General features: G+C 69.5%; 31 protein-coding genes, 1 pseudogene and 1 riboswitch (1 of these 33 cut by a window edge). Of the genes and pseudogenes, 7 read left to right on the forward strand and 25 right to left on the reverse strand.

The features are described from left to right. Positions 1–395: 395 nt before the first annotated feature. Positions 396–3,482: a BTAD domain-containing putative transcriptional regulator gene (locus tag ACFXJL_RS32185; RefSeq protein ID WP_384698414.1), complete on the reverse strand. Its 3,087-nt coding sequence runs from the start codon at positions 3,480–3,482 to the stop codon at positions 396–398. 260 nt (positions 3,483–3,742) lie between these two features. On the opposite strand from ACFXJL_RS32185, the gene ACFXJL_RS32190 reads away from it, so the two are divergent. Further along, a complete protein-coding gene (locus tag ACFXJL_RS32190) occupies positions 3,743–4,069 on the forward strand; it encodes a nuclear transport factor 2 family protein (RefSeq protein WP_358881831.1) in 327 nt (108 codons plus the stop codon). A gap of 32 nt (positions 4,070–4,101) precedes the next feature. On the opposite strand, the pseudogene ACFXJL_RS32195 reads toward ACFXJL_RS32190, so the two are convergent. Together ACFXJL_RS32195 and ACFXJL_RS32200 are read right to left on the reverse strand one after the other, a co-directional pair. After that, a pseudogene (locus ACFXJL_RS32195) lies at positions 4,102–4,309 on the reverse strand (ABC transporter permease); the annotation flags it as partial. Between the two features lie 80 nt (positions 4,310–4,389). Continuing rightward, positions 4,390–6,009: a hypothetical protein gene (locus tag ACFXJL_RS32200; RefSeq protein ID WP_384698417.1), complete on the reverse strand. Its 1,620-nt coding sequence runs from the start codon at positions 6,007–6,009 to the stop codon at positions 4,390–4,392. 698 nt (positions 6,010–6,707) lie between these two features. Between ACFXJL_RS32200 and ACFXJL_RS32205 the strand changes: the two genes are divergently transcribed. Beyond that, the gene (locus ACFXJL_RS32205) at positions 6,708–7,232 is read left to right on the forward strand and encodes a cupin domain-containing protein (protein WP_384698420.1); all 525 of its coding nucleotides are present in this window, start codon (positions 6,708–6,710) and stop codon (positions 7,230–7,232) included. Between the two features lie 114 nt (positions 7,233–7,346). On the opposite strand, the gene ACFXJL_RS32210 is transcribed toward ACFXJL_RS32205, so the two are convergent. Both ACFXJL_RS32210 and ACFXJL_RS32215 read right to left on the reverse strand, forming a co-directional pair. Then, on the reverse strand, positions 7,347–8,465 hold the full coding sequence (locus tag ACFXJL_RS32210) for a fatty acid desaturase family protein (protein WP_384633774.1): 1,119 nt from the start codon (positions 8,463–8,465) through the stop codon (positions 7,347–7,349). Between the two features lie 7 nt (positions 8,466–8,472). Then, a complete protein-coding gene (locus ACFXJL_RS32215; protein ID WP_358881835.1) occupies positions 8,473–9,528 on the reverse strand; it encodes a ferredoxin reductase in 1,056 nt (351 codons plus the stop codon). A gap of 86 nt (positions 9,529–9,614) precedes the next feature. On the opposite strand from ACFXJL_RS32215, the gene ACFXJL_RS32220 reads away from it, so the two are divergent. Further along, a complete protein-coding gene (locus tag ACFXJL_RS32220; protein WP_358881836.1) occupies positions 9,615–10,754 on the forward strand; it encodes a helix-turn-helix domain-containing protein in 1,140 nt (379 codons plus the stop codon). Positions 10,755–10,988: 234 nt separating this feature from the next. Here the strand turns inward: ACFXJL_RS32220 and ACFXJL_RS32225 are convergent, their stop codons facing one another. Next, positions 10,989–12,392 (reverse strand): hypothetical protein, encoded by a 1,404-nt coding sequence (locus tag ACFXJL_RS32225; protein WP_384698424.1) that lies wholly within the window; start codon positions 12,390–12,392, stop codon positions 10,989–10,991. Between the two features lie 510 nt (positions 12,393–12,902). On the opposite strand from ACFXJL_RS32225, the gene ACFXJL_RS32230 reads away from it, so the two are divergent. Continuing rightward, positions 12,903–13,313, forward strand: a complete 411-nt coding sequence (locus tag ACFXJL_RS32230; RefSeq protein WP_384698427.1) for a heme-binding protein — start codon at positions 12,903–12,905, stop codon at positions 13,311–13,313. 103 nt (positions 13,314–13,416) lie between these two features. Here ACFXJL_RS32230 and ACFXJL_RS32235 read toward each other — a convergent pair whose 3' ends face one another. The 6 genes from ACFXJL_RS32235 to ACFXJL_RS32260 all read right to left on the reverse strand — a co-directional run bounded on the left by ACFXJL_RS32235 (position 13,417) and on the right by ACFXJL_RS32260 (position 19,947). Further along, positions 13,417–14,169 (reverse strand): (2Fe-2S)-binding protein, encoded by a 753-nt coding sequence (locus ACFXJL_RS32235; protein ID WP_384698429.1) that lies wholly within the window; start codon positions 14,167–14,169, stop codon positions 13,417–13,419. Then, the gene (locus ACFXJL_RS32240) at positions 14,166–14,993 is read right to left on the reverse strand and encodes an ABC transporter ATP-binding protein (protein WP_384698432.1); all 828 of its coding nucleotides are present in this window, start codon (positions 14,991–14,993) and stop codon (positions 14,166–14,168) included. The genes ACFXJL_RS32235 and ACFXJL_RS32240 overlap by 4 nt, the downstream gene beginning before the upstream one ends. After that, a complete protein-coding gene (locus ACFXJL_RS32245) occupies positions 14,990–16,099 on the reverse strand; it encodes a FecCD family ABC transporter permease (protein WP_384633789.1) in 1,110 nt (369 codons plus the stop codon). The genes ACFXJL_RS32240 and ACFXJL_RS32245 overlap by 4 nt, the downstream gene beginning before the upstream one ends. Then, positions 16,096–17,082: an ABC transporter substrate-binding protein gene (locus ACFXJL_RS32250; protein WP_358881841.1), complete on the reverse strand. Its 987-nt coding sequence runs from the start codon at positions 17,080–17,082 to the stop codon at positions 16,096–16,098. The genes ACFXJL_RS32245 and ACFXJL_RS32250 overlap by 4 nt, the downstream gene beginning before the upstream one ends. A 56-nt stretch (positions 17,083–17,138) precedes the next feature. Continuing rightward, on the reverse strand, positions 17,139–17,528 hold the full coding sequence (locus ACFXJL_RS32255) for a hypothetical protein (protein ID WP_358881842.1): 390 nt from the start codon (positions 17,526–17,528) through the stop codon (positions 17,139–17,141). A 38-nt stretch (positions 17,529–17,566) separates the two neighbouring features. Further along, a riboswitch (cobalamin riboswitch) is annotated at positions 17,567–17,770 on the reverse strand. 257 nt (positions 17,771–18,027) lie between these two features. Next, positions 18,028–19,947: a hypothetical protein gene (locus tag ACFXJL_RS32260; protein ID WP_384698437.1), complete on the reverse strand. Its 1,920-nt coding sequence runs from the start codon at positions 19,945–19,947 to the stop codon at positions 18,028–18,030. 487 nt (positions 19,948–20,434) lie between these two features. Between ACFXJL_RS32260 and ACFXJL_RS32265 the strand changes: the two genes are divergently transcribed. Beyond that, complete coding sequence (locus ACFXJL_RS32265; protein WP_358881844.1) at positions 20,435–21,652, forward strand: hypothetical protein; 1,218 nt, start codon at positions 20,435–20,437, stop codon at positions 21,650–21,652. Between the two features lie 305 nt (positions 21,653–21,957). Here the strand turns inward: ACFXJL_RS32265 and ACFXJL_RS32270 are convergent, their stop codons facing one another. From ACFXJL_RS32270 to ACFXJL_RS32310, 9 genes are all read right to left on the reverse strand, one after another. Continuing rightward, complete coding sequence (locus ACFXJL_RS32270) at positions 21,958–22,434, reverse strand: ATP-binding protein (RefSeq protein WP_384633799.1); 477 nt, start codon at positions 22,432–22,434, stop codon at positions 21,958–21,960. A gap of 405 nt (positions 22,435–22,839) precedes the next feature. Continuing rightward, complete coding sequence (locus ACFXJL_RS32275) at positions 22,840–23,826, reverse strand: LacI family DNA-binding transcriptional regulator (protein WP_384633802.1); 987 nt, start codon at positions 23,824–23,826, stop codon at positions 22,840–22,842. A gap of 25 nt (positions 23,827–23,851) precedes the next feature. Beyond that, positions 23,852–25,204, reverse strand: coding sequence for an amidohydrolase family protein (locus ACFXJL_RS32280; protein WP_384698442.1), 1,353 nt, complete (start codon positions 25,202–25,204; stop codon positions 23,852–23,854). Between the two features lie 9 nt (positions 25,205–25,213). Then, on the reverse strand, positions 25,214–26,314 hold the full coding sequence (locus tag ACFXJL_RS32285) for an NAD(P)/FAD-dependent oxidoreductase (protein WP_384698445.1): 1,101 nt from the start codon (positions 26,312–26,314) through the stop codon (positions 25,214–25,216). 47 nt (positions 26,315–26,361) lie between these two features. Next, on the reverse strand, positions 26,362–27,489 hold the full coding sequence (locus tag ACFXJL_RS32290; RefSeq protein WP_358881849.1) for an ABC transporter ATP-binding protein: 1,128 nt from the start codon (positions 27,487–27,489) through the stop codon (positions 26,362–26,364). After that, on the reverse strand, positions 27,486–28,292 hold the full coding sequence (locus ACFXJL_RS32295; protein WP_358881850.1) for an ABC transporter permease: 807 nt from the start codon (positions 28,290–28,292) through the stop codon (positions 27,486–27,488). Before ACFXJL_RS32295 ends, ACFXJL_RS32290 begins: the two co-directional genes overlap by 4 nt. Positions 28,293–28,294: 2 nt before the next feature. Beyond that, a complete protein-coding gene (locus ACFXJL_RS32300) occupies positions 28,295–29,179 on the reverse strand; it encodes an ABC transporter permease (protein WP_384698449.1) in 885 nt (294 codons plus the stop codon). Continuing rightward, entirely contained in the window at positions 29,176–30,222 is a 1,047-nt protein-coding gene (locus ACFXJL_RS32305; protein WP_384633818.1) for an extracellular solute-binding protein, read from the reverse strand. The genes ACFXJL_RS32300 and ACFXJL_RS32305 overlap by 4 nt, the downstream gene beginning before the upstream one ends. Before the next feature lie 185 nt (positions 30,223–30,407). Next, on the reverse strand, positions 30,408–31,202 hold the full coding sequence (locus ACFXJL_RS32310) for a TetR/AcrR family transcriptional regulator (protein WP_384633821.1): 795 nt from the start codon (positions 31,200–31,202) through the stop codon (positions 30,408–30,410). Between the two features lie 249 nt (positions 31,203–31,451). On the opposite strand from ACFXJL_RS32310, the gene ACFXJL_RS32315 reads away from it, so the two are divergent. Then, a complete protein-coding gene (locus ACFXJL_RS32315) occupies positions 31,452–33,695 on the forward strand; it encodes an MMPL family transporter (RefSeq protein ID WP_384698453.1) in 2,244 nt (747 codons plus the stop codon). Between the two features lie 302 nt (positions 33,696–33,997). Beyond that, positions 33,998–34,516, forward strand: coding sequence for a hypothetical protein (locus ACFXJL_RS32320; RefSeq protein ID WP_384698456.1), 519 nt, complete (start codon positions 33,998–34,000; stop codon positions 34,514–34,516). 216 nt (positions 34,517–34,732) lie between these two features. Here the strand turns inward: ACFXJL_RS32320 and ACFXJL_RS32325 are convergent, their stop codons facing one another. The 4 genes in view from ACFXJL_RS32325 to ACFXJL_RS32340 are tightly spaced (at most 11 nt apart) and all read right to left on the reverse strand, a layout consistent with a single transcriptional unit that may run on beyond the window. Continuing rightward, positions 34,733–34,948, reverse strand: coding sequence for an MbtH family protein (locus ACFXJL_RS32325; protein ID WP_384698459.1), 216 nt, complete (start codon positions 34,946–34,948; stop codon positions 34,733–34,735). Then, positions 34,945–36,282 carry a lysine N(6)-hydroxylase/L-ornithine N(5)-oxygenase family protein gene (locus tag ACFXJL_RS32330; RefSeq protein WP_384698462.1) on the reverse strand — a complete coding sequence of 446 codons (1,338 nt, stop codon included), beginning with the start codon at positions 36,280–36,282 and terminating at the stop codon, positions 34,945–34,947. The genes ACFXJL_RS32325 and ACFXJL_RS32330 overlap by 4 nt, the downstream gene beginning before the upstream one ends. Next, positions 36,269–52,321, reverse strand: a complete 16,053-nt coding sequence (locus ACFXJL_RS32335) for an amino acid adenylation domain-containing protein (protein ID WP_384698465.1) — start codon at positions 52,319–52,321, stop codon at positions 36,269–36,271. Before ACFXJL_RS32335 ends, ACFXJL_RS32330 begins: the two co-directional genes overlap by 14 nt. 11 nt (positions 52,322–52,332) lie before the next feature. Next, positions 52,333–57,671 carry the 3' portion of an amino acid adenylation domain-containing protein gene (locus tag ACFXJL_RS32340; RefSeq protein ID WP_384698468.1) on the reverse strand. Its footprint extends 1,258 nt past the window's final position, so 5,339 of the gene's 6,597 nt are visible here — the last part of the coding sequence; its start codon lies off the right edge, out of view — the gene reads right to left on this strand; it ends in the stop codon at positions 52,333–52,335.

Below are 57,671 nucleotides of genomic sequence, written 5' to 3' on the forward strand. Positions count from 1 at the left end.
GGAACCGCCCGAGAACCTCCCCGCTTTCCTCCGATGCCGACGACTTCCGGGAGTGATCACCGTGAACGATCCCTGGGACTGACCCCGAAGCGGAACCGCCCGAGAACCTCCCCGCTTTCCTCCGATGCCGACGACTTCCGGGAGTGATCACCGTGAACGATCCCTGGGACTGACCCCGAAGCGGAAACACCCGGAACACCCCGGCCCCCGAGGCCCCCGGACCATGACAGAACCGGTCCACTCGCTCCCCGAGCAGTGCATCCGGTGACCGTGACAGCGCCACCGGCCAAGCCCCCGAACCGCTCCCGCACCGGCCGGCCGACGGCCGGACAGCCCGGGCCCGTTCCCCGCCCGCTGGTCCCGCCCCGCCCGCAGGTCCCAGCCGCGGCTCCGCCTCAGCCGCCCGCCAGCAGCTGCTGCGCCTCCGCGAGTTCCGGATCCATCCGGCGGTCCCGGAATGCCTGTACGGCGCTCCGCAGCAACTCCCGCGAACGGTCCCGGTCACCCGGCCCGCCGTCCGACGCGAGCAGCTTCGCCAGGTCCAGCCGCACGAGCGCAGCCCCACCGTGGTCCATGATCCGCTCCCGGATGCCCAGCGCCAGGTCCAGGCAGTCCCGCGCCGCCGCGTCCTGACCCAACCTGGTGTGCGCCAGCCCCAGGTCCCGCAGCAGATGGCCCTCCCCGATCACGTCCCCGCTGTCCCGGCAGAGCTCAAGGACCTCGGTGAACGTCGCCACCGCACGGCCCAGTTCGCCCTGCTGCTGCTGGAGCTGACCGGCCCTGCGCAGGGCCCGCGCCTGGCCGCCCGTGTAGCCGACCAGCCGGTAGATGCCCAGCGCCTCGTCCAGCCTGCGCTGCGCGGCCGAGCTCTGCCCCCGCAGCATCCAGATCTGCGCGCTCTGGGTCAGCACGATGGCCCGGCCCACCACATCGCCCGACGCGTCGAAATCCCGCAGGGCCCGGTCGTACAGCTCCAGTGCCTCGTACTCATGACCAAGGAACCGTTCCAGCAGGGCCAGATCGCGATGGCAGAGACCGAGCCCCTGCCGGTCCTCGATCTCGGTGAACAGCCCCAGCGCCGTCGTCAACGCGGTCCGCGACTCGTCGTACTGGCTGCGGCTGAGATAGAGCGAACCGAGCGAGGCCAGTACGGCGGCGCTGCCCCGCTGATTGCCCGCCGCCCGCGCCGTCCGCAACGCCAGCCGGTGCGTACGCTCCCAGTGGTCCAGATAGCCGCGCATCTCGAAGAGCGTCACCAGCGTCGTCGTCAGATCCCAGCACACCTCGTCGAGCTGCTCGGCCGCCGCGTGCTCCACCGCCTGCACCAGATTGGCGTGCTCGCTGTCCAACCACTCCATGGGATCGGCGAGCAGCTCGTCGACATGCGCGGCGGGCGGCACCCAGCGCGGCGCCGATCCGTGCAGCACGGTGAAGTCCCCGCCGTAGACCCGGCGGTGGGCCTCCTCGGCCAGCGCCATCCAACAGCCCAGCATCCGGTTCAGCGCCGCCGACCGGGTCCCCGGATCGTCGTGCGCGGCCAGCTGCTCCCGGGCGAACACCCGGATGATCTCGTGGAAGCGGTAGCGGAAGCCGCCCGTGGACTCCATTCCGACCACATCCAGCATCTGCACGTCGACCAGCGGCTCCAGCAGATCCGAAGGGAACGGGCGGCGGTCGTCGAGCAGCGCCCCGGCGAGCCAGCCCGGCAGGCTGGGCCCCTGCGCCAGGCTCAGCAGCCGCAGCAGCTGCCGGTCCGCCGGCCCCAGCCCGTCGTGCGTCAGCGACAGGCTCGCCCGCATCGTCATCTCGCCGTGCGTGAGTTCGTCCAGCTTGTGCCGCTCGTTCGCCAGCCGGTGCACCATCGACGCCAACGTCCAGTGCGGCCGGGCCGCCAGCCGGGCGGCCACGATCCGCAGGGCCAGCGGCAGCCCGCCGACGGTCCGGACCAGCGCCTCCGCCGCGACCGCCTCGCCCGCCACCCGCTCCTCGCCGATCACCCGGACCAGCAGTTCCAGGGCCTCACCGGTCTCCAGCACATCCAACTCCACCCGGTGCGCGCCCGGCAGCCCCGTCATCCGCACCCGGCTGGTGACCAGCACCGCACAGCTCCCGGCCCCCGGCAGCAGCGCCCGGACCTGACTCTCGGACGCAGCGTCGTCCAGCACCACCAGCACCCGCCGGGACCCGAGCAGCGTCCGGTACATCTCGGCGCGCTCGTCGAGGGACTCGGGAATGACGGGCCCCGGGATGCCGAGGGCGCGCAGGAACCGGCCCAGTACCTCCCCCGCGGTCGCCGGGGCACCGCTGGTACCCCGCAGATCACAGTAGAGCTGCCCGTCCGGGAAGTGCGTCTCGCCCACCCCGTGCGCGATATGCGTGGCGAGCGTCGACTTTCCCGTCCCCGGTTTGCCGACGATCACGACGAGGCCCACAGCCCGCCGCTCGCCCGGTCCCAGCAGCGCCCCTTCGATCTCCGTGATCCGGGCGCCGTGACCGGTGAAGTCCGCGGTGTCGGACGGAAGCTGCCGCGGTACCTCGGCCACCGGCACCGGTCCCGCGGCGGGGTCAGCCCCGGCGGGCCGCGGCCCGGCTTCCACCGTCCGGGGACCGCCGTCCGGCTCCGACGGCTCCCGGACCGGACCGCCCGCCGCCGGCCGGGCCCGCGTCTCTGCTCCGCCGTTCCCGGTGCCGGTGGGCCCGGACCGCCGGCCCGGCGGCGGAGCGGCCAGACCCGGCGGCGGCACCTCCCCGGTGAGGATCGCCGAATTCAGGCCACGCAGCTCCCCGCCGGGCTCCAGACCCAGCTCCTCCACCAGCAGCTCCCTGCCGAGCCGGTAGACATCCAGGGCCTCCGCCTGCCGCCCCGAGCGGTACAGCGCCAGCATCAGCTTCCCGCGCAGCTGCTCCCGCAGCGGATGCTCATGCACCAGGAGCTGTATCTCGCCCACCAGCTGGTGGTGCCGGCCCAGTTCCAGCTCCAGGTCGATCCGGTGCTCGGCCGCCGTCAGCCGCTCCTCGTCCAGCTGCCGTGCCTTGCTGCGCAGCTTCTCGCTCGCGATGCCGCTCAGACAGCTCCCCTGCCACAGCCCGCCCGCCGACCGCAGCAGCTCCACCGCTTCGGCCGCGCCCTCGGCCCGCTTCCCGGTCAGCCGGGCATCGGCGATCCACCGGGCGAACAGTGCCGCGTCGACCGAACCGTCCTCCGTCGCGAGGACGTAGCCGGGCGGGCGAGTGGTGATGGCGGCGGCCACCGCCCGCCCGCCGAACAGCTTCCGTAGCCGGGACACACAGATCTGCACCTGGGTCCTGGCGGTGTCCGGGGGGTCGTCCTCCCAGATCAAATCCACCAGATAGTCGGTGCTGACGACGCGGTTCGCCTCCAGCAGCAGCGCGGCGAGGACCACCTCCTGGCGACCGGGCGGAATCCGTACCTGTCCGTCCGGGCCCTGCACATGGAGCGGCCCGAGAATACGGAAGACCACGGAGTCCGGGGTCCAGTGACCCTCACCGGGCGATAAGTCCACAGTCACTCCCAGCGAGGAACACGTCCGACCAACAGAGCCCGTGTCAAAAGCGACGTGCAGACACGTGTGCGGACAGTTTCCCGACCATCTGCACTGTTGTAAACGGTGTACAGATCCGGTGGTGGCGATAGTGCCGCGATAGGCGGGGGTTGCGGCGCCGGAGGACGGTGGTATCTGCAACCGCCCGTCCGCGGGGCGGTCGTACGAAGGGACGTGCCATGAACAGTCGCCACCCGAGGAAGCTGCTCCCCAGCAGTCTTGTCACCGACTCCGGGGTCGACCATGTGCGGCTGGCCTACCACTACCTCGACACCGGGGACGTCGACGGCTACCTCTCCCTGCTCGACGAGGACGCCCGGCCCGAGGCGGCGGCGCTGGGCTGTCGCCACAACATCGACCGCATCGTGGCCTCCGGCGACTGCGTGGTCGCGATCGGCCGGGTCAGTCCCCAGCAGGTCGACTTCGTCGATGTGTTCACCCTCTCCGACGAAGGCATGCTCCGCAGCCGCCGTCGGTACGCCGCCCTCCGGGCCGCCGCGCGCTGACACCCCGTCGCGGGCCCGCGGGCCGCCGCGCCTCAGCCGGTGTTCAGGGCGACCGTGGGGTGCCGCCTCGACGCCCGTACCGCCGGATAGAGACCCGCCATGACACCGATGAACAGCGTTGCCGCGAACCCGGCCGCCACGGACAGGCCGGCACCACGACGGTCCAGCCCTGCGCGAGGGTGCAACCGAAGGTCGCCGCCCGCCGAGGGCCGCGCCCGCGGCACCGCCGAGCGCCGACAGCTAGCTGGGACTCCGTCAAGGGCGGAGGTGAGGCCGGGAGGGCGGAAGGTGAGGTTGTCGCCCGGTCCGGGGCGACGAGGTCACCGGCGGCTCCCGCCTCCGGACGCGCCCCTCGCGGATGTGACGACGGCCGTCGGTGCGGCCTGGGGCCCGTAGCGCTCGTAGTAGTCCTGGAGCAGTCCCGATTCCTCCAGAACGGTATCCGCCCAGGCCGGATCCAGACCGGCCGGTGCGGGGTCGGTGGCGACAGCGCATGCGCCGGTGAGCATCCCGGCGTAGACGAGGTCGGAGTGGAGGTTGCTGATGCTGTCCGTCTCGTGGAAGTTGACGGGACGACCGTCGGCCACCACGGTGACGTCGATGCCTCCGGAGAGGGTGAGTGTGCGGGAGGAAGGGGTGGACATCGGGCGTGTGGCCGGGGCCTGGACGGCGAGCGCATCGAGGGCTGGAAGGTCGAACTCGATGTCCCGACTGCTGGCGCTCACGAGGTGGGCATGGCGTCTGAGCGCTGTGAACTCCGGCCTCGACATGCTGGTGCGGCCGGTGACGCCGAAGACGAGCAGCGGTTCATGCTCGCTCAGCAGGGTGCACAGGTCGCGTGCGGTGACGTAGCCGTTCTCATGGGCGTCGATGAGGCGCAGGATGTCGGAGTCGTGGACCGCCACCCGCATACGGCGCTGGGTCAGCAGGGCCGCGATCTGGGCTCCGACATTGCCGTAGCCGATCACCAGTGCGGGCTGACCCTCGATCTTCAGGGAGGGCAGTAGCTCCAGGGCCGTGGTCACCGCCTTCTCAGCGATCCAGTACGACTCGATGCGGCCCTTGAGTCGGGATTGGGCCACGGAGAAGACAGGGAAGGGAAGTTCCGCTTCCCTTCCTTGGAGTCTGTAGATCCCGGACATGGTCTGCTCTACGACGCCGGCCCAGTGGCCTGCCGCGGCCCGCTCGGGTGTCCGGGTGCGGGGTCCGTCCAGCAGCACCGGTGCGACATACCCGCCGTCGTCCAGGGCAAGACAGAGCAGGCCGGCGCGACGGGCGCGGGCCGTGTGCTCCGCGACCGCACCGGCGTCGTGGCATTCCGCGACGTGCACGCCCTGTTCCAGGAGGTGCCCGTGGACACGATGACGCCATCGGTAGGCGTAGTCCTTGCGCAGAACCGTCATCGAGTCCAGAGGAGCCCCCAACTCCGCCAGACATCCCACCAGGCCGACCAGGTCGCTGAGGAAATGACCGGTCACCAGCACCGCGAAGCCCGCCAGCGGCTTGCCGTGACGCAGCCGCTCGACGGTGGCGCTCAGCAACGGCAGTTCAGTCACCAACCGCTCCACCTCAACCGGGGAAAGGGCCTGTCGGTGCCAAATCTCCGCCCACTGCTCCAACGAGGCCGGGGACGACGGCTCGCCCTCCCCGGACAGCCGCAGGTGCAGACGCAGCAGGGACGTTTTGTCAGTGCCGCTGCGCATCTCGGTGGAGACGAACATTCCCGCGCGCAGACCCGCCCCGAGGTCGGCGGTGAGTTCACCCCCGGCGCCGCCCGGCACGGCGTCGGGGCCGGCGGCGTGGCACAGCCGCCGAGCCGCCTGACGCAGGAGGTCCGGTCCGTCCTCGGGCGCGGCGACCACGTCGACCGCCGTCGCCGCGAAGGTAACCAGGCCATCTGCGGGCCACGGAACAGGGTGGCCGGGAAGTCGGATGGTCACAGTGCTGAATTCTCGATCCGTTCGGCATTTGAATTGCTAACTCTTATACCTCCGATGGGGAATCGCGTCCAAATGGAATATGAGTACTATTACCTGAAGCTATGCCTGGTGTTTTTTGTGTTTCACCTCGGCCTTGGATGGGCCGACTGGCGCTCTCCGTGATTCCTATGGCGCCATGGGGGGTGTCTCCGCCGAAACCGTCCCGATCCAGGGGGTTGGAACGGAGATGATTCCCCGGGCCGGGGCCTCGGGGGGTGGTTTCGTTCCGCGCCTGGCGCGTGGTGGTGAATGGGAGGCGGCAAGAGTCCTCGCATCCCATCTGAACCACAAGTTCCCGAAGTTTTCCGCGCACTTCCGCTCCGTCGTCATCGAACGCCGCGGCTCGCTCCTCTTCGGGCGGAGTGGGACAGGACGGGCCGGGTGATCGGCCTCGGTCGGCCTCAGGTGGCTTCGTCGGCCTCGAAGACGGATTCGCGGAGGGTCCCGTAAGGTGCGCTCCGGATGCGGCGAACGCAACCGCCCCGGCGCTCAGGCCGAAACGGGATTCGAGCATCAGACGAGTATGTAGGAATCACTTTTTGATCGACAGTGTCCGGCGGCGATGATGCACTGTCCGATCGGATGCCGGCGAAATCGAATGCGGCCGGGATCGCATGTTCAGCCTTCGCTGATCAGTTTTATGACCATAGGAGGACATCGTGCTCACGGCACAGTACTGGATCGACACCCTCGCCCTGGATGCCCATGTGGAGGGCGGGTACTTCCGTCGGATCTTCCAGGCGGACCACCGCCCCCGTACCCGTACGCCCGATGGTGACCGCTACACCCTGACCTCCATCCACTACCTCCTCACCCACTGGTCACCGATCGGACACTGGCACCTGAACCGGTCCGACATCATCCACTTCCACCACCACGGCGAACCCGTCACGTACCACCTCCTCCACCCCGACGGCCGCCACAGCACCGCAGTCCTGGGCCAAGACCCCCGGCAGGGCCACACCCTGGCCCTCTCCGTGCCCGGAGGCGTCTGGAAGGCCGCCCACCTCACCACCGGAGACCACGCCCTCATCAGCGAAGCCGTCGCACCCGGATTCGACTACGCCGACTTGGCTCTCGGACAGAGCGAGGAACTCACGGCCCGCTTTCCCGACCACGTCGAACTCGTCCACCGCTACTGCCGTCGGACCTCACCAGGCCCGACCGGCCACTTCGCCACCTGATTCGCCGACGGCGCGCATCGGTTCCGGCAGTGTCCACGTCAGTGCCCATGCCCTCCGCCCAACCCGCGCGTCGGCAAACCGAGTGCGCGTACGCACCCGACAGCAGTACCGGGATCAGGCCGTAAGGAGCTCCTGCTCGCGGTCCGGCGTCTTGACCTTGGGCTTCTTGTTCGGCAGCGAGAGCCGGAAGACCTTGTGCCACGCGGAGAACACCTGCTTGGGCAGCGGCCCCGTGACGTACTCCAGCTCGTACTTTTCGAACAGCGCGCGCACCTTCACCGCGACCTCGGCGTACCGGTTGCTCGGCAGGTCCGGGAACAGGTGGTGCTCGATCTGGTGCGACAGGTTGCCGGTCATGAAGTGCATGGCCTTGCTGCCGCTGATGTTCGCTGAGCCCATCATTTGGCGCAGGTACCACTGGCCGCGGGTCTCGCCCTTGATCGACCGGCGCTCGAAGACCTGCACCCCCTCGGGGAAGTGCCCGCACATGATCACCGAGTGGGACCAGATGTTGCGGACCAGGTTCGCGGTGAACGTGGCGGCGAGCGTGGTGAGGAATGACGGGCCCGACAACAGCGGGTGGATCACATAGTCCTTGAGCACCTGCTTGCGGATCTTGCGACCCACGGCCTTGGCTCGCGCACGGAACTCCGGGTTCTTGCGGCGGCGCTTGTGCAGGTTCTTGCCGAGCTCCAAGTCGTACGCCGCGATGCCGTACTCGAAGAAGCAGGCGTTGATGAAGTTCCACAGCGGCTGGCCGAGGTGGAACGGGTGCCACTTCTGGTCCTCGTCGACGCGCATGATGCCGTAGCCGAGGTCGTTGTCCTTGCCGATCACGTTGGTGTACGTGTGGTGCAGTTCGTTGTGCGAGTGCTTCCACTGCTCCGACGGCGAGACGTGATCCCACTCCCAGGTGGTGGAGTGAATCTTCGGGTCCCGCATCCAGTCCCACTGGCCGTGCAGGATGTTGTGGCCGATCTCCATGTTGTCCATGATCTTCGCCACGGACAGGCCAGCGGTGCCGATCAGCCACGCGGGCGGGAAGATCGAGAACAGCAGCACGCCCCGACTGACCAGCTCCAGCTTGCGCTGCACCGAGATGACCTTGCGGATGTAGGCGGCGTCCTTCTCTCCGCGGCTGGCGATCACCTCGTCGCGGATCGCGTCCAGCTCGCGGCCGAGTTCCTCGATCTGCTCCGCGGTCAGGTGGGCGGTGGGGTCGATGGCGGTCAAGGTGCTCCTACCGTTCGATGTCGCAGGGGCCCGCCGCGGCGGACACACAGGTCTGGATGAGTACGCCCGGCTCGGCCTCGGTGAGCTCGCCGGTGCGCAGGTCGCGGACGGCGCCTGCCTTGAGCGGTGTGACGCAGCCGAAGCAGATGCCCATGCGGCACCCGGAGGGCATCAGCACGCCTGCCTCCTCGCCGACGTCCAGCAACGGCGTGGTGCCGTCCGCGTCGACGGTCTTGCCGGTGGTGCTGAAGGTGACCTCGCCGCCATCGCCGGCGACGACGATGCTGGGGCGGAAGCGTTCGGTGTGCAGGCGCTCTGGTACGCCGTGCTCGGTCCAGTGCTCTTCGGCGGCGTCGAGCAGGCCAGCGGGCCCGCAGGCCCAGGTCTCGCGCTCGGCCCAGTCGGGCACGAGTTCGTCGAGACGGGCGATATCGAGCAGGCCGTCCGTGTCGGTGTGCACCTCGGTGAGACGCAGCTTCTTCTCCGCCACCAGGTCGTGCAGCTCGTTGCGGAAGATCACGTCTTGCGGCTGTGGCGCGCAGTGGACCATGACGACATCGTCGAACTCGACGTCGCGCAGCATGCCCATCACAGGGGTGATGCCGCTACCAGCCGTCAGGAAGAGCACCTTGGCGGGCTTGGCGTCCGGCAGCACGAAGTCACCGGTCGCCTGGTCGAGCTGGATCAGCGTGTCCGGTTGTGCCCTGCGGACCAGGTGGTTGCTGACCTTGCCGTCCGGGATCGCCTTCACGGTGATCGTGACACGGCCGTCCTGACGGTCTGTCGGCGAGGTGATGGAGTAGGCACGCCACAGGCGCACCCCGTCGACGTCGACCCCGATCCGCACATACTGACCGGCCAGGTGGCCGCGCCAGCCCCGTCCCGGCCTGATCACGATGGTCACGGCGTCAGCCGTCTCGGGATGCACGGCCTCGATGCGCCCACGTAGGTCAGCCCCGGCACGCAGTGGACTGACCAGGTCGAGATAGTCCGACGGCAGCAGCGGCGTCGTGACCATCTCCAGCAGTTTCCACGCCCTGCTACGGAGGGCTGTACTCGTCATGACCCCAGCTTGATGCGCCTCAGGGCGTAAAGTCCTACCCGTAAGACGTGAATCTGATCGGCTGAACTGTTCGCAGGGAACAAAAAATGGGGCATGCAATCCAGAGGGCCACCGAACTGGCCCTGGACAGGACGACAGTCACCGCACTACGGGCCGCGCTGAAGGGCACCGCCGACGAGGTCGTCCAAGCGATCATCGACGAGGTCCCGCCCTACGCCAACGCCCTCTCGGGCCGCATGGGCGCCACCATCCGCCGAGCCGTCCGCACCGCCCTGGGGCACTATCTGGACCTTGCGAGCGGGAACGCCACGAGTGGCGACGCCGGTGACGCGGCCTACGAGCTGGGCCGTGGCGAGGTGCGTGCCGGCCGTTCGATGGATGCCTTGCTCAGCGCCTACCGTGTCGGCGCCCGTGTGGCCTGGCGATGCCTGGCAGCGGGAGCCGTACCCGCAGGTCTGCCCGCCGCCGAGGTCGCCAAGTTCGCCGAGCTGACCTTCGCCTACATCGACGAGCTCTCAGCCGCGAGCGCCGCGGGCCACGCCGACGAACTGGCCGCACGGGGCCGGGCCCACGAGCGCCACCTCGAACACCTGGCCCGCGACCTCCTCGCCAGCGCGAGTCCGGACGTGCTGCTGGCCTCTGCTCAACGGGCAGGGTGGCAGCCTCCGGATTCGCTGACCGCGGTCCTGCTGCCCGCCGCCCAGGCCCGGCCTGCCTACCGCGCGCTCGACCCGAGCACCCTCGTCCTCGACGATCTACAGGACGCCACCGGTGTGCTGCTCGTCCCCGATGCCGACCGATCACATCTCCTGAGGCAGCTGACCGACCGCGCCGCCGTGGTCGGCCCGGCCCGGCCCTGGACGCGAGCGTCCGCCTCGTACACCCGAGCCGTACGCGCGCGCTCCCTCTCCTCCGATATTCGCGACACGGAGGAGCACCTGCCCGAGCTGGTGCTGAGCGCCGACGTGGACGCGTTCGCAGACCTGCGTGCCCGAGCGCTCGCACCGTTGCGCACCTTGCCCGTCGCAACGGCACGGCGACTGGAGGAGACATTGCGGGCGTGGCTGCTGCACCAGGGCAGACGGGATGAGACAGCGGCGGCGTTGTTCGTCCATCCCCAGACGGTCCGGTACCGGATGTCGCAGCTGCGGGAGCTCTTTCCTGATCTCGCATCGCCACAGCGGGTCCTTGAACTGACGCTGGCGGTCGGTCTTCGGGCCGGCTGATGCGCATCCTGTCGTCGAAGAGGCCATCGTCAGGGCGGGGACCGGCGACGAGGGGCCGGGCGGCCGGTCCTTGGCCCGGTCGGTTCGGGGGAAGGCCGTCTGTGGGGTGCGCACGCCATGACGTGGGCGCGGGTGTCTGGCCATCGCCTTCCGGCGGTGTCCCGCCCCCGGCCGGGTCCCCGACAAGGGGTGCGCCGGGGGCGGTTGTCGTGGGGAAGCCCGTGCGGTGTCGGGCTACTTCTTGGGGGAGCAGGGATCGCAGCAGGAGGGGGCGGGTTCGACGCAGATGGTGACGGCGTCGGTGTTGTTGGTCGTGTCGGGATCCTTTTCGTTGCCGGTGACGGTTGCGGCGTTGTCGATCCGGCCGGCCTTGGTGGCCTTGGCCCGGAGCACGAGGGTGGCGAAGGCATCGTCGGCCAGGTCGCCCACGGTCCACTGGCCGGTGGCCGGGTCGTAGCTTCCGGGCGTGCCGTCGGCGGACAGGAAGGCGAGGCCGTCGGGGAGCAGGTCGGTGACGGATACGCCGGTGGCCCGGTTCGGGCCGGAGTTATGGACGGTGAGGCGGTAGGTCACCGTCTGGCCGACGGTGACAGTGGTTGCGTCGGCCGCCTTCGTCACGGCCAGGTCGGCGGCCGGTTTGACCTGCGTGACCTGCTCGTTGGACGTGGCCGTCAACGGCTCTGGCTGGTCGCCGAGCCGGTTCTCGTAGGAGGCGGTCGCGGTGTTGCTGATCTGCTTGCCGCCGCTGATCAGGTCGATGGTGACCCGGTACTCCACCGTGGTTCCCGCCGGCAGGGTCTCGGTGTTGGGGAGGCTGCCCCCCTCCACGCCGGATGCGCCGTTGCCGAGATGGAAGACGACCTTGTTCGCTGCGGCGTCGTACGACGCCTGGTCGTCCCCTTGGGCGTCGGTCTTCGCTCCGGCATTCGGGCCGTCGAGGATCCGCAGAGAGCCGGGCAGGTACGTCGTACCTTGCGGGATGACATCGGTCAGGACGAGGTTCTCTGCCGCTCCGCCGCCCTCGTTCTTGGTGGTGATGCGATAGGTGATGACGTCACCCACCTCCAGCGGCCCCGCCGGAATGGCGCTCTTGGCGGGCACCACGTACGGAGCGGTGCCGAAGAAGATGCCGTCCAGGAAGTTGCCGATGCCGGGATTGCCACCGGCGGCGGAGATAGAGCGGAAGGCGAAGCGCGTCAGCGTCTGGTCTGCCGGGACGGTGTAGGTGCCGGTGTAGTGACCCCAGGCGGTGTTGCCGTCGGTGAAACGCCTCTGCTCCGCCGTGGAGCCCGGGGCGCCGATGTCCAGCGCCATGGTGTCTGCCCCTTGGCGACCCCGGTGGTACAGCTGCCAGTACAACTTTGTGCCGGGCGTCGTCGGCAGGTCCTGGTAGAGCGTGGAGACCTGCCGCGCGTTGAGCTCGGCGAACTGGGAGCCCTCGGCCGCCGGCACACCGTTGAAGCCAGACCGCCACAGCTCGATCATGTGGTCGGTGGCGGTGGTGCGCCAGCCCGGGACCCACTTGGGCGTCTGTGTCTGTGAGGCGTCCGGCAGGATCTCCACACCGGTGACGACGGGCGCTTCGAAGCTGCCGTTGGCCAGGGCAACGCGGAGTGGAACAGCGGGAGGTGTCGCCATGTTTCTTCCCCTTGAGTCGATGCTTCTGGAGTGCACCGCCGATCGCCGAGCCTTCGGGCGCGGTGGCGGAGCCGAAACGCCAGTAGCGCAACGCATTTGTGCGAATGCGTAAAGGGATGCGCGCATGAGGTCGGCCAACTCCGTGCGGCGCGTTTGCGGAACTCCTTCGCGGCCAACTCCCGCCCCACGTCGCTCATATCGCCGTTGGCACACCACTTCCACCACACATGACTCCCAGCCCTCCCTCGCCCACCTCTGCCATGTCCGAAAGCCCTCGTTGCACCTCTGGTGATTCCGTTGCTCAGGGTGAATCAACCACCAGCGGAGTTGACGCTCCCGGCACCGTGGCGGCGGCCCACGGAGGAACTCATGTCTTCGTCCGACCCGACAACTGCGTCGGCGTCATCGGATTGACCGGTCTGTTTCGCTCTGTGCGGCACTCGGGTGCTTCTGCCCCGGTCGACGGCGTGGCCGTGCCAAGGCGACGATGACGAGCAGCAGGCTGGCCGTGTGATCCAGTTCGCTTCAGTGACGCTTGAGGACGCGCGACGCATCCTGACGGCGGGCGAGGCCAGGGCCACGGAAATCGGTGTGCCGTGCAACATTGCGGTCGTCGACGCCGGGGCACACCTGGTAGCGCACATCCGGATGGACGGTTCCCAGTTGGGGAGCATCACGCACGCCATCGACAAGGCTTTCACCAGCTGTGCCTACCGTAGAACCACCGAAGCCCTGGGCCGCGACGGGCAGCCCGCGGGGCCGCTCTACGGTGTCGCCCATACGCATCAAGGGCGGGTGGTCATCTTCGCCGGCGGCATCCCTCTGGTCCACGAAGGCCAGGTAGTGGGAGCGATCGGTGTCAGCGGCGGCACGATCGAGGAGGACTGTACGGTCGCCGAGGCGGCGGTCGCCGCGTTCTGAATCCAGCCCACCCCTTGCCTCCCGGCGCCCGGGGCCGTGGCCGGCAACGGAAGGCAGCCCCAACAACCGTACCCGTGCCAGGCTTGCCGGCCGTAGCGGACGGTCAGCCGTCGGGGTGCTGGCTGCCGTGGGTTGTGCGGTCGAGGAGCCCGCAGTCTCCGCACTTGGCGCCCGCTGGGGCCCGGTAGTAGAGACAGCAACTGCGACGCCGGAACGTCAGCTCCGGGCCGGTGATCCGGCCGGTCCCGGCGAGACGCCGGGTACGCAACAGCTCGTCGATGAGGACAGTGAGCCGCTCCCGTGCAGCGGGGCGAGCGACAAGGATCGCGCGGCCCGCCTCGACCAGGGCGGACGCCGAGTTGCCGTCGAGGAGCCGAGGCGCCACTTTCACCCGCAGCCCGGCTCGCAGCGGATCCAACTGACCGGTCATCACGGCCGCGTACAACTCGTCGGCCAGTCGGGGCACCCCCTCCGCGTACTGCCCGGTGGCGTCCGGCAGCCGGAGGGCCGGGCCCTCGTCGGCGCGCTGGAGCCCCGATAGATCGGGGACTATCCCGTGCAGGACCGTGCACGCCAGCACCGGGGACCAGAGCCGCGCCGCGTGCCCGAGCTGGGCGATCGACGCGCCGAGCCGCGGCTCGGGGCTGCGGTGCCGGGCCGCCGTCGCGGCGACCAGGTCCGGGAACCCGCGAGCGTACGATTCGGTGACGGGGTGCCAGCCGAGGTCCGGGCCGCCCAGCCGTACCGCGAAGAAGCCGCCGAGCCCCGCCACGTCGAGCAGCGCGGCCCTGACCTCCGCCGCCGGGGCGGCGCGCGGGATCGGCTGCCGCACCCGATGGTTGCGGGGACCCTTCATGCCCGGTCCGGGAACTGTTCCGCACCCGTCAGCAGGGTGATGTGGGGGGTCCCGGTACGAGGGTGCGCCGTGACCTCGGCGTCGACCCGGTACACATCCGCGAGCAGCCCCGTCGTCAGTACCTCCGCGGGGGCGCCGAGAGCGACCACCCGGCCGGCCTCCATGACACAGACACGGTCGCAGAACGCGGCGGCGAGGTTCAGGTCGTGCAGGGCGACGAGGGCCGTGACGCCCAGCTCGCGCAGCAGCCGCAGCACATCCAACTGATGGCGCAGATCCAGATGGTTCGTCGGTTCGTCCAGCACCATCGTCCCGGTGTGCTGGGCGAGGGCGCGGGCGATCAGCACCCGTTGTTTCTCCCCTCCGGAGAGCCGGTCGAACGGCACCGGGGCCAGCGGTGCCACATCGAGGCGCTCCAGCGCGTCCGTGACGATCGCCCGGTCGTCGGCGTCATCACCCGCGAACGCCCGCTTGTGCGGGGTCCGGCCCATCGCGACCACGTCGTACACGGACAGCTCGAAGTCCCCGGCGCTCTCCTGGAGGACGGCGGCGAGTCGCCGCGCCAACCGTTTGCCGGGCAGCGCCCACACATCGTCGCCGTCCAGGAGGACCCGGCCCGAGGTGGGACGCAGTGTCCGGTACACCGTGCGCAACAGGGTCGACTTGCCCGCACCGTTGGGACCCGCGAGCCCGACCATCTCCCCAGGTGCCACGCACAGCGAGACTCCGTCCACCAGCGCCCGGTCACCCATGACCACCGATACCTCCTGGAGGTCGAGCAGGCCGGGCCGCGGGCCCTGGTCGTTCGTCAGCGGTGCCGTCATGAGGTCCTCCGTCGCATCAGCCAGAGGAAGAACGGTCCGCCGACGAGCGCGGTGAGGATGCCGACGGGGACCTCCTCCGGACTCATCAGGGTCCGGGCGGCCAGATCCGCCATGATGAGGAACGCCGCGCCCAGCAGCGCCGCTGCGGGCAGCGCACGGCGGTGGTCGGCGCCCACCAGCAGCCGCACCACGTGCGGCATGATCAGCCCGACGAAGCCGATCTGCCCGCTGACTGCCACGATGGTGCCGATCATCAGCGCCACCAGTACGAACAGCGCGGCACGGAACCGGTGCACATCCAATCCCAGCGCAGTCGCCGCCTCCTCACCGGCCAGCAGCAGGTTCAGCGGACGGGTCACCCCGAGCAGCACCGCCGTACCGGCGAGCACCACCACGGCCGGTAGCCACACCATCGACCAGGTGGTGCCTGCAAGTCCGCCGAGCATCCACCGCAGAGCCGACTGGGTCTTGTGCGGGTCATTGGAGGTGACGATCAGGAAACTCGCCAGCGCGGAGAGCACCTCCGCCATCGCGACCCCCGCCAGCACCAGCCGGATCGTGGTCATCCGACCCCCCGACCTGGCCAGGAAGTACACCGCGACCAGCGCTGCGAGCGCCCCGGCGAACGCCGCAACCGGCAGGGTCACGAGCCCGAACACAGTGATGTTGAGGACCAGTACCGACACCGCGCCGACCGACGCACCCGAGGACACCCCGAGCAGCATCGGATCGGCCAGCGGATTGCGGACCAGTGCCTGGAGAGCCATGCCGGAGACGGCGAGACCGGCGCCGACCACCCCGGCCAACAGGACCCGGGGTAGCCGCACATCCAGCACGATCGTCTCGCGGACCGGGGTCCAGGTGACGTCAGCGAGCCCAGGATGCACATGGTGCAGGACGATCGACCAGACCTGCCCGGTGGGAACGCTGATGGACCCGACGGCGATCCCCGCGGTCGCGGCGAGGAGCACCAGCAGCGCCAGCACGGCCAGCACCAGTCCGTACGGAGGTCGGCCCCGGCCGCCCACCGCGGCGGTGGCGGTCGGCCCGGGAGCCTTGGTGACAGCCGAGGCAACGTCACCCAGGGCCCGGGGCGCGCCCGTCACCGGAAGCGGTCCGGGTGCAGCTGACGGGCCAACGAGTCCACACCCGCCGGTACCCGCACCCCGAGCACGGTCGAGGACAACGGGAGTACCGCGAACCGCTTGTTCTTGATGGCGGGCACGTCCTGGAGCGCCGGGTGCGACAGCAGGAACTTCTTCTTGGCCGCAAGGGGTTGGTCCCCGTAGTCGTAGATCACGACGACCTCGGGGGCCCGTTCGGCGACCTGCTCGAACGAGACATCACCGAACTGCTTGTCCAGATCGGCGAAGATGTTGGCCCCGCCCGCCTCCTTGATCATCTCGTTGCCGACGCCCGCGCCACCCGCGGTGAACGCCGTCTTGTCCCCGCTGTCGTATACGAACACCTTGAGCGCATCGACACCGCCGAGCTTCTTGTCGACCGCACCGAGTGCCGCCTCGGCCTTCTTGACCTCGCGTTCCGCACGCTCCGGAACCCCGAATATCTTCCCGATGCCGCGTAGTTCCTCGCCGATCATCGCCATCGTCACCGGTCCCGTCGGGCACTCCTCCACATTCAGATAGGAGTCGACGCCCGCTTTGGCGAGAGCGGCCCTGCTGCGGCCCTCCTTCTCGTCGAAGGTGCTCGCGAACCCGGCGTAGGCGAAGTCCGGTTCGGCGTTCAGCAGCACCTCGAAGGACGGGTACTCCTTCGAGAGCACCTTGATCCCCCGATAGGCGTCCTGGTACTCGGGGAGGATCTTGTCGTCGAGATAGGCGGTGCCCACCATCGACTTCTCCAGACCGAGAGCGAGGAGCACTTCGGTGGCGTGCTGGTTCAGCGTCACCGCGCGCTGCGGCGGACGCTCGTACGTCGTCTTCACCCCGCAGTTGGTCACGGTGACGGGGAAGCCCTCGGTTGCGGATCCCGAGGCGGCGGGATCGTCCCGGTCGGTTGATGTGCCACCGCCGCAGCCCGCCACCAGGAAAGCGGCAGCGGCCAGCAGGGACAGGGAGCGTTTCGCCATGGTGTGGTCGGTCCTCTCACCGCGGACGCCGTTGCGCCGCGGTCGGTTGGCAGGGTTCAGCGGGGGTCGGCGGACGACGCGTCACGGACCCGCCGTGGCGGGGTGAAGGCGTACAGGCCGAGGATCTCCGGCAGCGGGGCCTCTCCGGGGCCGCCCGCGCGCACCCAGTCGACGATGTCGTCGGTCGCGGCGGGGTCGTTGACGAGGCCGAGCCAGACAGGACGGGCACCGGCGGCGCGTCCCGCAGCCGAGGGCTGGACGACGACCACATTCGCCTGGTCGCAGACGTCCAGACACTCGGAGATCCGTACCGGAAGGTCCCGGCTCAGCGCGGCGACCTGCGCCGCGTGATCGATACCGGTCACCTTCGCGCTGCCGCAGCAGCAGTCCCGGCACACGACGACCCGGCACGGCGCCGGAGCCCCGGAACGTTGCCCTTCGGGCATCCCGACTCACACTCCCCTCTGGGGAGATCCGCCCCAGTCTGTCGAGGAGGCGACCGCGTGAGTCTCCTGGCTCTCGGGTCAACGCTCGCCCCAGCCTTCCCACCCGCGTAGGGGCAGTGGTCTGTTTGGGGTTCGCTCGCCGATCACAGTGGCGGGACCGCACCGGATTCACACCGGTTTCCTCGATCCGCCGTCGCCTTTCGGCGTCATCATGACAGACGGCGCGGCCGGATCGTATGCCTGGGCCGCAGTTGCAGCGCAGGTCACACGGCGAAGCCTCGGTCGGGTGGCGCAATCCACCAACCCGACAGGTGGCCGGGGCGGCTGTCCGCCTTCCCGGTGAGAGGGGCGCGCGGAACCGGCACACATCTGCGCGATGGCATCCTCCAGCGCCTGCCCGGGCGAAAGCCTCTGCGGTGGGCCAACTCGATCCACCGGGGCAGCGGTCTGCCGGAGCTCAGGGTCAGACCGCCACGGCTGCCCGGTGGTCTGATGCTGATCAGCTTCGGGCCGCCACGGCTGCCGCGACCGTGGCCAGGATGCGATGCAGGACAGGGACCGGAATCGCCGGATTGGTGACCGCCGCGCATGCCGTGTCGCGATCGTGCAGCAGCGCGGCGAGGACGCGGGCAGGCAGCCGTGGATTGCGCAGGGCGGCCCCGCGGACGTGAGCCGCCGGGTCGTTCAGAAACCTCACCGCGTCAGCCGGTGACAGCCGGGTGTCCTCGGCCGCGCGGTGGCGCACCTCGGCCTCGGGGTCGCGAGCGAGATGTGCGACGTCGGCAGGCGTGGACTCCGGATCGTCCAGCGCCAGACGGCGCATCCGTCCATCGGGGTCGCCGACGTAGCGCAGCAGGCCAGTACGGGGGAAGTTGGGGTGGCCGCGGGGGCGGTCAGGGTGACTGAAGCTGCCGTCCCACCAGCGCCAGACCTCCAGCAGCAGCTCGGCCGGCGCGTCATCGCACGATTCGGCGAGGAACAGGCGGACCGTCTTGTCCTCGTCCCGCGCCAGACGCTCCACGACGTCCGCTGGAAGATGCCGGGCCCGGGCCACGCTTCGGCGGATGAGCGGATGGGACGACATGGCGAGGCGGCGCATCGCATCGGCGTCACCGTGCAGGCCCTTGACCCAGGGCAGAGTCTTCGACATCGACGCCAGGTCGAAGTCGTAGCGCACCGCGGCACGTTGCTCCTCGTTGAGGTCGGGCCGCAGCGCCACCGCCGAGCGGACGCCGTCGTCTCGGTCCTCCGCCAGGAGGGCGACACCGTGCGCGCTGAGCCGGGGGTTGGCGGCCAGCGCTCGGCGTACCTCCGCGTCCCCGTCCCGGACCAGCTCCGCCTCCAACTCGGTTACGAGACGACACCGTTCGAGCGCACGCCGGGGCGCCGGCAGCCCGGCCAGGACCTCGTGAGGCATGGGGACGTCATGGTGGTGGGCGAGGAGCGCCGCCGTACGCACCGAATGGTCGGAGTCGGCCAGTAGCCGTGTCCGCAGCGGAGCGGCGAGCTCTTCCCACCGGGCGCAGGCAGCCGACCGCACCCGGGGATCGGCGTCGGCCGCGAGGCGGGGGAGGTGGTGCACGGGGAGCCCGGGAAGTTCGGCGGCCTCGGCGCGGCACGGGCCGTTGAGGAGGTCGTCGTACAGGTCAGCGGCAAGTGCGACGCCCCAGGCGCAGGCGCGCTCGGTCCAGAGCACGCGCCGGGTCGGCGACGATTCGGCGCGGACCAGGCGTACCCACTGATCGGACGTGAGCCGGGGCCCGAAGGTGTCCACGAGTCTTGAGCGCATCTGTGGATCGGGGTGCGCGAGGGCGGCGTCGAAGACGGCGGGCCGGTCGCAGCCGTGCAAGAAGCCCACCTCCACATCCAGCAGTCGGACGAGGAGCTCGTCCGGCGCGGCCGGATTGGACCCGATCCCCTCCGCCCAGTGCAGCGGCCACGCCGGCCGGCCGGGCACCGTCGCCCACACCGCGTCCCGCTCGACCGCCGTCTCGTGCCCAGCGGTCGCGGCGGCCTCCTCCAGTCGTTCCGGTAGTCGATCGAGGGCTGTCACCCGAGGACCATCTGCGCCGGGAACCTCCGCCAGGAGCACCTGCCCGTCGAGGGAGAGCGCCACGAACCCCGGGCCACCGGTCAGCCCCGGCACAACGCCGCCGGTGTGGCGGACCCGCGTCCACCGGGAGTCGTTGCCGCCGAGCCGATGTCCGAGGACCGCCACCAGGAACTCGCCGTCGGCATCTGCCAGGCGGCGCCACCACCTGGTGTCGATGGCTTTCCCGACCGCACCGTCCGGCGCCGCGATCCCTCGCGCGATCCGCCAGCCGGCCTCCGGCGGCAACAGGCTGTCCGGGCGGACGTCCTCGACGACCGTGAGTCCGACGCGCGGGAGCAGTTCGTGGAGTTCCCCTCGATGTTGCACGCGGCCATGATCCGCGCCCACTCAGGGTGGGACAAGGCCCTCAGCCCGGGTACGTGGCAAGCTCTCACCCGCGTACTCCCAGCCAAGTGGCATGCGCTGCTGCGCAGTTGAGCGACAGAGACCCCTCCCGGCCCGGGGCTTGGTGCCGAGCGATGGCCGGAAGCCGCCGGGGTTTCCCGCCGCGTCCAAGCGGCCGGGGGAGCTCCCCTGTCGTGGGCCGCGATCCTCACCGGGGGACCGGAAGTGCTGTTGGGGAGCCTTCATCTGGAGCCGGGCCCATCCGGGGACGGGACGGACGCGTCGGACAGCGGGTGACACGAGCAAGGTGAACGGGTGTACGAATCCAGCCGTTTCCAAGATCAGGCTGCCAATGCGGCGCCAGAGGCGGAAAACTTGGGCCGCAGCGCGGGTTCCCTGTGTGCCTGAAACAGATGAAATGCCCCTGCACTTGCACATCAATGTCCTTGAAGAGATCAGGAGTCTCCGGATGGCCCCCTTGCGCGTTGCCCGGCCTGTAACCGTTGCCGCCACGGCGGCGGCAACCGCCCTGTTCCTCCTGGGTTCGGCGCCCGTGGCAGTGGCCGAACGCTCCGGACCGGAGCTGAATTCACGGCTGCTCCCGATCCCGGTGGGAGGACTCCACAGTTTCGTCAAGGGGCTGAACAGCAGTGGCACGGTCGTCGGCGAGTACTACGTGGAGGGCTCCGACGGGCCACTCGGGATCCGGTGGAACGCCAACAGCCCCGGCTACACCCGCCTGGCGCCACTGCCCGGGGAGCGGTTCAGCCGCGCGATCGCGCTGAGCGACCGTGGATGGGCGGTCGGCACGTCCTACAACAGCCTGCCCCACACCAACCCCGTCCGCTGGACACCGGGCGCCACTCCGACGCGGTTGACGCTTCCCGCTGGGACCCAAGGCGGCAACGCGTCGGCCGTCAACAATTCCGGTGTCGTGGTCGGCGACGCGTCGGAGGAGAGCAACCGCTCCCACCCCCTGCGCTGGCAGTCTGACGGCAGCAGGACCGACCTGCCCGTGCTGCCCGGCGACAACAGCGGCACCGCGACGTCGATCAACAATGCGGGCACGGCGGTCGGGTGGACCGAGAAGCGCGACGGCACCGGTGGCCCCGCGCACCCGGTGCGCTGGAACGCGGCGGGTGTTGTGAGCGCGCTGCCCCTCCCGGCGGGGATCGCCGGGGCCCGGGCCAGCCAGATCACCGACAACGGCGTGGTCTTCGGTCATGGGCGGCTGGCCGGGAGCACGGAGTACGACCGGGTCCTGGTGTGGGCGGCCAACGGCACCGTCCGCGACGCCGGGCGTGGGCGGGGATACGACGTCAACCGGGCGGGCACCGCCGTGGGGGCTTCGTTGGAGGACAACCCGAACGGCGACACGGCCCGCTGGAATGCGAACGGCACCCGCACAGTGCTTGCCAATCCGGCGGAAGCGGCCGGGGAGGTGCTGGCGATCAACAACCGGGGGGCGGCCGTCGGATACGCGTGGCCGCCGGCCGGTAACCCCGCGTTGGACAAGGCCCTGTTGTGGAAGCCCAACGGCACGGTCGTCCCGCTGCCGTCGACGCCTCTCGGTCCCTACGCCGCGGCGTTCGCGATCAACGACGCAGGGGTGATCGCCGGATTTGCCGTCGGCACCGATGGCGCCGGCAATGCGACGACCTGGCGTGCGACCGTCTGGAAGCGCTGAGGGCCGCCGCCTCCTTGACGGGAGCTCCGGTACGGGGGCGGCAAGGAACGCAGCTCACGGTCCCCGGCGCGTCAGGCGCCGGGGATGGGCTGGGGCTGCCGCCCGTCCGCCCTTGCTGTGGGCGGCGCTGGTGCAGCAGTACGACTCTGGCAGGGCCGGAGTCCCGGCGCCCTTCGGGAAGCCGATGTCGATCCAGCCGGGACCCGGCTGGGGGCGTACGCGGGCAGGCTCATGACCTGGGGCAACGCCGCCTCGCCTTGAGCGTCGGGACTGCCAGCCAGCTCCAGGACACCACCGGTCTGCGATCACATGGCCTGGCGGCCAGCGGCATCTCCGCCCGGGTCGTCGGCGAGAACGATGGAGATCGCGATCCGCTTGCCCACCGGCTCCCGGTGAATCGCGAAGCTCTGGCTGACCGCCATCACGATCTCCAGGCCGTGCTGACCGACCCGTGTGGGGTCGGCGGGCAGGAGCAGCGGCAGGGTCGTACTGCTGTCCCAGACGCTCACCTGGACTGCGCCGTCCTTGATCTGCAGCGTCAGCAGACACGGCCCGGGCGCGAACTTGCGCGCATTGGTCACCAGCTCGCTGACCGCGAGCTTCACCGTGTCCATCGCCCGCCTCGACACCGGCAGCCCGTGCACGGCTTGGACCGATGTGAGGAACTCGCGGACCAGGTCACGAGCCCCAGCGATCTCTCCGCTGTCCTCGAACACGGCCGAGACAGCTATCGGACGGTCCACGAGCAACTCGTGCTTCTTGTCCTGAGCAAGCAGGTCCATACATCCGCCCATTTGTTCACCAGCATTGACGCGACGCATCCCGGATACCCCCGAAATGACAGTCCACTCCTTCACCACCTTCCAGCAGTCCTGTCGCACGACAACACCACCGCGAGCTTCGAAGGGGCGACTGTAGGTCGGAAGGCACCGTTCCCCCTCGTCCTCGTCCCGAGCCGCCGGTACTACCGCTGTCCGGGAAGCGCTCAGCCCACGGGGTGATGATCGCTAGGAGCGGATGTCAGCGGGGTGCTCCCCCCCAGTTCGATCGGCCCTATGGGAGCGAGGGACTCCTTGAGGCGAGCAGCTCAAGGAGTCCCTCAGAGATCCCGGGCAGGCTCCGCTACCGGAGTCCGGCCCGGATGGCCCTCGGTGGCGCCGGTCCCCGTTGCGGGGTCCCGTCGCCGTTCACCCGCTCTCGCCGCAGGAAGTACGGGCGATGAGTTGTGGTGCGAACCGGAGCTGCACCGGATGGGTGGGATTCTCGACGATCAGATCGGCCGCGCTCTGCCCCATCCGGTACGAGGGCTGCGCAACCACCGTGATGCCGAGGGCAGGTGCCCAGGAGAAATCGTCCATCGTCAGGAAGCCGATGTCGTCCGGGATCACGAGCCCCCGGGCGATCAGTGCCGAGTGAACGGCGACCGTACGAAGGCCCGTGAGGCAGACGATCGCGTCCAGCGGGATCCGGCGGGACAGCAGCGCGTCCACTGCTTCGCCGGTTTCCGCGTTGACCGACACCGCCGCGACGGCGTCGTCGGGCAGCGGCAGCCCCGCCTCGGCGAGCCCTTGCCGCAGTCCCTCGGTCCGTCCGAGCTGTGACGGCCTGGTCCCCGATGTCACCACCCCGATCGACCTGCGTCCGCACGAGATCAGATGCTCGGCCATCATCCGGCCGGCAGCGACGTTGTCGAGGCTGACCGAGTGCAGACCGGGCGGCGGATCCGGCACCGACCGCGCGACGACGACACAGGGGGTTCCTCCCAGCGCCATCCTGCGTGTCCTGTCATCGGTGGATTCGCTGGCCGTGACGATGAGGCCGCGCACCCGCTGCTCGTCCATGGCCTGGATCTGTGCGAGCTCGCGATCAGGACGCAGGAACGTGTTGGCGAACATGACGAGGCTGCCGTTGGCGGCGGCCACCTCGTCGATGCCGCGGATCAGATCGAGGTAGAACGGGCTGCTCAGATCCCCCATGACCACGCCGACGGTGCTGGAGCGCCCGGCAAAAATGCTCTTGGTGAGGGCGTTCGGCGAGTACTCAAGCCGGGTGACCGCGTCCCACACCCTGGTCGCGGTCGCCTCCTTGACGGCGCCGCCGTTGAGTACCCGCGAGACCGTCGCCACCGATACTCCTGCCGCCGATGCGACATCGCCGATGGTTGTTCGCTTCACCGTCCGTCCCTTCCAGCCGCTCCGGTCAGGCGGTGACACGCCGGCCGTCGCGGACAACGATCTCACCGCCGATGATGACAGTGCGAACCTGCGGCAGCTCCGCCGGGTCGGTCAGCACAAGATCGGCGATCGCGCCCGGAGCGATGCGTCCACGCCGGGGTGCCACACCCGGGATGGCGTCGGCGACATTGGCAGTGGCCATGGCGATCGCCGCGGGAAGGCGCACCACTCCGGCCTTGGTGGCGCGGTCGATCGCGAGCAGGATCGGGTCGTGGTGACCGCCCGCGTAGTCGGTCGAGATCGTGTCGACGAGCCCCGCCGCGAACATGGCGTAGAGCAGTTCGGGACCGGTGGTCAGCCGTCGTGCGCCGAAGGTGTCGAGGGTGGAGACATCCACGGTCGCGCCCAGCTCTTTGAGCCGTTCGGCGTGTTCCAGTGCTTCGCGCGGGTCGAAGCTCGAATGGTTGGAGTGCCCGGCGACGAGCCGCACTCCGGTTCTGGCGATCGCGGCGACCTGAGTCATCGACGCGGCTGCGTTGTGCACCAGTACCGGCACTCCGACCTGTTGGGCGTACTCCGCGGCCTCGCCGAGTCCCTCCAGGGCGACATCGAAGGCGGGCAGGATGATGTCCGAGACGATGCCGCGGATCTCCTCCACCGACAATCTGCCGGCCAGTCCTGCGGCCACCAACGCCCCCTCGACGGCGTCACGGTCGAACGACGAGGCTGAGATGTGCCGGCCCAACACGGAGATCTTCAACGCATTGGCCTGCCGGGGCGTGATCGTCACCCCGGTGCGCCGCGCCACCTCGGCCGGGATGTACATGTAGCTCGCCCCACCGCCGCCCAGGGTGTGACCGGCACCGATCTCGCCGAGGGCGACCGCGCCCTCACCGACCGCCCGGCGCGCGGTGTAAGCGCGGTGCTCATCGCTGAGGCCACCGCCGTCGGCGATGGTCGCCGCCCGTAGGCAGGCCGGGGTGTTGCAGGAGGCCAGTCTGACGGTGACCGGGTGGTCCTCGTCGGTCCTCGCGACCGCTTCGGCGGTGACGAAACCGTCGACGCACAGCACGGTGGTCGTGCCCTCCAGCAGATGTCGGTCGAGGTTCGCGAGCACCTGCCCGGGTGGGAGCCCTTCGTGGCCGCTGGGGAAGAGCGGGCCGTACGCGGTGCCATGGGTGTGGTTGTTGATCAGCCCCGGAAGGGCGAGAGCGCCCGCGGCTGCAACGATCTCGTCCACGGCGCCGTAGGTCTCCGCGGGCCTGGTGGGCAGGATCTCGCGGATCACACCTTCCTCGACCACGATGTCCACCCCGTGCCGGAGGTCGCTGCCGGTGCCGTCGACGAGATCGCAGCCGTGCAAGACGGTCGTATGCACAACGTCTCCTCAGAATCGCGCGAAGCGGAAGGGGGCCAGCTCCCCGGTGCGGTCCTCGCCCAGGACTTCGGCGGCGACGAGAGCGCCGGCGTGCAGACTGAGCGTCGCCCCGCTGTGGGAGACGGCGAAGTGGAAGTTGGGCAGTTCGGGTGCCCGGCCCAGTACCGGCAGACCGTCGCCGGGGATGGGCCGCTCGCCCACCCGTACGCTCTCCACACTCGCCGCGCCCAGTCCCGGGTACAGCGCGCGGCCTGCCGCCATCAACCGGTCGACTGCGGTCTGCTCCACACTGATCTCGCCGGTGTCCAGGACCTGTGCCGCACCGTCGATGTCGTGCGTGTGCAGGAGCAGTCGCCCGGCGCCGTCCGGCCTGAGGTGGACCTGCGGGGCGTGCACGACACGGGACGTGGAGACCGCGGCCGGCGAGGTGTAGACGAGGACTCCGCGTGTGTTGCGCATGGGCAGGTCCAGGCCGGCGAGGCCAGCGATGTGGTCGGCCTGCGGGCCGGCGCAGTTGACCACGGCGTCCGCGGCGAGTCGCTGCCCCGACGCGAGGAGGACCGAGGTCACCCGGCCGCCGGACACATCGACTTCCGTGACCGCGTCGTGCCAGATCCGCTCCAGGTCCGCGGTGGAGAACAGATGGGCGATCAAGCGGGTGGGTTCTATCCAGCCCTCTGCCGGGAAGTAGGCGATCTCGTCGTCCGGCAGTTGGGCGGGGTTCATATCGGGCTCAAGGCGCAGTGCTTCCGCCCGGGTGAGCCATCGTGCCTCGTATCCGTAGCTCGACACCATGGCGACCTTGCGGCGCAGTCGCTCGCACTCGCCGTCGCTGCCGCCCCATTCCAGATTCCCGCCCTCGTGGTACCAGTCGCTCCCGGGCACATCGTGCGCCAGCTTTGCGTGCGCCTCCATCGAGGCGACGCTGAGATCGTGGTACGCCCGCGGCTGCTTGCCGCAGGAGTTGGTCCACGAGAAGGTCGCCCCCGACGTGCCACCGGCCGGTGGGCCCCCGTCGACCACCGTGACGTGGGCGCCGCGGCGTGCGAGTTCGGCGCTCACCGCCGCCCCGTAGACACCTGCACCGATGACGACGACGTGCTCAACCATGTGGATTCCTCTTCTCTCGTTGCTTTCGTTGGGGGGTCGGCCGGGTCTCAGCGGTCTGCGGGGAGCGCGTGAGCGGCTCCCGGGGGTACGGAGACGGCGATGTCGTCGCCAGGTGCGGGAAGACCGAGCGCACCGGGATCGGGCACGGAGACCCGCAGCCGGACCGCCCCGGAGACCTCCACCACGACGGTGGCGAGGCTGCCCTCGTTGACGATCTCGACCACTCGGCCGACGATCGGTGCCGCGTCGCCCTCGGTACCCAGGCGGAGTGCCTCCGGCCTCAGCAGGACCTGCACGGCATCGCCTTCCGCGACCGCTCCCGCGTGCCGTGCGCGCAGTGTGTCCGAGGTCGCCAGTCGTACGGTGCATCCGTCCGGTCCGGCTTCCGTGCACACTCCGGGGATCAGATTGGACTGGCCGATGAATCCGGCCACGAACGCATTCACAGGGTGCCGGTAGATGGTGTCGGGGGTGGCGAGTTGTTCGACCCGGCCGGCACGCATCACCGCGATCCGGTCGCTCATCACCAGGGCTTCGGTCTGGTCATGGGTCACGAAGATCGATGTGGTGCCCAGCTCGCGCTGCAAGTGCTTGATCTCCAGGCGGAGTTGTTCGCGTAGCTTGAGGTCCAGATTGGACAGCGGCTCGTCGAACAGCAGCACTTTCGGTTGCACCACGATCGCCCGGGCGAGGGCGACTCGCTGCTGCTGCCCACCGGACAGCTGTCCCGGCATCCGGTCTTCGTACCCGGCGAGACCGACACGGTCGAGCGCCCCCGCCACGCGGATCTGTGCTTCGGCCTTCGGGCACTTGCGCATCCGCAGTCCGTAGCCAACGTTCTGACCCACTGTCAGATGAGGGAACAGTGCGTACTGCTGGAAGACCATCGCGGTGTCACGCCGGTCGGGCGGCAGTCGGTGGACGTCCTGACCGTCGAGCAGGATCCGCCCGGCGTCCGGTGTCAGAAAGCCCGCGATCATGTTCAGGGTCGTCGTCTTTCCGCAGCCGGACGGCCCGAGCAGGGTGAGGAACTCGCCGGGGCGCACATCGAGGTCGAGGTCCTCCACCGCCACCGCAGAGCCGAACTGCTTGCGAATGCCCCGCAGGGTCACGGCGTAGCCGCCCGTACGTGCTCGGGTAGCCGGCTCCTCGGCGGCGTCTACTCGTGCGATCACTTGGTACCTCCGTGGATGAACTCGGTCAGGCGAACGAACCGGGACGCCACCCCCGCGATGACGCAGATGCCGACGACACTGGTCACTGCGACGCACGCCAGGGTCGGCGAGTACTGGTACTCCATGTACTGGAGGAGTTGGATGGGCAGTGTGGTCGCGTCCCGCGATGTGAGGAACAGCGAGAGTTCGACGTTGTTGAACGAGACGATGAAGGCGAACAGAGCCCCCGCGAACATTCCCGACCGCATCAGGGGCAGGGTGACGGTGGTGAACGTGCGCCAGGGCGACGCGCCGAGATCACGGGCGGCCCGCTCCCACAGCGGATTGACCCCGAGCAGGCTCACACCCACGGTCCGCAGCACGAACGGGATGCCGATCAATGCATGGGTCACCACGAGCAGGACCGGGCCGATGAACCCACGTGCACTGAGCATTGAGATCAGCTGGACCACGGAGAGGCTGATCACGATCTCGGGCAACAGCAAGGGGCTGGCCAGGAATCCTTCCAGCGCGGCACGGCCCCTGACCGGGCCGCGCGACAGGGCATAGGCCGCGGCCGTCCCCACCACCAGCGCACATGCCGCAGAGCCCAAGGCGATCTCGGCGGACAGGGCCATGGGCAACAGCCATTCGCGGGTCAGCGCGGACTCCCACCACCGCAGCGAGAGCCCGCTCGGCGGGAAGGCGGGATAGGTGTCCGGCTGTACGGAGGTCCAGAGCACGACGGCCATCGGTACGGCGACGAACGCGAGCACCAGCGTGAGCAAGGCGGTGCGCAGCAGGATCCAGGGACGGAATCGCATCGTCACACCCCCTTCCGCGATCGGCGACCGGCGAGCAGCAGCGCGGACACCGTGGAGGCACCCACCACGAGGATGACCACCGCGACCGCCGCCGCCTGCCCCCATTCGAGGCTGACCACCATGCGGTCGCGGACCAGGGTTGCGAGTGTCTGCACCCGGCCGCCTCCGAGCACGGCCGCAGCGGCGTAGGCGCCGAGGCTGATCGCGAAGGTCAGCATGAATCCGGCGATGAGTCCGGGGCGGATCAGGGGCAGTGTGATCCGGAGGAAGGTACGTACGGGTCCGGCGCCGAGGTCGCGGGACGCGCGTTCCAGTACCGGGTCGACGCTCTGCACGCTCGACATCGCGGTGAACACCGCGAACGGCAGGAGTACATGGACGAGTCCGGCGATCACCGCGAACTTCGACCCGATGAACGCCATCGGTGCGTCGGTCAACCCGGTCCACAGCAGCATGTTGTTCACCAGGCCGTCGCCCTGGAGGAGTACCAGCCAGCCGTAGGTGCGCACCACGACGCTCGACACCAGGGGCGATACGACGACCAGGAGGACGAGCGTGCGCCAACGCGAGTCGGAGCGGACGATGAAGTGTGCGACCAGGAGCCCTGCGGCCGAACACAACAGGCCCACCACCGCCGAGATCCAGACGGTGTCCCACAACACCGATCTGAAGTAGCCGTCACCCAGGATGCTGCTGTAGTTCGCGGTGGTGAAGGGTCCGGTCACCGTCGCGCCGTCGTAGGTCAGCACACTGCTGGCGAGCAGGATCGCCGTGGGTATCGCGAAGACGGCCAGGACCCACACCGTTGCGGGCAGGGTGAGCCACGGCAGTCGGGACCGCCTCCGCGCCGCTGTGGCCACGGCCGGGCTCGTCACGGCCGTCGTCATCGCACGGCCTCCGCCCATCGTTGGCCCCAGGTCGTACGGTTGCGCGTGACCGTCTCCGGGTCTGCGATCTTGATCTTGTCGAGCTTCTCGGCCGTGGTGATGTGCTTGGCGGCGAAGTCTGCGGGGAACGGCAGGCCGGTGACCGCCGGCCCTACGTTGTAGGCGAGTGCCCAACGTCGTTGCACCTCGTCGGAGAGCCAGTAGTCGATGAACTCGTACGCCGCCTTCTTGTTGGTCGCACCCACCGGGACGCCGAGCGAACCGAGCGACGCGTATGAACTCTCCTTCGGAACCGTGTAGTCGTAGTCGGTGGTCTTGGCGTAGATCGCGGCGCGCCCGTCCAGGTAGGGGAAGAGCGTTGCGGTGCCCTTCTCCATGTAGGGGACCGCCCCCGCAGAGGCTTGTGGAGTGGCGATGGCGTACTTGGCCAACTCCTTGATCCGGGCGAAGCCCGGATCGGTGTCGGCGATCCCCCCACCGTCCAACTCGGCTGCGCTGAGCATCGCGTACACACCGAGGATGTTGGCGGGGTTGAAGATGAGTGTGCCCGAGCGGTACTTCGGATCCCACATCGTCTGCCAACTCGTCGGCGGCTTCGGGAAGAGCGCGCGGCGATACATCAGGACGACCTGCTGGACGTCCTGGATCGCACCGACGCCGTAGGTCTTGGCCCGTAGTTTCTGCGGTACGCGGGCCAGGTTCGGCACCTGCTTCGACGTCACCGGGGCGAGCAGACGGTCCTTGCTGCCCTGGTACAGCTCAAGGCTGGTCATCACGGCTATGTCGAATCCGGGGTCGCCGTTGGCGGCCCGGATGGACGCGTACTGTTCCGATGCCGACCCGGCAGCCGTGTACTTGATGCGGATGCCGGTCTTCTCCGTGAACGGTTTGGCGATCTCCTTCTGGAAAATGCTCTGGTACTCGGCGCCGTATCCCTCGATGACCAGCTCATTGCCCTTGCTGCCGCCCGTACTCGTCGACGCGCAGGCGGCCAGGGACGCGGTGAGTCCGAGCGCGAGCGCTAGGCAGGCGAACTTCTTCATGGCAGCCACACCTCCAGGATGTAACTAGTTACATTCGCTGGTGGGACTCAAGCACGCGACTGCGCGGCCAGTCAATGGCTTGTTCTGATCGCAATGCCGAAGAGGTGCAACCGCGCCGAGGAAGCGGCGGTGGCGGTCAGCCGTCGGGCCACCACCAGCCCGAGCCCACGTCCCTCAGGCCCGGGTCAGTGACCGGATGAAGCGAGGCCGCCCCCACCAGTGAGGGGCGCTGCCGCCAACCCATCTGGGTCACTGTCAGGGATCCGGCTGCGGACGTCGTTCACCAGGTTTCGCGCCGCCATGCTGAAGATCTCGGCCTGGTGCCCGCCGAGGAAGTCCGTGTGCCCGAACACCTCCAGGACGACGAGACCGTGCAGATGCCCCCACGCGCTCAGAAGGAGGGCGGTCGCGGGGGGCGGAAGTGCTCCCAGACCGTGCGGCGGCAGTTGTCCCAGATGCGTCCGCAGCGAGGGTGAGAGCGCTGAGGCATCGGCCGCTTCCAGTTGAGCGGTGGTGAACCCGTCGAGCAACTCACGCTGGAAGATCCTGCTCATCCGGATCATGGCCTGGGTGGTCGGCCCGTTGGCGGGCGCCGCGTACTTCCGCAGCGGCGTTCCGTAGAGGAGTTGGAATTGCTCGGGATGGGTGACGGCCCATCGGCGGTACTCCTCGGTCGCGACCAGCGCTCGCGCCGGGGCTGGGGCGTCCGGCGCCTCGTCGACGGCGGCCTGCACGGCGTCGGCCATGTCGTCGTACGCCTTGGTGATCAGCGCCGTGACGAGATCTGACCAGCTCGGAAAGTAGTGGTAGAGCGCCTGGACGGTCATCCCGAGGTCCCGGGCGATCGCACGCAGGGACAGGGCCGCCGGGCCGTTCTCCACGATGTGCCGCTCAGCGGCGTCCAGGATCTCTTGGGTGGCGGCGGCCCGACGCCGCTCGCGCAGGGAACGCCGAGCCGTCACCTGTTCTTCCGCAGCCATGCCACGACCCTTCGACGCCTGCTCCCGCAGGAGCACCAGAAACCTGATCCGTTAGAAAAATCTAACACTGCCAAATTCTCTAGTGCCCCGCTAGCGTCGAAATCGGCGACGAAGAATGCGACAGCGGGTCTGCCTCCGGCGCGGTGAACGTTTCCGCGGAGCTCCCCACGCCTGCCTCCGCCCCTGCTTCGGCCTGCCTGATCCCGGTCTCCGGGCTCTCACGATCAGTGCGCAAAAGGGAGATCACGCGTGTTTGAACGCATAGCCGAACTGGTGATACGCCGGCCCCGGCTGATACTTGTCATCGCCGTCATGGCTGTGGCCCTCATGGGTGCCGCGGGCGCCGGCGCGTTCGGCAAACTGCTGGAAGGCGGCTATGACGACCCCACCTCGCAGTCCACCCGGGCGGGGAAGGTCATCGGCGAGAAGTTCGGCGGGGAGACGAACCTCGTCCTGCTGGTCCGTGCCCCCGAAGGCCGGGTCGACACCCCGGCCGCCGAGCGGCACGGCCGGGCCCTCGTGGCCGACCTCAAGAAGGAGCGGCAGCTGGAGAACGTGATCTCGTACTGGGACGCGGACAACCCCGACCTCCGCTCCGAGGACGGCCGCGAAGCCCTGGTGCTCGCCCATGTGAAGGGCGATGAAACGGAGCAGGCCAAGAACGCCAAGGCCGTCATCGACACCTACTCGGGAGAGTACGAGGACGCCCTGACCGTTCAGGCCGGCGGCGGCGCCGCGGTGGGCAACGACATAGGAACCCAGGTGGGCGAGGACCTCATCCTCGCCGAGGCCATCGCCGTGCCCCTGACCCTCGTGCTCCTCCTGATCGTCTTCGGCAGCGTGGTCGCGGCCCTGCTGCCGCTGGTGATCGGACTCGTCGCCGTCGTGGGCACGTTCGCCGAGCTCTTTCTGCTCGGCAGCGTCACCGAGGTGTCCATCTTCTCGATCAACCTGACCACCGCACTGGGCCTCGGCCTCGGTATCGACTACGCCCTGCTGATGGTCAGCCGATTCCGCGAGCAACTCGCGGCCGGGGAGAGCGTGGAGGACGCCGTACGGAGGACGGTGGGCACCGCGGGCCGTACGGTCGCCTTCTCCGCCGCGACCGTGGCTGCCGCGCTCGGAGCACTCCTGGTGTTCCCTCAGTACTTCCTGCGTTCGTTCGGATACGCCGGGATCGGTGTCGTCGTCATCGCCGCCGTCAGCACCCTGTTCGTGATGCCGGCGCTGTTCGTCGTCCTGGGGCGCCGGGTCAACAGCGGTCGCCTGCCGTGGGCGAACCCGGGACGCTCCGACACCCGGGGGCGCGTCTGGGGACGGTTGGCCCGCACCGTCATGCGGCGGCCCGCCCTCACCGCGCTGCCCGTGCTCGCGGTGCTCGTCCTCGCGGCGAGCCCGCTGCTGGGCATCACCTTCGGCACGCCGGACGAACGCGTGCTTCCCGAGGACGCCCAGAGCCGTCAGGTTGCATCGGCACTGGAGGAGAACTTCAAGGGCAATGACGAAGCGGCCATCCACGTCGTCATCGACAGACCGGTGAGCAAGGCCCCCTTGGAGTCGTACGCGGTCGCGCTGTCCGGGCTCAAGGGCGTCGCCCGCGTCGAGACCAGCACCGGCACCTTCGCCGACGGACGGTCCACGACGACCGGCCCCGCCAATGCCGCACTCGGCCGCCCCGACGCACAGCGGATCAACGTGGTGAGCGCGCTGTCATCGAAGTCAGCCGACGCCCAGCGCCTCGTCGAGAAGGTGAGGGCAGTCACTCCGCCCGACGGATCACGCCCCCTGGTGGGTGGAGTCGACGCCGTACTGGTCGATTCCAAGGACTCCATCGGCGGTCGGCTCCCCCTCGCGGTGACCCTGGTCGCGCTCACCACCTTCGTCCTGCTCTTCCTCTTCACCGGTAGCGTCGTGCAGCCGCTGCGCGCGCTGCTGCTCAACCTGATCAGCCTGGGGGCCACCCTCGGCGTCATGACCTGGATCTTCCAGGACGGGAACCTCTCCTCCCTGCTCGGTTTCACGGCACAGCCGATGGATGTGTCCATGACCGTGCTGATGTTCTGCGTGGCCTTCGGCCTCTCGATGGACTACGAGGTGTTCGTCACCAGCCGGATCAAGGAACTCCACGACCTGGGCGAGGACAACGAGTCCGCCGTCGCGAACGGCCTCGGGCACACCGGACGCATCGTCAGCGCGGCGGCCGTGCTGCTCGCCGTCTCCTTCTTCGCCTTCGGTACCGCCAAACTCAGCTTCCTGCAACTGTTCGGGCTGGGCGCAGGGCTGGCCATCCTCATCGACGCCGTCGCCGTACGAGGTGTCCTGGTCCCCGCCGCGATGCGCCTGCTCGGCCACTCGGCCTGGTACGCGCCCCGCTTCCTGCGCAAGCTCCATGACCGGTACGGCCTCAGCGAGGGCGGGCCGGCGCCCACTCCCGTGACCACGCCGGAGCCCGCGACCGGGGCGCCGTACCTGAAGGACTCGACCAAGGTCTGACCGGAAGGACAGCGCTCCCAGGGCCGTGCCCGCCACCGACCGGAGGCGGGCACGGTCGCGTGGGGTTTGTTGGCTCAGCGAACCCATGGCCGGACGGCCCCGACCGCTGACAGTGCGGTGCCATGAGCCGGACCGGGGCGCTCCGACGGCCCTGAGGCCACGACGGGTTGAGGCGTCCGAGAGTGGGGCGGCGGCAGCGGCTCGTGTCAGACCTCCGTGTCATGGTGTTCATGGGCGGCGCTGACCAGCGCGCCCGCCCCCGTACCGACCGCAGTCGCACGGCTGTCGAAGGAGTGCACGCCATGCCCGGAACCGATGCCAGTCGCACCTCCCTGGCAGCCATCGCGGAGCTCCTCGCACCCGCTCGTCCAGCCGTCGCCGAGCAGGTGCTGCATGCGCACGACGACCCCACGGGATATGTCCGCGCACACGCTGCACGGCTGGCGGACCGGGGCATCGACGGGCCCGTCCCGGACCTGGCCTGGATAGCGCTCATCGACGCGCTCGACGAGCACCGGCTGCTCGCGGAGTTCGACTGGAAGGAGGACCCGGAGGAGATCCGGGGCCAGCTGATAGGGCTTGTGTCCCGCCCGTCCGTGGACCCCTGGGTGTTGGTCGACGCCGAGGAAATGCTCCTGCCGACCGAAGCGTTCCTGCACGCCTGCGGTCGGCACTATCGCGAGGTCGGCGCCGCCCTCGCCGTCCTCGACATCCAGTCGGACTGCTACCCGGTGGTGTGCCTACGCGGTTCGCGGGCCGATGAGTTGGTGTCCCTCGCGACTCGTGCGGGCTTCACCGCGGACCTCCTCGGAGCTCGGTGACCGAGTCGGAGATCTGCCGCGGTCGGGCCTCGCCCGCGGTCTTCGACGAGCAGACCGGGTGGCGGGCCAGCCCACCCGTGCGACCACCGGCGTTCCCAAGGCCGCCGATGGCACGGGGGGCTTCGCGGCCACCGCCACCTGACCTGGGCGCCGGGTCGTACGGGGACCTCATGCGCGCCAGGCCCCGTACCACCAGCGGCTCGATGTCGTACGGGGTCAGTCCTGGGCCATGGCCCGCTGAAGGCTCCTGGGCCGCATATCGGTCCAGTTCTCCTCCACGTACTCAAGGCATGTGGCACGGGTGTCATCGTTGAGGACGATGCGCCAGCCGTCCGGGACGGCCGCGAAGGTGGGCCACAGAGAGTGCTGGTCCTCCTCATTGACCAGCACATGGAAGCGCCCGTTGTCATCGTCGAACGGATTGGTGCTCATACGCGGATCCCCATCTCTTCATCGGCCGCCTGGTCTGCGGCTGCTGCTGCGGCAACGCGCCTTTCCAGGATGGAATTGGTGATCTCGCCGCTTCTGACGGCCAGGTTCGACAGCAGGGACGACGATAGTCCGTGGGTGTGCTCCGTGCCGCCCTGTAGATAGATCCCGCAACTCAGTGCGTCCGTGGTGGCCAGCCGGTAGTCCCGGGTGATGCGGTATCTGCCCTCGGCGTCCCGCAGGCAGTGGTCGCCCACGCTGCCGAGGATCTCAGAGGGGTCCATCGGGAGGTAGCCGGTGGCGCAGACCAGCACGTCGACGTCGAGGTCGTACGACTCGTCCGCGGCCAGGGAGTGCACCGTTACCCGGGTGTCGTTCGCGCCGTGCTTGACGTCGACGACCCTGGCCAGGTTGACGAAGTCCAACCGTCCCTCTTCGCTGACCTCATCGGCGTACGCACGCTGGTAGAGGTCGCTGAGCACCTCGTCGTCGACGACCGAGTAGTTGGTGTTCTTGTGGTAGTGCCAAATCGCGTCCTTCGAGCGGTCCGAGCCCCGATAGAACTCGTCGGTCGCGTTCGGATCGAAGACCTGGTTCGCGAAGGGGGTGTTGTCCGCGATGGAGTAGCCGTACGAAGGGAGGATCGCCGAGACCGTGGCGTCCGGCGCATTGTCGTGCAGAAAGCGGACGATCTCCGCGGCGCTCTGGCCCGCGCCGACGACCGCCACGCGCTTCAGCCCGGCACTACCGCGCTCCCTGAACCGGTGCAGGAACTCCGAGCTGTGCCAGACCGACTCACCGCGCTCGATCCCGGTGGGCATGCGCGGCACAAGGCCGGTCGAGATGACGATGTTGCGGGCTTCGACCACCCGGACGCCGCCGGGCCGTACCGGATCGTCCACCGCCAGTCGCACATGGCGCGCGGGACCCTTGCCGTATGCCGGGGGCAACTGGACCGCTGTGACACGGGAGTTGTAGGAGACGCGATGCGCCACCTTCGCCGCGGCCCATTCCAGATAGGAGTGGAATTCCTGCCGGGACGGAAAGAAGTCCTGGTTGTTGACGAACCGCGCCAACCGCCCCTTTGCATGGAGGTAGGAGACGAAACTGAACTCCGAGACGGGATTGCGGAAGGTGGCCAGGTCCTTGAGGAAGGAGACCTGCATCTTCGTGCCGGACATCAGCATGCCGCGGTGCCAGCTGAGCGTCGGTTGTCGCTCGAAGAAGACGGCCTTCAACGGTGTCTGCTGCTCCTCCAGCGCCACGGCGAGCGAAAGGTTCGAGGGCCCGAATCCGATTCCCACGACGTCGTACATTTCAGGTTCACGCGTTTCCACGGAATTTTCCCCTCGTTGAAGCCGGCAGTGCGGCGCCGATGATCCGGCAGATTTCCGCTGCCGGTCCTGGCAGATACATGTCGCCGTGCGCGCTGTTGATGTCGTGTTGCCGCACCGTGCCCGTGACATGTGGCCGCCACAGGCCCGCGAAGGACCCCTCGGCCTTCGGTACGGCGTTGAAGAAGAGGACGTCGCCCCGGTAGACGGGCTGGTGGAACTCGGGCATGAGCGCGGTGTGATTGACGATGACGGACACGGCGTTCGTCAGGAACGCCTCACCGTCCGCCGTACCGGACAGACCGGTGAGGTGTTCGGTGAAGTACTCCCGCAGATCAGCCGCGGTGGGCGGCTTCTGCTCATGCAGATAGCCACTGGGGACGCTGTCCAGGAGGGCGAGGAGTGCCACTTCATGCCCCTGCGCCTGGAGCGTTGCCCCGATCGCATGGGCGAGGGTTCCCCCGATGGACAGACCCATGAGGTGGTACGGGCCCTCGGGCTGCACGGCCCGTATCTCGGCGATGTAGTCGGTGACCATGTCGTCGATGGAGGCGGGTAGCGGGGTCGTGCCGTCGAAGCCCTTGGCCTGGATGCCGTTGACCGGCCGCTCCGCGGGGAGCAGTTCGGCGAATCCCAGATAGGGCCAGCAGATGCCGCCGCCGGGGTGGATCCACCACAGGGGTTCGGTCCCCGGGCCGCCCGCGCCGTCCGTGGCGCCGGGCGCGATGGACAGGACCGGGGCGAACGGGTCGACCTCGGAAACCGTACCGTCGGCCGCCCCTTCGGATTGCAGGTGTTGGGCCAGTCCGGCGACGGTGGGCGACTGGAACACGGTGCGCAGCGGCAGTTCGACGCCGAGTACCACCCGAATGCGGTTGATGAGTCTGGCCGCCAGGAGCGAGTGGCCGCCCAGGGCGAAGAAGCCGTCGTCGATGCCGACCCGGTCGACGCCCAGCACCTCCGCGAACAGGCCGCACAGGATCTCCTCGCGCGGTGTCCTGGCGGGCCGACCGGTCGAAGCGGCGCCGTAGTCGGGTGTGGGGAGCGCGCCCCTGTCCAGCTTTCCGTTGCGGTTGAAGGGCAGCTCTCCGAGCACCGTCACGGCCGCGGGCACCATGTACTCCGGCAGACCGGCGGCCAGATGACGGCGCAACTCGGCCGGCAGTGCGTCCAGCGTGGCGTCGCCGGGAGTGCCGCGCGGCACCACGTACGCGGCCAGCCGGCGGTCGCCATCGTGTTCGTCGACGACCACGACGGCCTGCGCGATCGCCGGGTGGGCCAACAGCGCCGCCTCGATCTCACCGGGCTCGATGCGGAAGCCGCGTATCTTGACCTGGCCGTCGACCCGCCCCTGAAACACGAGCTGCCCGTCCCGACCGTGCACCACCAGGTCACCCGTGCGGTACATCCGCTCGCCGGGCCGTCCGAACGGGCAGGGCAGGAATCGCCCCGCAGTCAGACCGGGGCGCCCGATGTATCCGCGCGCCACACCGGGTCCCGCGATGTACAGCTCACCGGTCCGGCCCGGCCGCACCGGGCGGAGCGCCCCGTCCAGGACGTACAGCCGGGTGTCGGGGATCGGGTGGCCGATCGGCGGCAGCCCGGTGTTCGCGGCGAGCGGTGTGCTCATGGTGGCGCAGGCCGTGGTCTCCGTCGGCCCGTAGACGTTGACCATGTTGCGACCGGGCGCCCAGGAGGCCACCAACTCGGGCGGAGTCACCTCACCCCCCACGACCAGGGATTCAACGCTGGTCAGTGCACCGGGCGACACCATGGCGAGCATCGCGGGCGGGATCATCGCATGGGTCACGGCGTGCGCGGCGATGGTCTCGGAGAGCGCGGTCCCCGGAGCAAGACGGGCGGTGTCGGCCAGCACCACGGTGGCGCCCGACAGCAGGACCGTGAACATCTCGCAGAGCGATACGTCGAAGCCGGGCGAGGCCAGTTGCAGCATGCGGGTTTCGGAGGTCACACCGAGCCGTTCCACATGTCCCCTGACGAGGGCGGCGATACCCCGGTGGGTGACGGCCACGCCCTTGGGACGACCGGTGGAGCCGGACGTGTAGATGATGTACGCGGTGCCGTCGAGTACGGCGGGACCTGCGGCGGAATCCGCGGCGGAATCTGCAGCGGTGGCCCCTTCGGTGGCTTCTGCCGCTGGTGGTTTGTTCGGTCCGTTGGTGTCTTCGGTGTCGACGCGGAAGGTGGCCACCGGTGCAGCAGCCAACGCCTCGGCCGTCGTTGCGTCCACCAGGGCCAGTCGAGCCCCCGAGTCCTCGGCCATGAAAGCGATGCGCTCGGCGGGGAGAGCCGGGTCGACGGGTAGGTACACACCGCCCGCCCGCATCACCGCGAGCAGTGTCACCACGAGGGCGGGGGAGCGCCGCAGCGCGACGACCACCACCGTCTCGGGTCCCACGCCGCGCCGGGTCAGTTCGGCCGCGAGCCGCTTCACGCGGGCGTTCAGCTCACGGTAGGTCAGCGATTCCGCCTCGTGGACGACGGCGAGTGCGTCCGGGTTCGCCGCGGCCTGGGCGGCGAACAACCCGGGAACCGTGTCCTGCGTGGTGGTCACCCCGGCGGAGGTGGTGCCTTCGGCCCCGGGCCCCGGCTCATGGAGGGCACCGATGAGTGTGTCGGGGGCGGTTGCGACCCGCGCGAGCACACGGGCGAACCGGGCGGCGATGTCCTCGGCGGTCGCCGTGTCGAACACATCGCGCTGGAACTGGAGGATCACCCGGAGGTGGGGGTCGGCGGTGGCGGCGACACCGAAGGGGTAGTGGGTGCCGTTCACGGAACTCGCAGCGGTGATCTCGATCCCTGCCGACCTGTTGGCTTCGCCGATGCCCGTCCGGTCGACGGGGAACGACTCGAAGACCGTCACCGTGTCGAACAGCACCGGCAGTCCTGCGGCCCGCTGGATGTCGGCGAGTCCGGTGTGGTGGTGGTCGAGGAGGGCGCTCTGCCGGTCCTGGAGGTCGGTCAGGAGAGTGCTGATGCTGTCCCAGGGCGTCATGGCGACGCGTACGGGAAGGGTGTTGATGAAGAGGCCGACCATGGCGTCGACTCCGGGCACTTCGGCGGGTCTGCCTGACACCGTCGCCCCGAACAGCACGTCCTGCCGTCCGGTCAACTCCGCGAGTACGAGTGCCCAGGCACCCTGTACCACGGTGTTGAGCGTGATCCCCAAGTCGCCCGCTTGTCGGGCGAGTTCCAGGGCGGTCGCGGTCGGCAGCGCGACCTCCAGTTGCCCGGTGCTGCCCTGGTCCGCGTCGATCCCGGTGTCGGGTGCGAGCAGCGTGGGTTCTTCGACCCCGTCGAGTTCGGCGGCCCAGGCGTCGATGGAGCTCTGCCGATCCCGTGTGGAGAGCCAGCGCAGGAAGTCCCGGTAGGCAGGCGGGGGCATCAGCTCTGATGCATCGCCGTGCGAGCCGTACAGCCGCAACAGCTCCTCGGTGAGCAGTGGCAGCGACCAGCCGTCGAAGAGGACGTGGTGGGCGGTGAACACCAGCTCGGCGCGGTCGGGGCCTCGTGTGATGAGGGTCATGCGGACCAGGGGTGGTGTCGCCGGGTCGAAGTGGGCGCGTTGGTCGTCGGCCAGGATGCGCTGGAACTCCCGCTCAGCCGCGCCCTCTTGGAGTGCGCTCAGGTCGTGGTGTTGCCAGGGGAGTCGGGTGTGGTTGAGGACGAGTTGGATGGGGGTGCCGGTGTGGTTGTTGGTGTAGGCGGTGCGGAGGGTGGGGTGTCGGTTGAGGAGGGCTTGGCCTGCGGTGTGCATGCGGTGGGGGTCGATGGTGCCGGTGAGGTGGTAGATGAATTGGACGTGGTAGGCGTCGTAGGTGGTGTCGGCGAGTTGGGCGTGGAAGAGGAGTCCGGATTGGAGGGGGGTGAGGGGCCAGATGTCGGTGAGGTGGGGGTAGTGGTGTTCCCAGTGTTCGATCTCCCTTTGGTGTACGGAGACCAGGGGGACGTCGGAGGGGGTGAGGCCGCCTGCGTCGGGTTGCCGCACATGCTCGGCGAGTGCCTCCAGTGCCGCACACCAGAGATCGGCCAGCTCCTGGGCGTCGCCCCTCGTCAGAACCCCCGTGGGGAAGTCGAACCGAGCCCGTAGCTCCGGGCCGCCGTCGGAGTCCGTGACATAGGCGTTCACGTCCAGGGCCGCGAGCGCGGGGAGGTGAGGGTCGAGCCCTGCTGCGATGCCCGCGGTGTCGGGGGCTTCGGTCCAGGCGAGGCCGCGGAGGTGTTCGGGCATGTCGGTGGTGGAGAAGCGGCCGAGGTAGTTGAAGGCTATTTGTCCGGTGGGGTGGGGGGCGAGTTGGGGGGCGGTTTCTTGGTTGAGGTAGCGCAGGAGGCCGTAGCCGATGCCTTTGTCGGGGATGGTGAGGAGTTGTTCTTTGATGGTTTTGATGAGTGTGCCGGCTGCGGGTCCTGCGGTGAGTGCTTCGTTGAGGTCGGTGTTTTCGATGGTGAGGCGTACGGGGTACATGGTGGTGAACCAGCCGAGGGTGCGGGAGAGGTCTGCGCCGGGGGCCACGTCTTCTTCGCGGCCGTGTCCTTCGAGGCGGACCAGGAGTGAAGACTCGTCCACTCCGCGTTCCCTACGCCATGTGGCCACCGCCAAGGCCAACCCTGCCAACAGGCCGTCGCCCGCGCCACTGCGGAACACCCCGGGCAACACCGTCAACAACGCCTCCGTCACCTCAGGCGAAACCCGGGTCTCGATGCTGTCGACCGTCGACTGGACATCAACGGCCGGGTCGAGCGCCCGCCGCCCGAGGAGGGGATCGGGGCCGTCAACGGATCCCAACCAGTACGGCAGTTCGGTGGTGCGGGTGTTGTTGTTCGCTTCGTCGTGCAGGGCGTGTGCCCAGCGTCGTAGCGAGGTTCCCACCGGGGGCAACTCGGGATGTAGTCCTTCTCGTACGCGTTGCCATGCCTGCGCCAGATCGGGCAGGAGCACCCGCCAGGACACCCCGTCCACCACCAGGTGGTGCAGCACGATCAGCAGACGGCCCTCTCCGGGCAGCCAGACGAACTGGGCCATCACTCCCGCCGCAGGATCGAGACGCCCGGTCGCCGCGTCCAACTCGACTTGCAGCACGGCGTCCTCGTCGGCCCGTCGGATCAGCGGAGCGACGTCCACCGAGCCCCGCGGCCCCACCTCAAGCCCACCGTCGACCAGACGTGAACGCAACACATCATGCGCATCCACCACCGCCCCCAACGTCAACGCCAACCCCGCACCATCGATCCCCTCGGGCAGATCGACGACGGTGGTCATGGCGAACCGGTCGGTCCCCACCCCCAGTTCAAGGAGGTATGCGCCCATCGGCAGCAACGGCATCCAGCCCTCGCCACGCCCCGCCAGCTCCGCGAGGACATCGGTGGTGGCGGCTGCGTTCACTGCGTCGGCGAGTTCGGCGACGGTGCGGCGTTCGAAGATCTGGCGCGGGGTGATCTCCACCCCCTGGGCACGGGCCCGTGACACCACCTGGATCGAGCGGATGCTGTCTCCACCGATGAGGAAGTAGTCGTCGTCGATGCCGACCCGGTCCACACCGAGGACCTCGGCATACACCTGGGCCAACGTCGTCTCCACGGGGGTGCGTGGCGCCCGGTAGACACTCCCCGTACCGACAGGTTCGGGCAGTGCGTCGTGGTCCAGAGCGCCGTCGGGCGTCAGCGGCAGCCGGTCGATGACCAGGAATTCGGCGGGGACGGCGTGCTCGGGGAGCCGTGCGGCGGCATGGGCGCGCAGTTCGGCGGGGGAGAGCCCGGCGGTGAAGTCCATGCTGGCCTCGCCCTCGACGGTGGCCGCTGGGACCACGTAGCCGATCAGACGGCGCCCGGTGCCCCGGCCGGTGTGGGTGGCGGCCACCGCCCGGGCGATACGGGGGTGTGCGCCCAACACGGCCTCGACCTCGGCCAGGTCGACCTCCACGCCCCGGATCGTGGTTCGCGCGGTGTCGCGCACGGGCCCGACCGCCCCGAGGGGCGTCTCCGGGTGGGCCAAGAGGCGGTGCAGCGTACGGACGAATCCGGTGGTGATGCCCTCGGCGGTGGACCGGTCGAAGAGGTCCGTGGCGTATTCGAGGCTGCCGAGCACACCCCGTCCCGGTACGTCGGCCATGGTGAGGAACAGATCGAACTTCGCCGTGCCCGTGGCGATCGTCTTCAACTCGGCCCGGAGGCCGCGCAGTGCGAAGTCCCCCTCCTCGATGGCCTGCCAACCGAACATCACCTGGAACAGCGGATGATGGGCGGTGGACCGGTCGGGGTTGAGGAGCTCCACCAGGTGCTCGAAGGGCGCGTGCTGGTTGTCGTAAGCGGCCAGCGCCTTGTCCCGTACCTGCTCGATGACGCGGGCGAAGGTGAGGTCGGCGGGGAGGTGGACGCGCAGCACCCAGGTGTTGACGAAGAAGCCGACCAGCTCGGCGAGGGCCGCGTCGGTACGGCCGGCGATCGGGGAACCGACGGTGATGTCGTCGCCGCTGCCGAGCTCGCGCAGCTGCACGGCGAGGGCCGCCTGGAGCACCATGGGCACGGTCGCCCGGTGTGCGGTGGCCAGTTCCTCGACGGCTGCCACGAGTGAGGAGTCGAGGGTGAAGTCGACGAGGTCGCCGCGGTGACTGGCGGTCGACGGCCTGGGACGGTCCGTGGGCAGCGGCAACGGCTGCCTGGTGTCCGCCAGTTCGGTGCGCCAGTAGGCGGACTGCCGGCCCAGGACGCTGTCGGGGTCATCCGCATCGCCGAGGAGTTCGCGCTGCCAGAGCGTGTAGTCGGCGTACTGGACGGGCAGCGGAGTCCAGCCGGGTGCGGCGCCCCGCTTGCGTGCCTCGTAGGCGGTGGCCAGGTCACGGGTGAGGGGGACGAGCGATTCGCCGTCGCCCGCGATGTGGTGCATGACCAGCAGCAGTACGTGGTCGTCCGGACCCTGCGCGAAGACATGCGCCCGCAGCGGTAGTTCGGTGGTGAAGTCGAAGGCGCGGCTCACCTCGACGGTGATGAGGCGCTCGACTTCCTGCGGGTCCGTGCCGGTGACGGGCAGGGCGAGGGCCGCCCCATCCGGGGGGAGGATGTGTTGGTGGGGGACGCCGTCGTCCTCGCCGACGAGGGTCCGCAGTGTTTCGTGCCGGGCGACCACGTCCTGGAGGGCTGATTCCAGCGCCGTGAGGTCGAGCGGGCCTTCCAGGTGCAGCACCACGGGCAGGTTGTAGGTCGCGGAAGGGCCTTCGAAGCGGTCGGCGAACCAGAGCCTGCGTTGGGCGAAGGACAGGGGAATGCGGTCCGGACGGTCGTGCACTGCCGATAGCTCGGTCCGAACTGTGGGCGGGTCGGACCGCTCGTCCGTCCGCGCCGGCAGGTGCGTCGCCAGTTCGGCGACGGTCGGCGCGTCGAAGACGGTACGGATCGGCAGTTCGGCGCCGACGACGGTACGGAGTCTGCTGATGAGCCGGGTTGCGACCAGGGAGTGCCCGCCCAGGGCGAAGAAGTCGTCGTCGATGCCGACCCGGTCCGCGCCGAGCACCTCCGCGAACAGGGCGCAGAGGGTCCTCTCCAGATCGGTGCGCGGGTCCCTGGAGCCCTCGGCGCCGCCCGTGGCTTCGGGGGCGGGCAGCGCGGCCCGGTCGAGCTTGCCGTTCGTGGTGACGGGGAGCGCATCGAGGACCACCAGGGCCGAGGGCACCATGTAGTCCGGCAGCAATGCCGCGGTGTGCTCCTGGATGTCTCCGGTGAGCTGCCCGGGATTGTGCCAGGTGCGGTGCCCTTCGACGGGCGGGATCGTGCCCCCGGGGTGGTCGTCGACGGGCGGGCGCACCGCGTACAGCGAGTACATGCCCGTTCTGGCGAGCTCGTCGGAGTTCTCCACCGTTGTGTGGAAGCCCTGGTCGTGCAGGAGCTTCACCACGGTGTTCAGACGGTCTTCGATGTCATGGACCTCGGCGACGATCTGCCGGACGAGCGGCCAGTGTTCCGGTTCGATGCCGAGCAGGACGTCGAGTTCGCTCTTCTCCGCGTCGATCTTCAGCAGGTCGATGGTGCTGATGCCGTTCTCCCTGATCATCTGGGAGAGGGTGCGCAGTTCGACGTCGACGAAGACGCTGCGCAGCCGGTCGGTCAGCAGCTCCGCGAGCATTGCGTCGTCCTCGCCCTCGGCGCCGTCCGGGGCGCGAGGGGTGCGGCGTTCGTTCTCGATGACGCGTTCCAGCATCCGGCGCTCTTCGGCCTCGTCGGCGAAGCGCCCGGAGAGCAGGGACATCTCGGGGTAGTACGTGAAGTCGGCGCGGCCGGGTTCGCGGCCGAGCGCACAGGTGGCGATGCGGACGTCGATGTCGTGCAGGTCGGCGTTGAGCGCGAACATCGCCGCCAGTTCGGGCATGGGCTCGAAGGCGTGGATCACGGCGTCGGGCCGGAGTGTGTTCACGTACAGCGAGAACATGCCGACGTGGCCGCCGACGTCGACGACGCACGCCCCCGCGGGGAGGGTCACTCCGCCACGGAGGTACTCGTTCCTGGTGAAGATCTCGTCGTACAGGAAGAGGGTGTTCGACCGGTTGCGGGCGGCCACCAGCATGCCGTTGGGCAGTTCGTGCAGCTCCACGCCGTCCAGCCGGCCCGCCCGCCGGAGCGCGACGGCCCTGGCGACATCGGCGGCGGTCCCCGGCGCAGGTACGACGTATCCCACCAGTTGTTGTCCCGTCGGTGTGTTCCGGGCGACGACGGCGGCGTGTTCCACTCCGGGGTGGGCGCTCAGGGCGCTCTCGATCTCGCCGAGTTCGATGCGCATGCCGCGCACCTTCACCTGGTCGTCGGTCCGGCCGAGATACTCCAGGTGTCCTTGCCCGTCCCAGCGGACCCGGTCCCCGGTGCGGTACATGCGGCTGCCCGGTGCGTCGAACGGGTTGGCGACGAAGCGCTCGGCGGTGAGTCCGTGCCGATGGAGGTAGCCGCGGGCCAGTTGGTCGCCCGCGATGTACAGCTCGCCGGCGACGCGAGGGGGTACGGGGTTGAGGTGGCCGTCCAGGACGTAGAGGCGGGTGTTCCACACGGGCCCACCGATCGTGACCCTGCCGGTGTCCGTGCGGGGGCAGTGGGTCGCGGTGACGTCGACGGCGGTCTCGGTGGGGCCGTAGAGGTTGTTCAGCGGCGCGTCGAGGACCGTGTAGAACTGGTCGCGCAGATGCGGCGGAAGCGCCTCACCACTACAGACGACCTGGCGCAGGCTGGTGCAGGCGCGTGCCGACGGCTCCTGGAGGAACGCCTGGAGCATGGACGGGACGAAGTGGACCATGGTGATCCGGGACTCCCGGATCAGCCGGGCCAGATAGACGGGGTCGCGGTGGCCTCCGGGTTCGGCCACGACGAGCTCGGAGCCCGTGATCAGGGGCAGGAAGAGCTCCCACACCGATACGTCGAAGCCGAGCGGGGTCTTCTGCAGGATCCGGTCGTCGGTGTTCACCTGGTAGGCGTGCGCCATCCACAGGAGTCGGTTGACGATGGCCGTGTGTCCGACGACGACGCCCTTGGGGCGACCGGTCGATCCCGAGGTGTAGAGGACGTACGCGGGATGGGCGGGGGTGAGGGGCCGTACCCGGTCGGCGTCGGTGAGGTCCGACGCATCCATGAAGCCCGGACCCATGCCGGTGCCCGTGCCCGTGCCCGTAGCCGTGGTGGTGTCCTGGAGGACCAGGGTCGGATCGTCGACCGCGATCTGTCGGACACCGCCGGGCGCGGGTGAGCTCGTTGTGGTGAGCGTGAGCAGGGGTCGTGCGTCCTCGTGCAGAAATCCGATCCGCTCGACGGGAAGGCCCGGGTCCACGGGCAGATAGGCGGCGCCCGCCTTGAGGATCGCGAGCAGGGCGACGATCAGTTCGGTGGAGCGGGGCAGCATGACCGCGATGGTGTCCTCGGGGCCGGCACCTTGGGCGACCAGATGCCGGGCCAGCCGGTTCGCGCGCCGGTTGAGCTGTGCGTACGTCAGGGTGCTGCCGTCGAAGGTGACGGCGGGGGCGTCGGGGGTGCGGGCGGCCTGTGCTTCGAACGCCTCGGGGACCGTGCTGGCCGCCACCGGTCTGGCGGTGTCGTTCCAGGCTCTGACGACCTGGTTCCGTTCGACCGGGTCGAGGATGCCGATGTCCCGTACCGGACGGTGGGGGTCGTCGGCGATTTCGCCGAGTACCCGTCGGAACCGTTCCGCTATCGATACCACCGCGTCGTGGTCCAGCACCGAGTGCTGGTGCTGGAGCGCGATCCGCAGATGGGGGTCGGCATCGGCGGTCACCGCGAGGGGGTAGTGGCTACCGCTGAACGGGGTGAGACCGGTGATGGTCACTCCGGCCGCGCTGTTGGCCTCGCTGATGCCAACGCGGTCGACGGGGAACGACTCGAAGACGACGACGGTGTCGAACAGCACCGGCAGTCCTGCGGCTCGTTGGATGTCGGCGAGCCCGTAGTGGTGGTGGTCGAGGAGGGCGGCCTGCCGGTCCTGGAGGGAGCTCAGCAGGTCAGCCGCTGTGTCCCCCGGTGCGTAGTCGACGCGTACGGGGAGGGTGTTGATGAAGAGGCCGACCATGGTGTCGACCCCGTCGACCACGGCGGGGCGGCCCGAGACGGTCGCGCCGAACAGCACATCGTGCCGTCCGGTGAGCTGTCCGAGCAGCAGCGCCCAGGCGCCCTGGACGAGGGTGCTGAGCGTGACGCCCAGTTCGGCGGCCCGACGGGGGAGCGAGATCGCCAACTCGGCCGGGAGCGGAACGTCGACCGATCCGATGTCCGCGGTGGCCCCCTCGGCTGCGGTGTCGGGAACGAGCAGTGTGGGCTCGTCGACTCCGGCCAGTTCGGCGGCCCAGGCACGGGCAGCCGCCTGATGGTCCTGCCGGGAGAGCCAGTCAAGGAAGTCCCGGTAGCTGCGTACGCGGGGCAGGGCGGCGGGGTCGCCACCCGAGCCGTACAGCCGTAGGAGATCCTGCATCAGCAACGGTACGGACCAGCCGTCGAAGAGGACGTGGTGGGCGGTGAACACCAGCTCGGCGCGGTCGGGCCCCAGGGTGATGAGGGTCATGCGGACCAGAGGTGGTGTCGCCGGGTCGAAGTGGGTCTCGCGGTCCTGGGACAGCAGCCGTTCCAGTGCGTCGGCGCCTTGCCCCGTCAGGTCGTGGTGTTGCCAGGGGAGTGGGGTGTGGTTGAGGACGAGTTGGATGGGGGTGCCGGTGTGGTTGTTGGTGTAGGCGGTGCGGAGGGTGGGGTGTCGGTTGAGGAGGGCTTGGCCTGCGGTGTGCATGCGGTGGGGGTCGATGGTGCCGGTGAGGTGGTAGATGAATTGGACGTGGTAGGCGTCGTAGGTGGTGTCGGCGAGTTGGGCGTGGAAGAGGAGTCCGGATTGGAGGGGGGTGAGGGGCCAGATGTCGGTGAGGTGGGGGTAGTGGTGTTCCCAGTGTTCGATCTCGCTTTGGTGTACGGAGACTAGGGGGACGTCGGAGGGGGTGAGGCCGCCTGCGTCGGGTTGCCGCACATGCTCGGCGAGCGCCTCCAGTGCCGCACACCAGAGATCGGCCAACTCCTGCACTTCCTGCGTGCTCAGGATGCCGGTGGGGAATCCAAACCGGGCAGTGAGGCGGGCACCGTCCCTGCCCTCGGTGACGAGCGCGTTCACATCGAGGACGGACAGGGCCGGCATATCGGCATCGGGAGTGGCGACGGTCGTCGCCGTGCCGGGGCTCTGGGTCCAGGCGAGGCCGCGGAGGTGTTCGGGCATGTCGGTGGTGGAGAAGCGGCCGAGGTAGTTGAAGGCTATTTGTCCGGTGGGGTGGGGGGCGAGTTGGGGGGCGGTTTCTTGGTTGAGGTAGCGCAGGAGGCCGTAGCCGATGCCTTTGTCGGGGATGGTGAGGAGTTGTTCTTTGATGGTTTTGATGAGGGTGCCGGCTGCGGGTCCTGCGGTGAGTGCTTCGTTGAGGTCGGTGTTTTCGATGGTGAGGCGTACGGGGTACATGGTGGTGAACCAGCCGAGGGTGCGGGAGAGGTCTGCGCCGGGGGCCACGTCTTCTTCGCGGCCGTGTCCTTCGAGGCGGACCAGGAGTGAGGGCTCGTCCACTCCGCGTTCCCTACGCCATGTGGCCACCGCCAAGGCCAACCCTGCCAACAGGCCGTCGCCCGCACCACTGCGGAACACCCCGGGCAACACCGTCAACAACGCCTCCGTCACCTCAGGCGAGACCTCCGCCCACACATAGTCGAGGGTGTCCACCACATCGATGACGGGGTCCAGGGGTCGACGACCGAGATCGGGATCCGGGCCTTCGACGACGGCTCGCCACCAGTCCAGTTCGGTGGTGCGGGTGTTGTTGTTCGCTTCGTCGTGCAGGGCGTGTGCCCAGCGTCGTAGCGAGGTTCCCACCGGGGGCAACTCGGGATGTAGTCCTTCTCGTACGCGTTGCCATGCCTGCGCCAGATCGGGCAGGAGCACCCGCCAGGACACCCCGTCCACCACCAGGTGGTGCAACACGATCAGCAGACGGCCCTCACCGGGCAGCCAGACGAACTGGGCCATCACTCCCGCCGCAGGATCGAGACGCCCGGTCGCCGCGTCCAACTCGACTTGCAGCACGGCGTCCTCGTCGGCCCGTCGGATCAGCGGAGCGACATCCACCGAACCCCGCGGCCCCACCTCAAGCCCACCGTCGACCAGACGTGAACGCAACACATCATGCGCATCCACCACCGCCCCCAACGTCAACGCCAACCCCGCCCCATCGATCCCCTCGGGCAGATCGAGCACCATCGACATGGAGAACCTGTCCATGCCGCCCCCCAGTTCGAGGAGGTACTCGGCGACGGGGAGCAGTGGCATCCAGCCCTCGCCGCCGCCCTCCAACTCCGCGAGGCGCTCGCCCTCGCCGCCCGTGGTGCCGGCAACGGTGGCGAGTTCGGCGACGGTGCGGCGTTCGAAGATCTGGCGCGGGGTGATCTCCACCCCCTGTGCACGGGCCCGTGACACCACCTGGATCGAGCGGATGCTGTCACCACCGACGGCGAAGAAGTCGTCGTCGATGCCGACCCGGTCCACACCGAGGACCTCGGCATACACCCCTGCGAGTATCTTCTCGGGCACGGAGTCCGGGGCGCGGTAGGTGCCGCCCTTGAGCTCGGGGGCGGGGAGCGCGGCGCGGTCCAGTTTGCCGTTGGGGGCCAGGGGCAGCCGGTCGAGCATGACGAAGGCCGAGGGGACCATGAACTCGGGGAGACGGCCCGCGACGAAGGTCCGCAGTTCGGGTACGGAGACGCCTGCTGTGAGATCGACGTCGATATGGCCGATGCTCTCCACGGTGCCGAGGCCGCCGACGCCCACCGGAACGATGTATCCGACGAGTTGGGTGCCGCCGGGCCGCTCGTATGTGGTGACCACGGCGTGGCCGACACCGGGGTGGTCGGTGAGGGCGGCTTCGATCTCACCGGGTTCGATGCGGAATCCGCGTACCTTCATCTGGGCGTCATCGCGCCCCGCGAACGCGAGGTGTCCTTCGGCGGTCCAGCGGGCGAGGTCGCCCGTGCGGTACATCCGGGATCCGGCGGGGCCGTACGGGTCGGCGATGAACCGGTCGGCGGTGAGCGCGGCACGGCCGTGGTAGCCGCGGCCCACGGCGCCCGCGACATAGAGTTCGCCGATGACGCCGGGCGGTACGGGCCGGAGCCCGGGCCCCAGGACGTAGGTGCGCATATTGCCGAGCGGTTGACCGATGGGCGCGCTGCCCTGGGCGTCCGGCACCGCGGTGGGAGCCACGAGCGCGGTGGCGTAGAAGCTCTCGCTCTGACCGTAGGCGTTGATGACGCGGACTCCGTCGAAAGCCTTCTGGACGCGGTCGACGAGGGATGCGGGGAGGGCCTCTCCCGCGAAGACGACCGTGTCGACGGTGGTGGTGTCCGCGATGTGGTCGATGAGCTCGGCGAAGACGGAGGGCACGGTGGAGATGACGCTTCCGGACCAGGACGGCCGTTCGCCCAGCGCCAGGACGTCACGGACGACTTCCACGGTGCCGCCGGTGCCGAGGGTGGTGATGATCTCGAAGACGGAGACGTCGAAGTTGATGGAGGTGCCCGCGAGCATGCGCGAGTCGGGGCCGATGCCGACGACGTCGGCGAGTCGGCTGACGCCGTTGACGATGCCGTGGTGGGTGATGGCGACGCCCTTGGGAGTGCCGGTGGACCCCGAGGTGTACATCACGTAGGCGATGTTGTCGGGGCGCGGCGGAGGCCCTGACAGTGGCGGAGGCTCGACGTCCGATTCCTGCGCGAGGGTGTCCAGATGAAGGCGGGGAGTGCCGTCGTCGGGGAGCGTCGGTGCCGTGGCCGTGTCCGTGAGGACGAGCTGGGGGCGCGCCTCGGCGAGGATGAAGTCAAGGCGCTTGCTGGGGTATCTGGGGTCGATCGGCAGATAGGCGGCGCCCGAGGTGAGGATGGCGAGCAGGGCGACGACGAGGTCCGCCGAGCGCGGCAGGGCCAGGGCGACGAGTGACTCGGGGCGGGCGCCGCGCCGCTGCAGCTCGTGGGCCAGATGAGCGGCGCGCGTGGTCAGCTCACGGTAGGTGAGCCGCTGGTCCTCGTGGATGACGGCGATGGCCTCGGGGGTCGCCTCCGCCTGACGGGCCAGTAGCTCGGGGACGGTCAGCCGGGGCTCGTCGATGGCCGTGTCGTTGAACCCGGCCAGGAGAGTGTGTTCGGCCCGGTCCATGACATCGACGGCACCGATGCGCGTCTCGGGCGCTGCGGTGAGGGCGTGCAGCACACGGAGGAAGCGCTCTCCGATGCCGGTCGCCGTCGACCGGTCGAAGAGGTCGGTGGCGTACTCAAGCTGGCAGCTCATGCCCTGGTCGGGGGCGCCCGCGGCGAAGTTGAACTCCAGGTCGAACTTGGCGGTCGGGGTGGCGACCGCCGTCAGTTCGGCCGTCAGCCCCGGCAGGGGAAGGTCGACGCGCGTGTGGTTCTGCCAGGTGAACATGGTCTGGAAGAGCGGGTGGTACGCGGTGGAGCGCTCCGGGTTGAGTGCCTCGACCAGCCGCTCGAAGGGCACGTCCTGGTGGTCGTACGCCCGCAGCGCGGTCCTGCGCACCCGGTCGACGAAGTCGCCGAGCGTCGGGTTGCCCGAGAGGTCGGCGCGCAGCACCCAGGTGTTGACGAAGAAGCCCACCAGGTCGGTCAGTGCTTCGTCGGGGCGCCCGGCGGCGGTGGATCCGATCGTGATGTCGTCGCCCGCGCCGAGGTGGTGGAGGGTCACGGCCAGGGCCGCCTGCATCACCATCGCCGTTGTCGCACCCCTGCCGTGCGCCAGCTCTTCAGCCGCCCTGACGAGCTCGGGTGCGATGGAGAACTCGACCATGTCGCCGCGGTGACTGGCGGTGGAGGGCCGCGGCCGGTCGGTGGGCAGCCGCAGCTGCTGGGGAGCGCCCGCCAGCTCGGTGCGCCAGTGGGCGATCTGGGAGGCGAGGACGCTGTCGGGGTCGTTCTCGTCGCCGAGCAGTTCGCGCTGCCAGAGCGTGTAGTCGCCGTACTGAACCGGCAATTCGTGCCAGAGCGGCGGCTCGTCGCGCAGCCTGGCCGTGTACGCGGCGGCCAGATCGCGGCCCAGCGGTGCCATCGACTCGCCGTCGGCGGCGGCGTGGTGCACGACCAGGGCGAGGACGTGTTCCCCGGGACCGAGGCGCAGGACCCGGGCCCGTACGGGAATCTCCGTGGCGAGGTCGAACCGGTGGCTGACGGCTTCGGCGAGTGCGGCCGTCTCGTCCTCGGGGGCGATGGCGATGATCGGTACCGGTAGGTCGAGCTCGTCGGTAGGGATCACACGCTGGGTGGGGAGCCCCTCGGCGTCCTCGACGAACACCGTGCGCAGGCTTTCGTGCCGGGTGACCACGTCGTGTACGGCTCGGACCAGTGCGTCCGAGTCGAGCGTGCCGGTGAGACGGAGGACGAACGGAAGGTTGTAGGTGGCCGATGGCCCCTCGAACCGGTCGATGAACCACAGTCGCCGCTGTGCAAAGGACAGGGGAATCACTCGGCGTCTCCTCATCGGTCGGTCATTCGGCGCAGGCGGGGCCTGCTCGCGGTGGCCAGGGCGTCGAGCTCGCGTGCCAGTTCGGCGACGGTCGGACGTTGGAAGACGGTGCTGACCGGGACCTGCCGGCCGAGCTCCGCACGGATCCGGCTGATCAGCCGGGTCGCGACCAGGGAGTGCCCGCCCAGGGCGAAGAAGTCGTCGTCGATGCCGACCCGGTCCGTCCCGAGCGTCTCCGCGTACAGCCGGCACAGGGTCTCTTCACGGGCGTCACGCGGTGCTCGGTAGGCACCGCCGGTGAACTGCGGTTCGGGCAGCGCCGCGCGGTCCAGCTTGCCGTTCGGCATCAGCGGGAGCGCATCGAGGACGACGAACGCGGCGGGCACCATGAAGTCGGGGAGCTTGTCGGTGAGGAAGGCGCGCAGAACGTCGGCGCTGCCACCGGGGGTCACGTAGGCCACGAGCTGACCGGAGGCCCCCGGTTCCTTGCCCTCCTGGACGGTGACGACCGCCCGGTCGACGTCGGGGTGCGCGGTCAGGGCCGCTTCGACCTCGGCCGGTTCGAGCCGGGCGCCGCGGATCTTGACCTGGGCGTCTCCACGACCGGCGTACGCGAGCTGTCCTTCGGCGGTCCAACGCGCCAGGTCTCCCGTGCGGTACATGCGTGCACCCGCGGGCCCGAACGGGTCGGGCACGAAGCGGCTCGCGGTCAGGGGCGCGCGTCCTCGGTAGCCGCGGCTGACGGTGGCTCCCGCTACGTAGAGTTCGCCGACCACACCGGGTGGCACCGGCCGCAGTCCGGCCCCGAGCAGATACACACGGACGTTGTCGAGGGGCGCCCCGATGGGGGCTCCGGCCGCGTCACCGTCCCATTCGTCGCTCCCGGCGAGGGCGTACGTGGTGGCGTAGAAGGTCTCGGTCTGCCCGTAGCCGTTGACGACGCGGACACCGGGCATCGCCTCGCGGATGCGCCGCAGCAGTGAGGTGGGAAGGGCCTCGCCCGCCAGCATCACGGTCCTGGCACTGATCCGGCCCGGTACCCGGTCGAGGAGTTCGGCGAAGGCCGAGGGGACGGTACTGATGGTGTCGCCGCGCCAGCCGTCGCGCTCGCCCAGCGTCAGGATGTCCCTGACGATCTCGACGACACCTCCCGTGCACAGCGTGGAGAAGATCTCGAACACCGACACGTCGAAGTTGACGGATGCCCCGGCCAGCATCCGGGCACCGGGTCCCACGTCCAGGGATGCGGCGAGCGCGGACAGGCAGCTGGTGATGTTGCGGTGGGAGATGGCGACGCCCTTGGCGGTGCCGGTGGACCCGGAGGTGTACATCACGTACGCCACGTTGTCGGGTCGGGGCCCGGGACCGGCCGGAGCTTCGCCGTCGTCTCGCTCCAGGTCCTCCAGGTGCAGCCTGGGAACGTTGCCCGGGGGCAGACTCCGTCCGGTGTCCTGGTCGGTGAGGACCAGTGCCGGGCGGGCATCGGAGAGCAGGAACTCCTGGCGGTGGGAGGGGTACTTGGGATCGACCGGAAGGTATCCGGCGCCTGACTTGAGGATGCCGAGCAGGGCGACGACCAGGTCCGCCGTGCGCGGTAGGGCCACGGCCACGAGTGTCTCGGGGCCCGCGCCGTACCCGCGCAGGACGTGCGCGAGCCGGTTCGTCCGGTGACTCAGTTGACGGTACGTCAGGGTCTGGGCGCCGGCGACGAGGGCGATGGCCTCCGGGGTCGCCAGGGACTGCCGGTCGAACAGCTCGGGGACGGTCACCGGGAAGTCGCCGGTGGTGGTGTCGTTGAACTCCCTTATGACGCGGTCGTGTTCGGCCGGGTCCAGCAGGTCGACGGAGGCGACGCGCTGCCCGGGGTCGGCGGCGATGTCCCGTAGGACCTGTCCGAAGCGTCGGGCGGTGGTGTCCACGGTGGCGGGGTCGAAGACGTCCCGCCGGTACTGCAACACCAGGCGCAGGGGGGCGCCGCCGTCGGCGGGCAGCGCCATCACGGAGAGCGGGTAGTGGGTGGTGGCGAAGGGCCGCAGTCCGGCGAGGCTGATCCCTGCGTCCTCGCTCGCCTCGGTGATCCCGGCCCGGTCGAGCGGGAAGGACTCGAACGCCACATAGGTGTCGAACAGCGCGGGGATGCCGGCGGCCCGCTGGATCTCGTGCAGCGGATGGTGATGGTGGTCCAGGAGCGCACCCTGTCGCGCGTGGAGTGCGGTCAGGACGGCTGCGATGGTGTCACCTGGCGCGCATCTCACGCGTACGGGCACGGTGTTGAGGAAGAGCCCGACCACGGACTCCACGCCGGGGATCGCGGGCGGGCGGCCCGCGACGGTGGCTCCGAACACCACGTCCTGGCGGCCCGTGAGCTGTCCCAGCAGCATCGCCCATGCGCCCTGGACGACGGTGTTGAGGGTGACGCCGAGCTCCGCGGCACGGCGGGCGAGGGCACGTGCGGTGTCGGTGCCCAGTGGCACCTGGAACTGGCTGACACCGCCGCTCTCGGTGGTGTGGCTGGTGGTTTCCGGCTGCGTTCCCGGTTGCGGGGCGAAACCGAGGGCCGGTGTGAGGAGCGCGGGTTCGTCGAAGCCGTCGAGCTCCTCCTGCCAGGCGCGGGCCGAGGCGGCGCGGTCCAGCCGGGACAGCCAGGCCAGGAAGTCCCGGTAACCGCGGGCCCGGGGCAGCGCGGAGGCGTCCCCGCCCGAGCCGTACAGTCGCAGCAGGTCCTGGGCGAGCAGCGGTATCGACCAACCGTCGAACAGCACATGGTGTGCGGTCAGAACCAGTTCGGAGCGTCCGGGCTCCATGGTGACCAGCGTGAGGCGCAGCAGGGGCGGCGCCTGTGGGTCGAAGCGTTCCGCCAGGTCATCGGAGAGCAGCCGGGCGAACGCCGCGTCACGCTCGGCGCCCGAGAGATCCGTCAGATCCACCTGGTGCCATGGCAGCTGAACGTCCTCGACGACCAGTTGGACCGTGTCTCCCGTCGCCGCGGGCACGAACGCGGCGCGCAGGGCGGCGTGCCGGTCGAGCAGCGCCTGCCCGGCCGCCCGCAGCCTTGCCGGGACGACGGGACCCGACAGATGGAGGGTGTACTGCACCTGATAGGCGTCGAACCCCGGCCCGCCCGCCTGCGATTCGTAGAGCAGCCCTGCTTGCAGTGGGGTGAGGGGCCAGACGTCCTCGATGCCGGGGTAGCGGCGTTCCCACTTCTCCAGATCGCCCTGGCCCACCTCGACCAGCGGTACGTCCGACGGAGTCAGTCCGCCCGCGCCCGGTGCGGTGGCGTGCCGCGCGAGCCCTTCCAGCGCGGTGCGCCACAACTGCGCGATGTGCTCGGTCTCTTCTGGCGCCAGGATTCCCGTGGGGGCTCCGAACAGCGCGCCGAGACGCGGTCCCTCGGGGGTGTCGGTGACCATGGCGTTGATGTCGACCTCGGACAGGGCGGGCATGTCCGCGGCATGTCCCGCGTCGAGTTCCGCCAGTTCGGAGAAGGCGGAGAGGTCGTCGGTCTGGGTCCAGCCGAGGCCGCGTAGTTCCTCGGGCATGTCGGCGGTGGAGAACCGGCCGAGGTAGTTGAACCCGATCTGACCGAGTGGGTGGCCGCTCAGCGTTGCGGCGGTCTCCTCGTTGAGATGGCGCAGCAGTCCGTAGCCGATGCCCTTGCCGGGTATGGCGGCTATCTGCTCCTTCACCGCTTTGATCACCGAGCCCGCAGCGGGGCCGCCCGCGATCGCCTCGTCCACGTCGATCCCCGCGAGGTCGAGACGGACGGGGAAGACGCTGGTGAACCAGCCGACGGTACGGGCCAGATCCGCCCCGGGCACCGCGTCCTCCTCGCGGCCGTGCCCTTCGAGCCTGAGCAGGGTCGATGGTTCCTCGACTCCGCGTTCCCGGCGCCACTTGACCGCGGTGAGGGCGAGCGCGGCCAGCAGCGCGTCAGCGGTGGAGCCGTGGAACGCCTTCGGTACGACCGTCAGCAGGGTCTCGGTGACGGCGACGGAGAGCAGGACCTGCGTCTTGTGCACCGTGGCCATGAGGTCTTCGGCGGGATCGAGCCGCCGGGCGCCGATGAGCGGATCGGGGCCCGCTACGACCGACTGCCACAGTGGCAGTTCGGCGACCCGCCCTGCGGCAGCCTCGTCGACGAGGGCGTGGGCCCAGCGCCGTACGGAGGTGCCCACGGCGGGGAGCTCGGGGGGCTTCCCCACTCTGATCCGGTCCCAGGCGGCAGCGAAGTCCGGCATCAGGATGCGCCACGACACTCCGTCGACCACCAGGTGGTGCAGTACCACCAGCAGCCGCCCGGGGCCGGCGCTCGGGCCGGGGTCGAACCAGATGAATCGGGCGACCACGCCCTTTGCAGGGGCCAGGAGGGCTGCAGCGGCGTCGAGTTCACCGAGCAGGAGTTGCCGCCAGGTCGAAGCCGCCCAGTCTCCGTCGCAGTCGACGTGTCTGATCAGCGGATCCACGGCGACAGATCCCGGTGGAGCGGTCAGTAACCCGTCCGCCGTCAGTGTCGTACGCAGCAGGTCGTGCCGGTCGACCACCGCGGCCACGGTCGCTGCGAGGGACTCCCCGTCGATGTCCCGCGGCAGTTCGAGGACGACGGCCTGGGAGAGGCTGTCGAAGCCGGGCCCGAGGTCCTGGACCCACCGGGCGACGGGCATCAACGGCATCGCCCCGACGCCGCCACCGGGAAGCTCCGCGAGTCCCGACGCCCACCCGGGCCGCTCATCGGCCGCGGCCACGGCCGCCTCGGCGAGCCGGGAGACCGTCCGGAGCTGGAAGACCTCGCGCGAACTGAACGTCACGTGCTGGGCGCGGGCCCTGGTGACCACCTGGATGGCCTGGATGCTGTCGCCGCCCAGGGCGAAGAAGTCATCGTCGGCACCGGCCCGCTCCAGCCCGAGCACCTCGGCGAACAGGCCCGCGATGACTTCCTCGGCAGGGGTGCCGGGAGCACGATAGACGCCGCCGTTGAACTCCGGGGCGGGCAGGGCGTCCCGGTCGAGCTTTCCGTTGGGCGTCAGCGGCAGAGCCTCCAGCACCGTGAACGAGGCGGGCACCATGAACCCGGGCAGCCGGGCGGTCACATAGGCCCGCAGCTCGCTCGCTGAGACGCCGGACCCGAGCGCGAACTCCGGGCTACCGGGCGCGGCGGACTCGGTGTAGTTGTTGTTGTCGGTGTTGTCGGTGTCGCCTGTGTCGTCGGTGTAGTCAGCGGGACGGGCGGTGGCGTCGGTGCATGGTCGTGCCGTGGCCGCACGGGGGACCACGTACCCCGCCAGTTGTCTGCCCGGGCCCTCTGCCGCGCCCTCGCGGACCATGACCACTGCTTGGCCCACTCCCGGGT

This window comes from Streptomyces sp. NPDC059256, assembly GCF_042753785.1.
Classification (GTDB): domain Bacteria; phylum Actinomycetota; class Actinomycetes; order Streptomycetales; family Streptomycetaceae; genus Streptomyces.

What these genes read in the sequence shown, in the direction of transcription:
- ACFXJL_RS32225 (WP_384698424.1), bottom strand. Translation starts at nt 12,392, where the DNA reads ATGGCGACACCTCCCGCTGTTCCACTCCGCGTTGCCCTGGCCAACGGC.
- ACFXJL_RS32270 (WP_384633799.1), bottom strand. Translation starts at nt 22,434, where the DNA reads ATGGACCTGCTTGCTCAGGACAAGAAGCACGAGTTGCTCGTGGACCGT.
- ACFXJL_RS32265 (WP_358881844.1), top strand. Translation starts at nt 20,435, where the DNA reads ATGGCCCCCTTGCGCGTTGCCCGGCCTGTAACCGTTGCCGCCACGGCG.
- ACFXJL_RS32255 (WP_358881842.1), bottom strand. Translation starts at nt 17,528, where the DNA reads ATGCCCGAAGGGCAACGTTCCGGGGCTCCGGCGCCGTGCCGGGTCGTC.
- ACFXJL_RS32220 (WP_358881836.1), top strand. Translation starts at nt 9,615, where the DNA reads ATGGGGCATGCAATCCAGAGGGCCACCGAACTGGCCCTGGACAGGACG.
- ACFXJL_RS32295 (WP_358881850.1), bottom strand. Translation starts at nt 28,292, where the DNA reads ATGCGATTCCGTCCCTGGATCCTGCTGCGCACCGCCTTGCTCACGCTG.
- ACFXJL_RS32215 (WP_358881835.1), bottom strand. Translation starts at nt 9,528, where the DNA reads ATGACGAGTACAGCCCTCCGTAGCAGGGCGTGGAAACTGCTGGAGATG.
- ACFXJL_RS32250 (WP_358881841.1), bottom strand. Translation starts at nt 17,082, where the DNA reads ATGGCGAAACGCTCCCTGTCCCTGCTGGCCGCTGCCGCTTTCCTGGTG.
- ACFXJL_RS32300 (WP_384698449.1), bottom strand. Translation starts at nt 29,179, where the DNA reads ATGACGACGGCCGTGACGAGCCCGGCCGTGGCCACAGCGGCGCGGAGG.
- ACFXJL_RS32325 (WP_384698459.1), bottom strand. Translation starts at nt 34,948, where the DNA reads ATGAGCACCAATCCGTTCGACGATGACAACGGGCGCTTCCATGTGCTG.
- ACFXJL_RS32285 (WP_384698445.1), bottom strand. Translation starts at nt 26,314, where the DNA reads ATGGTTGAGCACGTCGTCGTCATCGGTGCAGGTGTCTACGGGGCGGCG.
- ACFXJL_RS32305 (WP_384633818.1), bottom strand. Translation starts at nt 30,222, where the DNA reads ATGAAGAAGTTCGCCTGCCTAGCGCTCGCGCTCGGACTCACCGCGTCC.
- ACFXJL_RS32190 (WP_358881831.1), top strand. Translation starts at nt 3,743, where the DNA reads ATGAACAGTCGCCACCCGAGGAAGCTGCTCCCCAGCAGTCTTGTCACC.
- ACFXJL_RS32240 (WP_384698432.1), bottom strand. Translation starts at nt 14,993, where the DNA reads ATGACGGCACCGCTGACGAACGACCAGGGCCCGCGGCCCGGCCTGCTC.
- ACFXJL_RS32320 (WP_384698456.1), top strand. Translation starts at nt 33,998, where the DNA reads ATGCCCGGAACCGATGCCAGTCGCACCTCCCTGGCAGCCATCGCGGAG.
- ACFXJL_RS32310 (WP_384633821.1), bottom strand. Translation starts at nt 31,202, where the DNA reads ATGGCTGCGGAAGAACAGGTGACGGCTCGGCGTTCCCTGCGCGAGCGG.
- ACFXJL_RS32235 (WP_384698429.1), bottom strand. Translation starts at nt 14,169, where the DNA reads ATGAAGGGTCCCCGCAACCATCGGGTGCGGCAGCCGATCCCGCGCGCC.